The organism is Kitasatospora sp. NPDC002522, from assembly GCF_053595195.1.
The window spans coordinates 1-55756 of record NZ_JBSFXE010000041.1 but is presented as its reverse complement, the minus strand read 5'-3'; the positions used below and the strand labels follow the sequence as shown (position 1 = coordinate 55756).

The 55756-nt window shown below is 73.0% G+C and carries 52 protein-coding genes and 4 tRNA genes (1 of these 56 cut by a window edge); 31 read left to right on the top strand and 25 right to left on the bottom strand.

What is annotated here, in order from left to right; translation table 11 throughout:
* Positions 1-129 carry the 5' end (the start) of a PKD domain-containing protein gene (locus ACWD4U_RS28250; protein ID WP_363458716.1) on the bottom strand. It extends 2625 nt beyond the left edge of the window, so only the first 129 of its 2754 coding nucleotides appear in the window; it begins with the start codon at positions 127-129; its stop codon lies off the left edge, out of view.
* Positions 130-190: 61 nt separating this feature from the next.
* Here ACWD4U_RS28250 and ACWD4U_RS28245 point away from each other — a divergent pair, with 61 nt between their 5' ends.
* Positions 191-1594, top strand: a complete 1404-nt coding sequence (locus ACWD4U_RS28245; RefSeq protein WP_363458718.1) for an IS30 family transposase — start codon at positions 191-193, stop codon at positions 1592-1594.
* Between the two features lie 263 nt (positions 1595-1857).
* Here the strand turns inward: ACWD4U_RS28245 and ACWD4U_RS28240 are convergent, their stop codons facing one another.
* Entirely contained in the window at positions 1858-3003 is a 1146-nt protein-coding gene (locus ACWD4U_RS28240; RefSeq protein WP_363458720.1) for a tyrosine-type recombinase/integrase, read from the bottom strand.
* Between the two features lie 612 nt (positions 3004-3615).
* Here ACWD4U_RS28240 and ACWD4U_RS28235 point away from each other — a divergent pair.
* The 3 genes from ACWD4U_RS28235 to ACWD4U_RS28225 all read left to right on the top strand — a co-directional run bounded on the left by ACWD4U_RS28235 (position 3616) and on the right by ACWD4U_RS28225 (position 6627).
* On the top strand, positions 3616-4029 hold the full coding sequence (locus tag ACWD4U_RS28235; RefSeq protein WP_363458722.1) for an ACT domain-containing protein: 414 nt from the start codon (positions 3616-3618) through the stop codon (positions 4027-4029).
* Positions 4029-5147: a M20 family metallopeptidase gene (locus ACWD4U_RS28230; protein ID WP_363458724.1), complete on the top strand. Its 1119-nt coding sequence runs from the start codon at positions 4029-4031 to the stop codon at positions 5145-5147. Before ACWD4U_RS28235 ends, ACWD4U_RS28230 begins: the two co-directional genes overlap by 1 nt.
* A gap of 190 nt (positions 5148-5337) precedes the next feature.
* Positions 5338-6627, top strand: coding sequence for a flavin-containing monooxygenase (locus ACWD4U_RS28225; protein ID WP_363458726.1), 1290 nt, complete (start codon positions 5338-5340; stop codon positions 6625-6627).
* Between the two features lie 122 nt (positions 6628-6749).
* Here the strand turns inward: ACWD4U_RS28225 and ACWD4U_RS28220 are convergent, their stop codons facing one another.
* From ACWD4U_RS28220 to ACWD4U_RS28195, 6 genes are all read right to left on the bottom strand, one after another.
* A complete protein-coding gene (locus tag ACWD4U_RS28220; protein WP_363458727.1) occupies positions 6750-7973 on the bottom strand; it encodes a tryptophan dimethylallyltransferase family protein in 1224 nt (407 codons plus the stop codon).
* A 123-nt stretch (positions 7974-8096) separates the two neighbouring features.
* Positions 8097-9416 carry a cytochrome P450 gene (locus ACWD4U_RS28215; RefSeq protein ID WP_363458728.1) on the bottom strand — a complete coding sequence of 440 codons (1320 nt, stop codon included), beginning with the start codon at positions 9414-9416 and terminating at the stop codon, positions 8097-8099.
* Between the two features lie 13 nt (positions 9417-9429).
* Positions 9430-10041 (bottom strand): GTP-binding protein, encoded by a 612-nt coding sequence (locus ACWD4U_RS28210; RefSeq protein WP_363458730.1) that lies wholly within the window; start codon positions 10039-10041, stop codon positions 9430-9432.
* Positions 10016-10393 (bottom strand): DUF742 domain-containing protein, encoded by a 378-nt coding sequence (locus ACWD4U_RS28205; RefSeq protein WP_363458732.1) that lies wholly within the window; start codon positions 10391-10393, stop codon positions 10016-10018. Before ACWD4U_RS28205 ends, ACWD4U_RS28210 begins: the two co-directional genes overlap by 26 nt.
* On the bottom strand, positions 10390-10791 hold the full coding sequence (locus tag ACWD4U_RS28200; protein WP_363458734.1) for a roadblock/LC7 domain-containing protein: 402 nt from the start codon (positions 10789-10791) through the stop codon (positions 10390-10392). The genes ACWD4U_RS28205 and ACWD4U_RS28200 overlap by 4 nt, the downstream gene beginning before the upstream one ends.
* Positions 10788-12059 (bottom strand): ATP-binding protein, encoded by a 1272-nt coding sequence (locus ACWD4U_RS28195; protein WP_363458736.1) that lies wholly within the window; start codon positions 12057-12059, stop codon positions 10788-10790. Before ACWD4U_RS28195 ends, ACWD4U_RS28200 begins: the two co-directional genes overlap by 4 nt.
* A gap of 816 nt (positions 12060-12875) precedes the next feature.
* Here ACWD4U_RS28195 and ACWD4U_RS28190 point away from each other — a divergent pair.
* The gene (locus tag ACWD4U_RS28190; RefSeq protein WP_363458737.1) at positions 12876-13412 is read left to right on the top strand and encodes an RBBP9/YdeN family alpha/beta hydrolase; all 537 of its coding nucleotides are present in this window, start codon (positions 12876-12878) and stop codon (positions 13410-13412) included.
* 126 nt (positions 13413-13538) lie between these two features.
* Entirely contained in the window at positions 13539-14378 is an 840-nt protein-coding gene (locus ACWD4U_RS28185; protein ID WP_363458739.1) for an LPXTG cell wall anchor domain-containing protein, read from the top strand.
* A gap of 6 nt (positions 14379-14384) precedes the next feature.
* Here ACWD4U_RS28185 and ACWD4U_RS28180 read toward each other — a convergent pair whose 3' ends face one another.
* A complete protein-coding gene (locus ACWD4U_RS28180) occupies positions 14385-14948 on the bottom strand; it encodes a hypothetical protein (protein ID WP_363458740.1) in 564 nt (187 codons plus the stop codon).
* Between the two features lie 215 nt (positions 14949-15163).
* Here ACWD4U_RS28180 and ACWD4U_RS28175 point away from each other — a divergent pair, with 215 nt between their 5' ends.
* The 3 genes from ACWD4U_RS28175 to ACWD4U_RS28165 are packed head-to-tail and all read left to right on the top strand — an operon-like array spanning position 15164 to position 18402.
* Complete coding sequence (locus tag ACWD4U_RS28175; RefSeq protein ID WP_363458741.1) at positions 15164-16264, top strand: sugar ABC transporter substrate-binding protein; 1101 nt, start codon at positions 15164-15166, stop codon at positions 16262-16264.
* Between the two features lie 30 nt (positions 16265-16294).
* Positions 16295-17077, top strand: a complete 783-nt coding sequence (locus ACWD4U_RS28170; RefSeq protein ID WP_449787338.1) for an ATP-binding cassette domain-containing protein — start codon at positions 16295-16297, stop codon at positions 17075-17077.
* A 56-nt stretch (positions 17078-17133) separates the two neighbouring features.
* Complete coding sequence (locus ACWD4U_RS28165) at positions 17134-18402, top strand: sugar ABC transporter permease (protein ID WP_363458800.1); 1269 nt, start codon at positions 17134-17136, stop codon at positions 18400-18402.
* A gap of 58 nt (positions 18403-18460) precedes the next feature.
* On the opposite strand, the gene ACWD4U_RS28160 is transcribed toward ACWD4U_RS28165, so the two are convergent.
* On the bottom strand, positions 18461-18688 hold the full coding sequence (locus ACWD4U_RS28160; RefSeq protein WP_363458745.1) for a hypothetical protein: 228 nt from the start codon (positions 18686-18688) through the stop codon (positions 18461-18463).
* 157 nt (positions 18689-18845) lie between these two features.
* On the opposite strand from ACWD4U_RS28160, the gene ACWD4U_RS28155 reads away from it, so the two are divergent.
* Positions 18846-20027 carry an ROK family transcriptional regulator gene (locus tag ACWD4U_RS28155; RefSeq protein ID WP_363458746.1) on the top strand — a complete coding sequence of 394 codons (1182 nt, stop codon included), beginning with the start codon at positions 18846-18848 and terminating at the stop codon, positions 20025-20027.
* Positions 20028-20118: 91 nt separating this feature from the next.
* Here ACWD4U_RS28155 and ACWD4U_RS28150 read toward each other — a convergent pair whose 3' ends face one another.
* A complete protein-coding gene (locus tag ACWD4U_RS28150) occupies positions 20119-20262 on the bottom strand; it encodes a hypothetical protein (RefSeq protein WP_363458748.1) in 144 nt (47 codons plus the stop codon).
* A 135-nt stretch (positions 20263-20397) separates the two neighbouring features.
* Entirely contained in the window at positions 20398-21186 is a 789-nt protein-coding gene (locus tag ACWD4U_RS28145; protein WP_363458749.1) for a GNAT family N-acetyltransferase, read from the bottom strand.
* Positions 21187-21281: 95 nt separating this feature from the next.
* Here ACWD4U_RS28145 and ACWD4U_RS28140 point away from each other — a divergent pair, with 95 nt between their 5' ends.
* The 5 genes from ACWD4U_RS28140 (at position 21282) to ACWD4U_RS28120 (ending at position 24132) form a co-directional block, all read left to right on the top strand.
* The gene (locus ACWD4U_RS28140; RefSeq protein WP_363458750.1) at positions 21282-21695 is read left to right on the top strand and encodes a MerR family transcriptional regulator; all 414 of its coding nucleotides are present in this window, start codon (positions 21282-21284) and stop codon (positions 21693-21695) included.
* A gap of 20 nt (positions 21696-21715) precedes the next feature.
* A complete protein-coding gene (trxA, locus tag ACWD4U_RS28135; RefSeq protein ID WP_363458752.1) occupies positions 21716-22039 on the top strand; it encodes a thioredoxin in 324 nt (107 codons plus the stop codon).
* A 114-nt stretch (positions 22040-22153) separates the two neighbouring features.
* Positions 22154-23200, top strand: a complete 1047-nt coding sequence (locus ACWD4U_RS28130; RefSeq protein WP_363458753.1) for an ABC-2 transporter permease — start codon at positions 22154-22156, stop codon at positions 23198-23200.
* A gap of 53 nt (positions 23201-23253) precedes the next feature.
* Complete coding sequence (locus tag ACWD4U_RS28125) at positions 23254-23676, top strand: MarR family winged helix-turn-helix transcriptional regulator (RefSeq protein WP_363458755.1); 423 nt, start codon at positions 23254-23256, stop codon at positions 23674-23676.
* Positions 23677-23706: 30 nt separating this feature from the next.
* Complete coding sequence (locus ACWD4U_RS28120; RefSeq protein ID WP_363458757.1) at positions 23707-24132, top strand: PPOX class F420-dependent oxidoreductase; 426 nt, start codon at positions 23707-23709, stop codon at positions 24130-24132.
* A 7-nt stretch (positions 24133-24139) separates the two neighbouring features.
* Here ACWD4U_RS28120 and ACWD4U_RS28115 read toward each other — a convergent pair whose 3' ends face one another.
* Positions 24140-24817: an aquaporin gene (locus tag ACWD4U_RS28115; protein WP_363458759.1), complete on the bottom strand. Its 678-nt coding sequence runs from the start codon at positions 24815-24817 to the stop codon at positions 24140-24142.
* A 160-nt stretch (positions 24818-24977) separates the two neighbouring features.
* On the opposite strand from ACWD4U_RS28115, the gene ACWD4U_RS28110 reads away from it, so the two are divergent.
* Positions 24978-25745: a MerR family transcriptional regulator gene (locus ACWD4U_RS28110; RefSeq protein WP_363458761.1), complete on the top strand. Its 768-nt coding sequence runs from the start codon at positions 24978-24980 to the stop codon at positions 25743-25745.
* Between the two features lie 31 nt (positions 25746-25776).
* On the opposite strand, the gene ACWD4U_RS28105 is transcribed toward ACWD4U_RS28110, so the two are convergent.
* On the bottom strand, positions 25777-26796 hold the full coding sequence (locus tag ACWD4U_RS28105; RefSeq protein ID WP_363458763.1) for a helix-turn-helix domain-containing protein: 1020 nt from the start codon (positions 26794-26796) through the stop codon (positions 25777-25779).
* 477 nt (positions 26797-27273) lie between these two features.
* On the opposite strand from ACWD4U_RS28105, the gene ACWD4U_RS28100 reads away from it, so the two are divergent.
* Both ACWD4U_RS28100 and ACWD4U_RS28095 read left to right on the top strand, forming a co-directional pair.
* Positions 27274-27918, top strand: a complete 645-nt coding sequence (locus ACWD4U_RS28100; protein WP_363458765.1) for an RNA polymerase sigma factor — start codon at positions 27274-27276, stop codon at positions 27916-27918.
* Positions 27918-29243 carry a hypothetical protein gene (locus tag ACWD4U_RS28095; protein WP_363458767.1) on the top strand — a complete coding sequence of 442 codons (1326 nt, stop codon included), beginning with the start codon at positions 27918-27920 and terminating at the stop codon, positions 29241-29243. The genes ACWD4U_RS28100 and ACWD4U_RS28095 overlap by 1 nt, the downstream gene beginning before the upstream one ends.
* 55 nt (positions 29244-29298) lie before the next feature.
* Here the strand turns inward: ACWD4U_RS28095 and ACWD4U_RS28090 are convergent, their stop codons facing one another.
* Together ACWD4U_RS28090 and ACWD4U_RS28085 are read right to left on the bottom strand one after the other, a co-directional pair.
* The gene (locus tag ACWD4U_RS28090; RefSeq protein ID WP_363458769.1) at positions 29299-30789 is read right to left on the bottom strand and encodes an aminopeptidase P family protein; all 1491 of its coding nucleotides are present in this window, start codon (positions 30787-30789) and stop codon (positions 29299-29301) included.
* 129 nt (positions 30790-30918) lie between these two features.
* Positions 30919-32277 (bottom strand): PP2C family protein-serine/threonine phosphatase, encoded by a 1359-nt coding sequence (locus ACWD4U_RS28085; RefSeq protein ID WP_363458771.1) that lies wholly within the window; start codon positions 32275-32277, stop codon positions 30919-30921.
* Between the two features lie 333 nt (positions 32278-32610).
* Between ACWD4U_RS28085 and ACWD4U_RS28080 the strand changes: the two genes are divergently transcribed.
* Entirely contained in the window at positions 32611-33276 is a 666-nt protein-coding gene (locus tag ACWD4U_RS28080) for a bifunctional DNA primase/polymerase (RefSeq protein ID WP_363458772.1), read from the top strand.
* A gap of 160 nt (positions 33277-33436) precedes the next feature.
* Here the strand turns inward: ACWD4U_RS28080 and ACWD4U_RS28075 are convergent, their stop codons facing one another.
* The 4 genes from ACWD4U_RS28075 to ACWD4U_RS28060 all read right to left on the bottom strand — a co-directional run bounded on the left by ACWD4U_RS28075 (position 33437) and on the right by ACWD4U_RS28060 (position 37588).
* A complete protein-coding gene (locus ACWD4U_RS28075; RefSeq protein ID WP_363458773.1) occupies positions 33437-34414 on the bottom strand; it encodes a DUF5926 family protein in 978 nt (325 codons plus the stop codon).
* Positions 34415-34479: 65 nt separating this feature from the next.
* Positions 34480-35001, bottom strand: coding sequence for an ATP-binding protein (locus ACWD4U_RS28070; RefSeq protein ID WP_363458801.1), 522 nt, complete (start codon positions 34999-35001; stop codon positions 34480-34482).
* 258 nt (positions 35002-35259) lie between these two features.
* Complete coding sequence (locus ACWD4U_RS28065) at positions 35260-36072, bottom strand: glycerophosphodiester phosphodiesterase (protein WP_363458775.1); 813 nt, start codon at positions 36070-36072, stop codon at positions 35260-35262.
* A 145-nt stretch (positions 36073-36217) separates the two neighbouring features.
* Positions 36218-37588: a purine-cytosine permease family protein gene (locus ACWD4U_RS28060; protein WP_363458777.1), complete on the bottom strand. Its 1371-nt coding sequence runs from the start codon at positions 37586-37588 to the stop codon at positions 36218-36220.
* A 417-nt stretch (positions 37589-38005) separates the two neighbouring features.
* On the opposite strand from ACWD4U_RS28060, the gene ACWD4U_RS28055 reads away from it, so the two are divergent.
* Together ACWD4U_RS28055 and ACWD4U_RS28050 are read left to right on the top strand one after the other, a co-directional pair.
* Positions 38006-39706: a trypsin-like peptidase domain-containing protein gene (locus ACWD4U_RS28055; protein ID WP_363458779.1), complete on the top strand. Its 1701-nt coding sequence runs from the start codon at positions 38006-38008 to the stop codon at positions 39704-39706.
* A gap of 64 nt (positions 39707-39770) precedes the next feature.
* Positions 39771-39861, top strand: a tRNA-Ser gene (locus ACWD4U_RS28050).
* Between the two features lie 75 nt (positions 39862-39936).
* On the opposite strand, the gene ACWD4U_RS28045 is transcribed toward ACWD4U_RS28050, so the two are convergent.
* Together ACWD4U_RS28045 and ACWD4U_RS28040 are read right to left on the bottom strand one after the other, a co-directional pair.
* The gene (locus ACWD4U_RS28045; protein WP_363458781.1) at positions 39937-41013 is read right to left on the bottom strand and encodes a YncE family protein; all 1077 of its coding nucleotides are present in this window, start codon (positions 41011-41013) and stop codon (positions 39937-39939) included.
* A 147-nt stretch (positions 41014-41160) separates the two neighbouring features.
* Positions 41161-41382, bottom strand: a complete 222-nt coding sequence (locus tag ACWD4U_RS28040; protein ID WP_363458783.1) for a hypothetical protein — start codon at positions 41380-41382, stop codon at positions 41161-41163.
* 129 nt (positions 41383-41511) lie between these two features.
* On the opposite strand from ACWD4U_RS28040, the gene ACWD4U_RS28035 reads away from it, so the two are divergent.
* Positions 41512-42876 (top strand): FAD-binding oxidoreductase, encoded by a 1365-nt coding sequence (locus ACWD4U_RS28035; protein WP_363458785.1) that lies wholly within the window; start codon positions 41512-41514, stop codon positions 42874-42876.
* Between the two features lie 451 nt (positions 42877-43327).
* Positions 43328-43660, top strand: a complete 333-nt coding sequence (locus ACWD4U_RS28030; RefSeq protein WP_363458787.1) for a hypothetical protein — start codon at positions 43328-43330, stop codon at positions 43658-43660.
* 217 nt (positions 43661-43877) lie between these two features.
* Here ACWD4U_RS28030 and ACWD4U_RS28025 read toward each other — a convergent pair whose 3' ends face one another.
* The gene (locus tag ACWD4U_RS28025) at positions 43878-44867 is read right to left on the bottom strand and encodes an EamA family transporter (RefSeq protein WP_363458789.1); all 990 of its coding nucleotides are present in this window, start codon (positions 44865-44867) and stop codon (positions 43878-43880) included.
* 140 nt (positions 44868-45007) lie between these two features.
* Here ACWD4U_RS28025 and ACWD4U_RS28020 point away from each other — a divergent pair, with 140 nt between their 5' ends.
* From ACWD4U_RS28020 to ACWD4U_RS28010, 3 genes are all read left to right on the top strand, one after another.
* Positions 45008-46072, top strand: a complete 1065-nt coding sequence (locus tag ACWD4U_RS28020) for a glycoside hydrolase domain-containing protein (protein WP_363458790.1) — start codon at positions 45008-45010, stop codon at positions 46070-46072.
* Between the two features lie 153 nt (positions 46073-46225).
* The gene (locus ACWD4U_RS28015) at positions 46226-47887 is read left to right on the top strand and encodes a long-chain fatty acid--CoA ligase (RefSeq protein ID WP_363458792.1); all 1662 of its coding nucleotides are present in this window, start codon (positions 46226-46228) and stop codon (positions 47885-47887) included.
* Positions 47888-48015: 128 nt separating this feature from the next.
* A complete protein-coding gene (locus tag ACWD4U_RS28010) occupies positions 48016-48585 on the top strand; it encodes a DUF4396 domain-containing protein (protein ID WP_363458793.1) in 570 nt (189 codons plus the stop codon).
* A gap of 107 nt (positions 48586-48692) precedes the next feature.
* Here the strand turns inward: ACWD4U_RS28010 and ACWD4U_RS28005 are convergent, their stop codons facing one another.
* Entirely contained in the window at positions 48693-49349 is a 657-nt protein-coding gene (locus ACWD4U_RS28005; RefSeq protein WP_363458795.1) for a PepSY domain-containing protein, read from the bottom strand.
* 129 nt (positions 49350-49478) lie between these two features.
* Here ACWD4U_RS28005 and ACWD4U_RS28000 point away from each other — a divergent pair, with 129 nt between their 5' ends.
* A complete protein-coding gene (locus ACWD4U_RS28000) occupies positions 49479-50156 on the top strand; it encodes a response regulator transcription factor (RefSeq protein WP_363458797.1) in 678 nt (225 codons plus the stop codon).
* Complete coding sequence (locus tag ACWD4U_RS27995; protein ID WP_363458798.1) at positions 50149-51567, top strand: sensor histidine kinase; 1419 nt, start codon at positions 50149-50151, stop codon at positions 51565-51567. The genes ACWD4U_RS28000 and ACWD4U_RS27995 overlap by 8 nt, the downstream gene beginning before the upstream one ends.
* Positions 51568-51610: 43 nt before the next feature.
* Here ACWD4U_RS27995 and ACWD4U_RS27990 read toward each other — a convergent pair whose 3' ends face one another.
* Positions 51611-54946 carry a PAS domain-containing protein gene (locus ACWD4U_RS27990; protein WP_449787337.1) on the bottom strand — a complete coding sequence of 1112 codons (3336 nt, stop codon included), beginning with the start codon at positions 54944-54946 and terminating at the stop codon, positions 51611-51613.
* A gap of 201 nt (positions 54947-55147) precedes the next feature.
* Here ACWD4U_RS27990 and ACWD4U_RS27985 point away from each other — a divergent pair.
* The 3 genes from ACWD4U_RS27985 (at position 55148) to ACWD4U_RS27975 (ending at position 55610) form a co-directional block, all read left to right on the top strand.
* Positions 55148-55238 (top strand) — tRNA-Ser (locus ACWD4U_RS27985).
* Positions 55239-55424: 186 nt separating this feature from the next.
* Positions 55425-55500: transfer RNA gene (locus tag ACWD4U_RS27980), tRNA-Arg, on the top strand.
* 34 nt (positions 55501-55534) lie between these two features.
* Positions 55535-55610, top strand: a tRNA-Arg gene (locus ACWD4U_RS27975).
* Positions 55611-55756: the final 146 nt, after the last annotated feature.

The window sequence follows — 55756 nt, the reverse complement described above, 5'->3', positions numbered from 1 at the left end:
GGCGCTCGCAGGGAGGGAACGGGTCGTTCCAGTTGCAGGGCCTGCCGCGTGGGCCAGGCTCGGTATCAGGGCAACAGTGGCTGCGAATACGGCAGTTGCCGCAACGAGACGGCGGCGGGACACCGGCACCTCAGTTCCTCGGTGGATTCAACTGGTCGTCGCAACACCTCTGTGAGCTGGAGGTTTGCGCATGGGAGTGGGGAATCGGCAGCGGGCGGCTCGGGAGTATCGCGGGCAGATGCCCTCGCCGGGTCGGCCGAGCGTCGCGTGGCGTGAGGACAGGGTCCAGTTCTGGCAGGCGATCGCTCGGGGGCTGAGCTCCGTGGACGCCGCGGCCACGATCAGGGTCTCGCCAGCCGTGGGGTCGCGGTGGTTTCGCCATGCTGGCGGGGTGAATCCCCGTCTCGCCCCGAGCACTTCGGGCCGCTACCTGTCGTTCGCCGAGCGGGAGGAGATTGCCCTGTTGCGGGCTCGGGACCTCGGCGTGCGTGCGATCGCACGGTGCCTGGGGCGTTCGCCCTCGACCATCTCGCGGGAGCTTCGCCGCAACGCCTCGACCCGCACCTACCATCTGGACTACCGGGCCACGCTCGCGCAGTGGCACGCCGAGCGGCGCGCACAGCGGCCGAAGACGGCGAAGCTGGTGACCAACCAGCGCCTGCACGCCTACGTGCAGGACCGGCTGGCCGGCGACGTCGTCCACGCCGCGGACGGCCGGATCGTGGAGGGACCGCAGGTGCCGGACTGGAAGGGCAGGAACAAGCCGCGGCGGCAGGACCGCAGGTGGGCAACGGCGTGGAGCCCGGAGCAGATATCGCGGCGGCTCAGGGTGGACTTCCCCGAGGATGAGTCCATGCGGATCTCCCCGGAAGCGATCTACCAGGCCCTCTACGTGCAAGGACGCGGAGCGCTCAAGCGCGAACTGGTCGCCTGCCTGCGCACCGGGCGGTCCCTGCGCGTCCCGCGAGAACGCACCAGGCAGAGCATCCGCGGGCACGTCACCGCCGACGTGCTGATCAGCGAGCGGCCCGCGGAGGCCGAGGACCGGGCGGTCCCGGGCCACTGGGAAGGCGACCTCATCATCGGCACCGGCCGGTCCGCGATCGGCACCCTGGTCGAGCGCACCACACGGTTCACGATGCTGCTGCACCTGCCGCCGATGGAAGGCTTCGGTTCCGAGCCACGGACCAAGAACGGGCCCGCGCTGGCCGGCCGCGGCGCCGAGGCCGTCAAGGACGCGATCACCGCCACGATCACCACACTGCCCGGACAACTACGCAGGTCGCTGACCTGGGACCGCGGCACGGAACTGGCCCAGCACGCCCAACTGAGCATCGACGCCGGGCTGCAGATCTACTTCGCCGACCCGCACAGTCCCTGGCAGCGCGGCACGAACGAGAACACGAACGGCCTGCTACGGCAGTACTTTCCCAAGGGCACGGACCTGTCCCGCTGGGACACCGACGAGCTCCAGGCCGTCGCCGCCACCCTCAACAGCAGACCCCGCAAGACCCTCGGATGGAAGACACCCGCCGAGGCCCTCAACGAGCACCTACTATCTCTCCAGAAAGCCGGTGTTGCGACGACCGTTTGAGTCCAAGCTCTATGCGGGTGATCAGAATGGACAGCCCGCACAGGCTACAGACCTCCGACAGTCTCGCCAACGGCCCCTGTGATATCCGCCGCCACCGGGCCTGACCTGCGACAGGTAGCGGGGCATGGAACCGCCCACGATCTCTACCCGGCGCGGAGTACCCGTCGGGAACGTCTCGCTCGGGCTTTGGCTGTGTCGCCGCCACCGATGGACCCCGTCGCTGGCGGCGCTCACGCAGGCCATACAAGATGATCTTCCTTGCGTCATCTGGGCCTTGGCTGCTCTGTGTCTGTGAGGTCGGTGCGTACGCGGTGGTCGAGTTTGGCGGCGAGTTCGGCTTGGCGGTCGTCGTCGGAGTGTTGGTAGATGAGGGCGGCGCGTGCGGTGCTGTGGCCCATGCGGACCATGAGGTCTTTGAGGCTGGTGTTCTCCTGGGAGAGGAGGGTGTTGCCGGTGTGTCGCAGGTCGTAGAACGTGAAGTTCGCCGGCATGCCGGGGACGTTGGCGCGGGCCTTGCGGAATGTGCGGACGAAGGTGGAGCGCCTGTAGGGGGCTCCCCGTTCGCCGAGGAAGACGAGTCCGAGTGGGCCGGGTTCGGCGTAGAAGTCCAGGTGTGTGCGCAGCGGTTCGTCGAGGAACGCGGGGAGGTGGACGGTGCGGGTGCCGGCTGTGGACTTGGGGCGGCCGGTGGCGCGTCTGCCGTTACCGAGCTCCGGTGATGCGGAGGTGATCATGATCCGGCGTCGGTGGAGGTCGATGTCCTCGCGTCGCAGGGCTGCGAGTTCTCCGGGGCGGAGGGTGGCGAACGCGCCGAGCAGAACGAGCAGCCGCCACCGGCTGTTGACCTTCTCGGCGAGTGCGAAGACCTGTGCGACGGTGGCGATGCGGCGTTCCGCCGGGTGCTCGCTGCCGGCGCCGCGGATGCGGCAGGGGTTGCGGGTGATGGTCTCGTCGTCGACGGCGGTCGCCATGATCGCTTTGAGCAGTCGGTAGGCCTTGGCGGCGACGGTGGGTCCGCGGGTGCCGCGTTGTTCGGTGTTCCAGTCCCGGACCTTGGCGAAGGTGATGCGGGTGACGGGCGTGGTGCCGAAGGCAGGCAGGATGTGGGCCTTCAGCAGGCGCTGGTAGAGGCCGCGGGTGGTGGGCATCAGGGGGCGGTTGTCCATCCAGTCCTTGGCGTAGTCCTTGAACAGGACGCCCTTGAGCGGGGAGGCGCTCGGTGTGCGGCTGCCGTGTGCGAGGTCCGCCTGGACGAGGGCGAGCCAGGTCATGGCGTCGAGTTCGGTGTCGAAGGGTTCCGGGGACCGCTGGGTGCGGCCGTTGCGGTCGGTGTAGGTCGCGCTCCAGCGACCGGACCGATACTGGCGGACGTTGCCGAACCGGCGGCGGGTCTTCATTTTGCGAGGCATGGCAGGCCATCTCGGACGGCAGTCACCGGACCCAGAAAGGGCCGAGGTCGGCGGATCGCCCGGGGTGCCGATAGGGCAGCTCGACCGGTCGTGGCGCGGGGTGTTCGGACGCTGGGGGCCCCTGGCTGCAGAAAGTGCTCTTCTATTATTAAGTCATGTCCATGACATGTTTGCCACTCGGTCATCGTGGGAGCGCGCCGTTCGGCCGTCGCGCGAGTGGGTGCAGCCTGTGCTCACGGGCGCAGGCTTGCCGACCGCCTGGCCGGCGCGGCCTGTCCAGGCGGACCGCTGGATCCCGCAGGGGTCCTGCGCGGCGACCCTTGGGTCGACGAATCGAAACGTCCGTGAAGCGTCGTGCACGACTACTGCACCTGTAAGGGCGGTACGCCGCGGTCAGCGGCAGCCAAGGATTTCATGATCCAAAGGCCCTCGGGTCGGGGCCCGCGTGGCCCGCGACCTGCGGAAATGCCGATTCTGAGGCAAGGGATTCCCAAGCTTAGAGCGCGAGTTCGATTCTCGTCGCCCGCTCCATAAGGAAAACCCCAGGTCAATGGCCTGGGGTTTTTGCATGGTTCGGGACCGATCCGGTTCGGCCGGTCCTACGATCGGCGGGTGGTTACCGCGACCGCGCAGGTGCTGCGCATTCTTCCTGGAAGCTTTTGTGTCGAGCGGGCCGTCGACGAATCGGCGGCGCTGGAATCGGCCCGGATCTCCCTGGTACGGGCTCCCGAGGGGCTGACCGTGGTGCGGGAGGTGGACGGGCGGGCGGGTGACGGCTCCGTCGAGCGGTGGCGGGCGCTCTACAGTGGGGACTCGGCCCACGCGCTGGACCTGCCGGGCGTGTTGTCGCTGCTCATCGCACCGTTGGCGGCTGCGGGAGTGCCGGTGTTCGTGGCCTCGACGTACGGCGCCGACCTGGTACTGGTCCCCGAGTTGCGGCTGGCCGACGGGCTGGCGGCGCTCCGCTCGGCCGGACACCGGGTCGACGACCGGGCCGCCGACGTGCCCCGTACGCCTGGGAGTTGATGAGGATGCGCAAGAGCGCCGCGGTGCGGATCGACGCGATGCTGGAGGACCTGCGGACGCTGGTGGAGGTCGAGTCCCCGTCACGTGACCTCGAAGCGCTGAGCGCCTCGGCCAAGACCGTGGCGTCGGTGATCGAGAGCCGGCTCGGCGGGCGGGCCGAGCTGGTGCAGGGCGGGGCGGGGCCGCACGTCCACTGGTCGGGTGGGGGCGATCCACGGGTGCTGGTCCTCGGGCACCACGACACGGTGTTCCCGCTCGGCACGCTCGCCCGGCGTCCCTTCCGGGTGGCGGCCGGACGCGCCACCGGGCCCGGGGTCTTCGACATGCTCGGCGGCCTGGTGCTGGCCGTGCACGGCCTGGCGGCGCTGGACGACCTGAGCGGGGTGGAGATCCTGGTGACCGCCGACGAGGAGGTCGGCTCCGCCACCTCCCGCGCCCTGATCGAGGAGCGGGCGCTGGCCTGCGGTGCGGTGCTGGTGTTCGAGGGCGCGGCCGACGGCGGCGGGGTGAAGACCGGCCGCAAGGGCTGCGGCACCTTCACGGTGTCCGTCACGGGACGGGCCGCGCACGCGGGGTTGGAGCCGGCCACGGGGGTGAACGCGCTGGTCGAGGCGGCCCACCAGGTGCTGGCGATCGCGGCGCTCAGCCGGCCGGAGACCGGGACGACGGTGACCCCGACCATCGCCACGGCGGGGACCACGGAGAACGTCGTGCCGGCGGAGGCGACGGTGACCGTCGACGTCCGGGTCGAGACCGCCGAGGAGAAGGAGCGGATCGAGTCCGCCTTCGCCGCACTGCGCCCGCACCTCGCCGGAGCCGAGCTCACGGTGCACGGCTCCGTCGGCCGGCCCCCGATGCCGCAGGCGGCGTCGGAGCGCCTGTTCGGGCTCGCGCGCCGGCTCTCCCCGGGCCTGCCGGGCGTCACGGTAGGCGGCGGCAGCGACGGCAACTTCACCGCCGCCCTCGGCATACCGACGCTCGACGGCCTCGGCGCGGTCGGCGGCGGCGCCCACGCCGACCACGAGTACGTACTGGTCGACGAGCTGGCACCGCGGGCCCGGCTGGTGACCGGACTGGTCCGCGCGATCCGCGACGGGGCCGTCCCGGCGGGCGAGTGAGGTTCCCGGGTCCCGTAGCCCTCCCCGGGTCGCGCAACCGTCCCCCGCTCCCGTAACCCTCCCCGGGTCCCACAACCGCCCCCCGCTCCCGTAACCCTCCCCGGTCCATGGGTGTGTGTGGGGAATATGCTGGGAAGTCAAGATCATTGGGGGACAACGGACTTGCTGTGACGGATGCGCGGAGGCTGCCGTGGGCGTGTGTGTGATCGGTGCGGGGCTGTCGGGGTTGGCGGCTGCGTACGCGCTCCGGGAACGGGGGGTGGAGTTCGTCTGCGTCGAGCGCGCGGCGGACGTGGGCGGCCTCTGGCGGCTGCCGGGAGCGGGCGAGCCGGGCCCGGGCTACCGCTCGCTGCACCTGAACACGGCGAAGCAGCTGACCGGGTACGCGGCCTGGCCGATGGGGGAGGAGCTCGGGCAGTACCCGCGGCACGACGAGATGGCGGCCTACCTGCGCGGGTTCGCGGAGTGGGCGGGCCTGCTCCCGCACATCGAGCTGCGCACCGAGGCGGTATCGGTCCGTCAGGACGCTTACGGCGTATGGACGGTGGTGACCCGGGACGCGCGGGGAACGGAGGCGGTGCGGCAGTTCGACCAGGTGGTGGTGGCGTCCGGGCACCACTCGGTGCCGCTGCTGCCGGACCCGCTGCCGCGCGGGGCGGAGTCGTTCACCGGGCGGATCCTGCACTCGATGGACTACCGCGACGGCCGGGACTTCGAGGGTCAGCGGGTCGTGGTGGTGGGGCTGGGGGCGTCCGCGGTCGACATCGCCTCGGACCTGTCCCGGCACGCGGCGCGGACGGTGCTCTCGGTCCGCCGGGGCCTGCACGTCGTGCCGAAGCAGCTGTACGGCATATCGTCCGACCTGATCGCGGACGCGCCGTGGTTCGGCGCCAAGTCGCTGGAGGAGCAGCGCGAGTTCGTGGAGCAGGCGCTGCTGGTGGCGCGCGGCAAGCTGTCGGACTACGGGCTGCCCGAGCCGGACCACCGGATCTTCTCGTCGGCGGTGACGATCTCGGACGAGATCCTCAGCCGGATCCGGCACGGCGCCGTGCTGCCGCGGCCCGGGATCGAGGCGCTGGCGGGCTCCACCGTCCGTTTCACCGACGGGAGTTCGGCGGAGGCGGACGCGATCGTGTTCTGCACCGGGTTCGGCTGGCGGTTCCCGTTCCTGCCGGAGGGCCACCCGGCGGGCGGCCAGGGGCGGGTGCGGCTGTACCGGCGGGTGGTGGCGCCGGACCAGCCGGGGCTGTGGTTCCTCGGCCTGATCCGCCCGGTGGGGTCGATCACCCGCCTGGTGGAGGCTCAGGCCGATTGGGTGGCACGGCTGTTGACGGGCGAGGCGGCGCTGCCGGCCGCCGACGTGATGCACAAGGAGATCGACGCCTACCTGTCGGGCATCGAGGCCCGGTACGGCCTCGCGACGGGTTCGTCGGTCCAGGTCGATGTCCGCGCGTACCTGCGCGAGCTGCGCGAGGGGTAGCGGCCGCGCGCTCACCTGCGGCGGCCGGGCCGCAGCGGAGGGATCGGGGCGCGCGTGGAGTGTGCGGCTTCACGCGGCGTCCCGCTGCTGCGGCCCGATGACGGTCGGGGCTGGCGTCCCGATCAGGCGGCGGGCGGCCGGACCCGGTAGGCCTCCGAGGAGAGGTAGGTGGTCACCCGGGGCGGGTGGCCCTGCTGGTGGGCCAGGGCGAGGTGGGCGATCAGGCCCACGCCGCTCTCGAGCGGGCGCGGCGTGACGGCCGGAAGAGCCTCGCGCAGGGGCGTCGGGTCGATGCCGTAGCGGTCCAGCAGGACCACCGTGCGGTCGAGCACCTCGCCGTCGTGCCGGGCGTAGTCGCGGACCGGGAGGTACAGGGTGAAGCCGCTGGGCAGGCCGTCGGCGGCGCCGGTGAAGGCGTGGCAGGTGAGCACCGGGCGTCGGTCCAGCCGGGTGTGACGGTCCGCCGGGAGGCCGGCGGCGGTGCGCAGGAAGGACTCGAGTTCCGCGGGGTTCGGGCCGCCGGCCATCGTGCTCAGGGCACCGACGGCGGACGGGGCCAACCCGGGGTGGGAGGTGTAGAACTTGACCCGGGGCTGCTCCCAGTCGCCGAGGTCGAGGGCGAAGAAGACCAGCCGGTCGTGGCCTGGCAGTGCGTCCAGAGCGCTGGTGCGGCCGAGCCGGTGGAGCGCCTCGCGGAAGGTGGCGGCCTGGTGCTCGGGGCCGCGGGCGGCGGGGTTGAGGTAGACCTTCATCCGGGGGACGCCGCCGGGCAGCAGTTCCAGTGCGAGCCAGAGTGCGAACGCGCCGTGCGGGCGGTCGGGGAAGAAGAGGTCCTCGACGGCGTCGAGCGGGCCGGTGGAGATGTTCCAGCGCTGGGCGAGGGCGCGGACGGCGAGCAGGCCGGCCCGTCCGGACTCGGCCAGTGATCCGAGGCCGCTGGCGGGCTCCAGCAGAACCCGGAGGGTGGGGGCCGCGCCGACGGCGAAGGAGAGCGAGAACTCGACCGGGGTGTGGTCGTCCGACAGGAACGACGGCGTGCCGGGCGCCAGGTCGAGCGGGCGGTCGGCGACCGGGCCCAGCGCCTCGGTGAGAGCCCGCGCGTACGCGGCGGAGTCCGCGGCGCCCAGGCCCGCCTGGGCGCACAGGGGCAGCAGTTGACGGACCGTGTGGCCGCCGACGGTGCGGCCGACCGCCGGCCCCCCGGATCTGCGGCGCGGCGCGGCGTCGCGCGGTCCGACCGGACGGGGGACGGGCGTGGAAAGGAGATACCCGCCCCCAGGGGCGGGTATCGGAGGGTGCGACGGGGCGGGGTGTTGAACGGCGGCGTCCCTGGAGGCCTGGTCCATGACACCCTCCTTGTCCTCGAGTCATCAACAACACACGGCATATCGCCTGGGCAATTGCGCTGCTGAATACCCGTCATGTTGAAGATTCATGCGGTTAGGGCGAGTTGGGAACTGTTGTGAACATCACTTGGTCAACCAGTTGAGGAACTGGCTCCAACGCCCCACCTTCTCGGGCGCGGTGGCGGGCTCCGCCCGCGTCGGTTCCTCACGGGCGGGCTGACCGGGCGGCCTGGTCGCGGTGAACCGGGTGGGCAACGTGGTGAGGCCGCGGCTGAACGCGCCGGGCCGCCAGGTCAGGCTCTCCTCCGGCACCGCCAGCTCGATGTCGGGCAGCTGGTTGAAGAGGTTCTCGACCGCGTTCATGGTGATCTGCCGCGCCGGGTCCTTGGACGGGCAGGCGTGCGGACCGGCGCTCCACGCGAGGTGCGCCCGGCTGCTCGCCTGGCGCTCGGCGGCCAGGATCGGGCTGCTGTTGGCGGCGGCGAAGCTGACCATCAGCAGGTCGCCCGCGCGCACCTGCCGGCCGGCGAACTCCATGTCGGTGGCCGCGTAGTGCGGTGCGAGGTTGGCCACCGGCGGGTTCTCCCACAGCGTGTCGTCGATCGCCTCGTCGATCAGACCGCCCTGGTGGGCGTACGCGTCGTGGGTGAGCAGCCGGTGCAGGGAGTTGCCGATCAGGTTGCTGAGCGGCTCGGCGCCGGCACTGAGCAGCAGGGCGACCTGGTGCACCAGCTCGTCGTCGGTGAGCTGGGCGGGGTGCTGCATCAGCCAGGAGGTGACGTCGTCGCCGGGCCGGGCGCGCTTGAGCGCGACCAGTTCGCCGACCGCGCCGAACAGCACCTCGGCGGCCTTCTCCGGCTTGATGCCGTCGAACATGTTGGAGATGCCGTAGTGCACCCGGTCGCCCATGTCGGCGGTGCAGCCGAAGAGTTCGTTGAAGACGAACAGCGGCAGCTGGCGGGCGTAGCCGCCGGCCAGGTCCACCGAGCCGCGGTAGCCGAACTGGGAGATCAGGAAGTCGGAGGCCTGCCGGGTGCTGCGGGCCAGCCGGCGGGGGTCGACCCGGGCCATGCTGTCGGTGATCGCCTGACGCAGCCTCAGGTGCTCGGCGCCGTCACTGAACATGGCGTTCTGGCGGTACGCGAGCAGCGGGACCACCGGGCTGTCCATCGGGATCCGGCCCTCGGCGAAGTCCCGCCAGCGGCGGGAGTCCTTGCGGAACGAGGCCGAGTCCTGCAGCAGCTGCAGCGCCGCCGAGTACTCGGTGACCAGGGTCGCGTCGACCCCGGGTGCCAGCTCGACGGGCGCGCTGGGGCCGTAGTGCCGCAGGTACGAGTAGTACGTCTGCGGGTCGGCCGCGAACTCCGGCCCGTACAGCGGCACCCGGCCGCCGAAGGCCGGGCACCCGGGCGGGGGTACCGGGGCTGAAGAACGAGCGTCCATGACTGCCTTGCTCCTAGCTGGCGCGGTCCAGCAAATAGCGGACGAGTGTGGTGAGGGCGGCGGCCGACGACTTCTCGTCGCGCGCGTCGCAGGTGACGACCGGGGTGTCGTCGAGCAGGTCGAGTGCCTCGCGCAGTGCTGCCTCGGCCCGGTCCGGGTTGCCGTCGAAGTGGTTGACGGCGATCGCGTAGTCCAGGCCGTACTGCTCGATCAGGTCGATCACCGGGAAGGAGTCGGCGAGCCGCTCCGGGTCGACCAGGATCAGCGCGCCGAGCGCGCCCCGCGCCATGTCCTCCCACATCTGGACGAAGCGCATCTGGCCGGGGGTGCCGAACAGGTAGAGCACCACCCGCTCGCTGATGGTCAGTCGGCCGAAGTCCATGGCCACCGTGGTGGTGGTCTTGCCCTTGACGCCTTTGAGGTCGTCGATCGCCTCGGCGGCCTGGGTCATCGTCTCTTCGGTGGACAGCGGCTCGATCTCGGAGATCGACCCGATGAACGTGGTCTTGCCCACCGCGAAGTGGCCGACGACGAGGATCTTCACGGCCGTCTGGGTGGCTCCGCCGGAGACGTAGTCCTGCTCCTCAAGGCTGCGAACCTCAGCCGAACTTGGCGTGGAGTCCATTGAGCACCTCCTCCAGGATGTCCCTGTCGGCGAACCGGGCCCGCGGCACCGGCGGGCGGGTGATCACGTGGCCGGCGTCCCTGAGCGAGGCCAGCACGATCCGCACCACACCCAGCGGCAGCCGGGTGTGGCCGGCGAGTTCGGCGACCGAGAGGTAGCCGGCGGAACAGATGTCCAGCAGGCGCTGCTCCTCAGGCGTGAGCCGGGCGGCCCGATGCCCCGGTTCGGGGGCGGCGGTGACCAGGGTGATCAGCGACAGCTGTTGCTCGTCCGGCAGTTCGCGGCCTTTGGTGATGACGTAGGCGCGGACTAAGCCGGTGGACTCGTACTCGAGGTCCTCGGGGTTGGTCACCTGCGAACTCCTAGGTCCTCGCGCGGCGGTGCGGCCAGGAACTTGCCCAACTGGCCGACCAGTTGCTGCATCCGGAAGGTGATGTCCTGCATGTCGACGTCCGGCGAGGCCGAGACGCCCAGGTAGGCGCCCTCACCCGCGGAGATCAGGAAGACCCAGCCGCCGTCGAACTCCACGAGGGTCTGCTGCCAGCGCTGGGTGGGGTTGTCGCAGAAGAAGCCGAGCGAGCGGCTCAGCGACTGCACGCCGCTCATCGCGGCGGCGACCCGGTCCGCGTTGTCCTTGCCGATGTCCCTGGTGCGGGCCATCAGCAGACCGTCCGCGGAGATCAGGACCGCGTGCAGGGCCCCGGGAATCTCCAGGGCGCTGTCGAGCATCCATGACAGATCGTCGTTCACGAGAACTCATGCCCTTCGCTGCTTGCACCGCGGGTGCTGTTGGTCGGGTCCGCGTCGTCCCGGAGGGTGGCGCGACCGGACCGGGTGCCGCGCTGGAAGGCACCCATGATCGCCGCGGTCTCCGCGCCGGTGCGGTGAGCGGCGGGCTGGGCGGGCGCGGCGTACGGTGCGGCGTACGGATCGGTGGCGTACGGGTCGGCGGTGGGCGGCACGATCGCCATCGGCCGCTTGCGGCGCCGCAGCGGCAGCCCGTCGGCGGTCGAGCCGATCGGCTCGGCGCCGGGCGCCGGGATCGCGGCGGCGGGCGCGGCCGCGGGCATCGCCGCCGGCACGTGGGTGGGCACGGAGCCGTGCACGGCGTTGTGCACGACGTTGTGCGCGGCCGGGGCCGGAACCCGCTTGTCCGGCATGCCGGTGAGCAGCTCGTGCGGCAGCAGCAGCACGGAGCGCACACCGCCGTACGGCGAGGAGGAGTCCACCGACACCTCGAAGCCGAAGCGCTCGGAGAGCACGCCGATCACCGCGAGGCCGAACTGCGGAGGGTTGCCGAGCCCGGCCACGCCGGTGACCCGCTCGGTGATCAGCAGCCGCTCGGCGCGGGCGCGTTCCTCGTCGTTCATGCCGACGCCGGCGTCGTCCACCACGATCACCACGCCCTTGGGCACGGTGCGGATGTTGATCTCCACCACGGTGTCCGGGCTGGAGTAGCTGGTCGCGTTGTCCAGCAGCTCGGCCAGGGCCAGCGCGACCGGCTCGACGGCGCGGCTGGAGATCCCGAAGTCGACCTGCGAGAGGATCTCCACCCGGCGGAAGTGCCGGATGCGGCCCTGGGCACTGCGCACCACGTCGTACACCGAGGCGACGTCGCGGTGCCGACCCAGCCAGCCGCCGCAGAGCACCGCGATCGACTGGGCGCGCCGGCCGAACTGCGAGTTGGTGTGGTCGACCTCCATGAGGTCCTGCAGCATCACGGACTCGCCGTACTTGCTCTGCAGGCGCGACAGGATCAGCTGCTGCTCCGCGGCGAGGCCCTGCAGGGTCCGCATTGCGGACTTCAGCACGGTTTTTGTCGCTTCGTCAGCTTGCTCCTGAGCCGCGGCCACCGACTGCGTATAGTGGTGTTCGAGGTCGGAGTAGTGCTCCCGAAGCCCGCCGATCTGCTCCCGCAGTGCCGCTGACGCCTTGCGCTGGCGAACGACGACGACGGCCGCGGCGACGAGGACCAGGACGAGAACCCAGAGCAACGGGTTCGCTGTGTATTTCGTCATAAGACTCTCTTCAGGCGACTGGCGGCCGACTGCTGAATCCCCGCCATCGCAGGGTGAACCCGCCGCTCCCCCAAGCGGGATGATCGTATCATCGGGCGAACAGGTGACCGATCCGCTGCCGGGACGTGAAGTTCCGTCTCATCCGCGATGGACAAAGGCAGTTGGAAGCCCAGGTCAAACACCGTGCGGCGGGCTGAACGACCGTCAGTTCCGACGGTGATGCGCCGTCAGGTGAGGTAAAGGTGGAGGTCCCGAGTGTGACGACCGTCGCACGACCGATCGGTCGGCGGCTCGCCGGGTCTCGGGGCGAAACGCCGGAATGCTTCGCCGTCGGCCGATCGGAACGGTCGCCGGTGAAGCCGGCCCGCGAATTCACCGGCCGGGGATTTCGGGAAAGGCGAAAGCGCGGCCGGTGAAGACTCCGGAATTCGGGAAACGCCCGGGTAGGGGTGGATCGCGGCGCCGGGTGCGGGCCGCGCGGACCGACTGCTCCCCGCCGTTCCACATGATGAGACACGGTCAAGTGGATGCCGGTGGCCCGGCCCCGGAGGCGTCCCAGCTGGCGAGAATGCGGAGGAAGTCATTCGGGCACCGAGGGCCCTGCGCTAGGGTCCGGAAAGCGCGGCCCGGCCCGAACCGCCCCCGCGCCGCCTCCGGGAGTCAGCGGCGACTCCGCATCGCTGCCCGACCTCCCCGGGTCATTTCCGCCGCCCGCTCCCGGCGCCGGTCACCCGGGGCCGAAGGCAATTCCGCGAGGATTCGGACGGCGTTCCGGTCCGTCACGCGCGCCCGCCGCGCCGAGCCCGAGGTCTGAGCATGGAACCCACCTACGTGTACCTCGCCGGGATCGACAACTCCGGCCCCCAGCACTGGCAGTACCGCTGGCACGCCGCCCAGACGAACGCCGTCTGGGTCGAACACGCCTCCTGGGACGCCCCGGTGCGCGACCTCTGGGTCGCCGACCTGGACGCGGCGCTGCGGAGCATCGACGGCCCCAAGCTGATCGTCGCGCACAGCCTCGGCTGCTCGCTGCTCACCGAATGGGCCGCCGACCACGCCGACAGCGCGATCACCGGCGCCTTCCTGGTCGCCGCGCCCGACCCGCACGGCCCCCACTTCCCCACCGCCGCACAGGGGTTCGGCACCCCGCGGCTCGCCCCGCTGCCGTTCCCCACCGTGCTGGTGGCCAGCGCCGACGACCCCTACAGCTCACCCGCCCACGCCCGCACCACCGCCACCGCCCTCGCCGCCGACCTGGTCGAGGCCGGCGCCCTCGGCCACCTCAACCCCGCCTCCGGCCTCGGCGACTGGCCGACCGGCCGCGCCCTGCTCGCGCAGCGCCTGTACCGGTGACCCGAGGCACTACGCCGAACCTGCTCTGACGGGTCCTCAACCCACGGTCCACCACACGATGCGGAGGGCGTACAGCCCTTCGCTATCGTGAACGCGTCCAGGTCCCGCCGCTCCCGCGAGGTTCCGATGCGCCCCCGCAGTGTGCTGATACCCGCTCTCGGTGCCGTCCTGCTGCTCGGTGCGACCGCCGCGCCGCAGGCAGTCGCGCTGCCCGCCGACTACCGGGTCGGTATCCAAGGCGCTCCGACCCAGGTGGTGATCGGCGCGGACCCGGTGGACTTCCAACTGGTCCTCGCCAACGCTGAGTCCACGCCCCGCGCTGCCTACGTCTACCTGCAGATCGCCGACCAGGCGAAGACCCTGTACGCGGAGAACGAGAGCGTCGACTACCGCGACCCGCGCACCGCCGACCACCCGTGGCGCGCGGCCACCGCGTTCATGCCCGAGGAGAACCACCAGCCCGGCCCGCGGCTCGGCCTCGGCAACTGGGAGATGACCAGCGAGTGGAAGGCCTGGCCACCGATCCCGCTGCCTGCCAAGTCGACCGTCACCATCCCGGTCCGGCTCGCCGTGCACGGCGCCGTGCAGCCCGGCCCCGCCACGATGGTGCTCTCCACCGAGTGGATCGACCCTGCCGCCCCGGTCATGGACGGCGGCGGTGGGATCCGGGTGCGCACCGAGCCGGTGCCGCTGCGGTTCGCCGCCGCACCCGCCCAGAGCCCCACGCCGACGCCGTCGCCGTCGCCGTCGCCGACCATCAGCCCGAGCGGTGGCCCGACCGAGTCCCCGACCGCATCGTCGACCGCCTCCAGGTCCGCTGTGACCCCGACCGCCCCGGCAGGTCCAGGGCTCGCCGAAACCGGCGGTGGCCAGGGCTCCACCGTGTTCGCCCTCGCCGGCGCCGCGCTGGTCCTGCTCGGCGCGGTTGTCCTGGTACTGCTGCGGCGCCGCGACCGCCGGCGCTGATAGGCGTCAGATGCTCAGGCTGCGGGCGTAGTTGACGCCGTTGAAGAGTTCCATCACCTGGTGCGGGGAGCTGACCGGGATGGAGGTGGTGTGGTAGCGGCCGCCGCCGGTGACGGTGATCTGGACGTGGCCGACGGTGTGGCGCTCCTTCATCAGGAGGAAGAGCAGGCCGAGCAGGCAGAAGACGAAGAAGACGATCGCCAGCACGATGCCCGCCGGGGCGATCCGCTCCTCGGTGCGGGACAGGTCGGTGACCGTCCACACCGCGCCGCGCAGCGGGATCGGACCGGCCGGGGTGAGGATCTCGGTGCTGGTCACGATGATGTCGCCGAGCACCACCAGCGGCTGCCCGGGCGCCGCGGCCGCCGGACCCGGCGCCGGGTACCCGTAGGCGACGGGGGAGGCGGGGGCCTGCGGGTAGCCGTACTCGGGCGAGGGGTGCGGGTAGCCGTAGACGGGGGCGCCGCTCGGCGGCGCGGCCGGCGGCGGTGGCGTGGTCGGGGGCGTGCTGGGCGGCGGCGGCACGTTCTGCTTGCGCAGCGGGTCGTGCGGTGGCTGCGGAGTGGTCATGGATCGGTCTTCCCCCGTGGTGAGTGATGGCCGCAGTCTCCCGCATTCCGCCGCCGAGTCGCGAGCCCCGGCGGAGCTTTCCGGCCGCCGCCGACGTCCCGAGTGGGCCGCCGAGGGGATTTCGCCACCCGTGTGGCCCAGCCCGGATCGTGGCGTTCCGCTGCCGTCCTCACACTGAGTGACGGGGGCGGACTCCAACGGAAAAGGGCAGCGTCATGAACATCGGTCTTCGTCGGATCGCCATGGCCGCCGTGGTGGCCTCGCTCGGAATCGGGCTCACCGCGTGCGGCAGTGCCAAACAGTCGAGCGGCTCCTCGGGCAGCGGCAGCGCCGGGGGGGCGGTGAAGATCGGCCTGCTGCTGCCGGAGTCCAAGACCACCCGGTACGAGCAGTTCGACAAGCCGCTGATCGAGGCGAAGATCAAGTCGCTGGCGCCGAACGCGCAGATCGACTACTACAACGCCAACCAGGACGCCACGCTGCAGCAGACCCAGGTCGACACCGCGCTGACCAAGGGCGACCAGGTGCTGATCCTGGACGCGGTCGACTCCAAGGCGATCCAGTCCTCGGTGCAGAAGGCGCACGACGCCGGCGTCAAGGTGGTCGCCTACGACCGGCTCGCGCAGGGCCCGGTCGACTCCTACGTCTCCTTCGACAACCACAAGGTCGGCCAGCTGCAGGGCGAGGCGCTGGTCGCCGCGGTCGGCAGCAAGGCGGGCGCCGGCCAGATCATCATGATCAACGGCTCCCCGACCGACCCGAACGCCGCCGACTTCAAGGCCGGCGCGCACAGCGCGATCGACGGCAAGCTGAAGATCGGCAAGGAGTACGACACCCCGCAGTGGGACCCGAACACCGCCAACCAGGAGGCCGCCGCCGCGATCACCGCGATCGGCGCGCCCAACGTGGTCGGCGTCTACTCCGCCAACGACGGCATGGCCGCGGGTATCGCCACCGCGCTGAAGGCCGCCAACCTGAGCGTCCCGCTCACCGGCCAGGACGCCCAGCTCGACGCGGTCCAGCGGATCCTGGCGGGCACCCAGACCATGTCGATCTACAAGCCGTACAAGCCGGAGGCGGACGCGGCCGGCGCGATGGCGGTGGCGCTGGCCCAGGGCAAGAGCCCGGAGGCCTCGCTGAACCCGACCAGCTCCACCAACGGCAGCGGCAACAAGGTGGCCGCGCTGCTGATCGCGCCCACCGTGCTCACCAAGGACAACATCAAGACCACCGTGGTCGCCGACGGCCTGTACACCGTGCCGCAGATCTGCACCCCGGACTACGCCGCGGCCTGCCAGGCTGCCGGGCTCCAGTAATCACCCTCACTCGTAAAGGAGTTGGTCGCGGTGGCGGGTGAGACCGTACTGGCGCTGCGCGGGATCTCGAAGCGGTTCGGCGCCGTCCAGGCGCTCACCGACATCGAGTTGGAGGTGCATACCGGCGAGGTGGTCGCCCTGGTCGGGGACAACGGGGCCGGCAAGTCGACCCTGGTGAAGGCCATCGCCGGGGTCTACCAGCCCGACGAGGGCGAGATCGAGTGGGAAGGGCGGCCGGTGTCGATCCACCGGCCGCAGGACGCCCAGCACCTCGGCGTCGCGACCGTCTACCAGGACCTCGCGCTCTGCGACAACCTGGACGTGGTCGGCAACCTGTTCCTCGGCCGGGAGCTGCGGCACTTCGGGCTGGTGCTGGACGAGGTCGCCATGGAGAAGCGCTCCCGGACGCTGCTGGACACCCTCTCGATCCGGATTCCCAGCGTGCGGATCCCGATCGCCTCGCTCTCCGGCGGTCAGCGCCAGGTGGTGGCGATCGCCCGCGCACTGATCGGCTCGCCGAAGGTGGTGATCCTCGACGAGCCGACCGCCGCGCTCGGCGTCGAGCAGACCGCGCAGGTCCTCGACCTGGTGGAGCGGCTGCGCGACCAGAACCTCGGGGTGATCCTGATCAGCCACAACATGGCCGACGTGATGGCGGTCGCGGACACCGTCGCGGTGCTCCGACTCGGCCGCAACAACGGGGTGTTCGACAAGCGCTCCACCAACCAGGAACAGATCATCTCGGCCATCACCGGCGCCACGGACAACGCCGTGACGCGCCGTCAGGCCCGTGGCACGGAGGGCGGCCAGTGAGCGGCAACATCCCCGACCCGGACGGCGGCCGGCACCACCCGCTGCCCGAGGACACCATGCCCAAGGGCGGCGTCAACGCCCCCGTCCCGGTGGCCGCCGACGCCACGCCCGCGATCGACCCGCGGCTGATCGTCCGGCAGGAGGGCGTCAAGGGCTACTTCATCGAGTTCAAGCGCCGGGTGACCAGCGGCGAGCTGGGCTCGGCGCCGGTGGTGATCGCGCTGATCGTCATCTGGGCCGTGTTCGGCTCGCTGAACAGCAGCTTCCTGTCGGCGCAGAACCTGTCCAACCTGTCCCAGCAGATCGTCGGCACCGGCATGATCGCGCTCGGCGTGGTCTTCGTGCTGCTGCTCGGCGAGATCGACCTGTCGGTCGGCTCGGTCAGCGGCCTGTGCGCGGCGATCTTCGCGGTCATGAACGTCACCCACGGGGTCAACCAGTGGGTGGCGCTGCTGTCGGCGCTCGTCGGCGGCGCGCTGGTCGGCCTGATCCAGGGCTTCTTCTTCGCCAAGGTCGGCGTCCCCGCCTTCGTGGTCACCCTGGCCGGCAACCTCGGCTGGAACGGCCTGATGCTGCAGATCCTGGGCTCCACCGGCACCGTCAACCTGTCCGGCAAGGACATCGTCTCCAAGCTGTACAGCACCATCTACGGGCAGCAGGCCGCCGCCTACGGCGCGGCCGCGGTCGGGGTGCTGCTGTTCCTCGGGTCCTCGCTGCTGGACGCCCGGCGCCGGCGCACCGCGGGCGTGCCCTACCGGACCATGACCGACATCCTGATCCGCACCGGGGCGCTCGCGGTGGTGGGCTTCCTGGCGGCGTACACCCTGAACCAGTACAAGGGCCTGCCGCTGGCGCTGCTGATCTTCGTGATCTTCGTGGTGGTGCTGGAGTTCGTGCTGCGCCGCACGCCGTACGGCCGGAAGGTGTTCGCGCTGGGCGGGAACATCGAGGGCGCGCGGCGGGCCGGCATCAACGTGTCGGCGATCCGGATCACGGTGTTCATGATCTGCTCGACCATGGCGGCGATCGGCGGTCTCTTCCTGGCCGCGCAGATCCAGTCGGCCTCGCAGACCTCCGGCGGCGGCAACCTGCTGATGAACGCCATCGCGGCGGCCGTCATCGGCGGCACCAGCCTCTTCGGCGGACGCGGTTCCACCTGGTCGGCGCTGCTGGGTGCGCTGGTGATCGGCTCGATCCAGTCCGGGATGAACATCCAGGGCCTGAGCAACGCCATCCAGTTCATGATCACCGGCGCGGTGCTGCTGGCCGCGGTGGTCATCGACTCGCTGGCGCGGCGGACCCAGAAGGCGGCCGGCCGAGCCTGAGCCGTTCGCGGCAGCGCGATCCCCGGGGCCCTGGTTCGGGCTCCGGGGGTCGCTGCGTTCAGTGGCCGTTGATCAGCGCCAGGTGGACCACGGTGACCTGGGCCAGGTCCAGGGCTGCGTCCCGGCGGTGCCGGCGGGCCTCGGCCGACTCGGCGCGCTCGATCGCCTCGCGGCGGGCGTCGTCCTCGGCGGCGGCGTCCACGATGAACAGGTGGCGGCCGGAGCGGACCGTGGTGGCGTGCGGGATCTCGACGCACCAGCGGTGGCGGCTCTGCGTGGCGTACATCGGCCTTCCTCTCCCGGCGCGTGTCCCGAACCGGCCCATGAGGTACTGCTGTGGCCACGATAGGTATAGGCCAATTCGTCCGTCAAGAAGCCGAGCAGGACGATAAATAATCCTTTCCGCGGCACAAATCGGCTCCGGATTCGGTACCGTTCCGTTCATGACAGCTCCAGCCCCCGCCCCCTCGGCGCGCCGCCTGCGTACCCGGGCCACCCTGCTCGCCGTCCTCGGCGAACACGGCACGCTCAGCCGGGCCGACATCAGCCGGCTCACCGGGCTGTCCCGGTCGGCCGTCAGCAGCGCCGTCACCGACCTGCTCGGCGAGGGACTGGTCAGCGAGGCCACCGCCACCACCGCTGCCGGCCGCGGCCGGCGGGCCGGAGCCGTCACCCTGCGCCCCGCGCACGGGCTGGTGCTCGCCTTCGACTTCGGCCACACCCACGTCACCGCGGCCGTCGCCGACACCGCCGGCACCGTGCTCGGCGAGGCCGGGGACCGGCTCGACGTCGACAACCACCCCCGCGAGGTGCTCGACGCCGCCGCCTCGCTCGCCGCCCGCGCCCTCGACGCGGCCGGCCGGAGCCTCGACGAGATCACCGCGATCGCCGCCGGCATCCCCGGCGCCCTGGACACCCGTACCCAGGTGGTCCGCGCCCCCTCCACGCTCTCCCAGTGGATCGGCATGGACCCCGCCGCCGAACTCGGCCGCCTCTTCGGCCGCCCCGTGGCCGTCGGCAACGACGCCGAGATGGGCGCCCGCGGCGAACGCGCCTACGGCGCCGGACGCTCCGTCAACGACCTGATCTACGTCAAGGCCTCCACCGGCATCGGCGCCGGGCTCCTGCTGGACGGCCGGATCTACCGCGGCGCCAGCGGCATCTCCGGCGAGATCGGCCACATCCAGCTCCCCGACACCTCCACCTGGTGCCGGTGCGGCAACCGCGGCTGCCTGGAGTCGGTCGCCTCCATCGTCGAGGTCCGACGCCGCCTCGCCCACGTCCTCACCCCCGGCGCCCGACCCGGCGAGGAACCCGACCTCCCGCCGCTCGACCAGCTGGCCGGCGTCCCCGCCGCCGCCCGGGTCATCAGCGAGGCCGGCCGCACCATCGGCCGCGTCCTCGCCGACCTGGTCAACTGCCTCAACCCCGCCGCCATCATCATCGGCGGCGAACTCGGCCTGGCCGGCGCCCCGTTGGTGGCCGGCATCCGCGAGTCCGTCGACCGCCACGCCCAGCCCGCCGTCGCCGAGGCCGTCGACATCCAGGTCAGCGGCCTCGGCCTGCGCTCCGAGCTGTACGGCGCGATCGACGCGGCGGTGGCGGTCTCGGCCGCCGCACGCTGACCGCGTCGCGGTCGGCACGGCGGTCACGGCCGCTGCACGTCGCTGGTCCGGCGGCGCTCCGGGCGGGTGCGCTCCGGCGCCTGGCGGTCCGTCAGCCCTGTTGTCGGGCGCGCTCGGAGAGGTGGCGGCGCTCCGGATGCCCGCGCTGAGCCGGGTGGTGGCGCCGGCGGAGGTCCGCGGCCCGGCCGCCGCGCTCGACGAACTCGGTCGGCTGGAGGACGAGTTGAGTCGGCACCACCGCTTCCACGCGGTCCACGCGGTCCGCGCGGAGCCGCCGGCCCGCACCGGCCAGGTCCTGCTGGCGGTGCTGACGGTGCTGACGGTGCTGACGGCGGTGGCCGCCGGGGCGGCTGCGACGCGCCCGGTTGGGTCAGTCGGCCGGCGGGGTCCAGACGTACGGGGTGGTGGTGGTGACGGCGTGCATGCCGAGGCGGCGGAGGATGGGGGCGCTGTCGGGGGAGGCGTCGACCTGGAGGTAGGGGATGCGGCGGTCGAGGGCCCAGCGGGCGCGGTGGGCGACCAGGGCGCGGTAGATGCCGCGGCCGCGCCAGGGGGCGAGGGTGGAGCCGCCCCAGAGGCCGGCGAACGGGCTGCCGGGGCGGTGCACCAGCCAGGCGGCGGAGACCACCTGGGCGTCGGCCTCGGCGACCAGGACCAGGAAGTGCTCGGGGTCGGCGGCGCGGCGGGTGAGGTCCTCGGCGAGCCAGCTCCAGTCCTCGTCCCAGACGGCGGCCTCCATGGCGGCGATCCGCCGCATGTCGGCGGCGTCGGTGACCTGACGCAGCGTCACGCCCTCGGGGGCGGGGCCGGGGGTGGCGAGTTCGGCGGTGACGCCGATCAGCACGGTCTCCGGGTCCTCGGCGGCGAAGCCGGCGGCGCGCAGCCGGTCGGGCAGGTCGGCGGGCCGGTCGTGGCCGCGGGTCTTCCACTCGACGGCCTCGCCGCGGGCGGCGAAGAAGTCGCGCTGACGGGCGATCAGCGCGTCCAGCTCGGCGCCGTCCAGGCCGAGGTCGGCGGCGGGGGAGGTGACGAAGCCGCGGAAGCCGCCGTACTTGCGCAGCAGCGGGCCGTCGCTGTCGTGGGTCTCGTCGTCGCGGCGGGCGCCGAGGCCGCGCAGGTGCTCGTCGTAGGCCGCGAGCAGGGCCGTCAGGTCGGTCATTCCGCCGACTGTAAGCGATCTTGGGAAGCGCTTTCCCGGAATTTCCCGGAAATTCCGCTGGCCTTGACGCCGGGGTGAAGGTCTAGCGTCGTGGCATGCGGATCGGCGAACTGGCGGAGCGGGCCGGGACCACCACTCGGACGCTGAGGTACTACGAGTCGCGCGGGCTGCTGCCCGCGCGGCGCGGCGGCAACGGCTACCGGTCGTACGACGAGGAGGACCTGCGGCTGCTGCGACAGATCCGGGTGCTGCAGGACTTCGGGTTCGAGCTGGAGGAGACCCGGCCGTTCGTGGAGTGCCTGCGGGCCGGTCATCCGGCGGGCGACTCGTGCCCGGCCTCGCTGGAGGTGTACCGGACGAAGCTGGCCGAACTGGACGCCGTGGCGGCCCGGTTGGCCGAGGTCCGGGAGCGGGTGGCGGCGCAGCTGGTGCAGGCCGAGGCGGCTCGGGACGCGCTGGCGGCGGTGGAGCCGGAGCCGCGCTGCGAGCTGGTCCGCACCGAGGAGTGACGAGTGAGAGGGAGGATGCGATGGGTGTGGTGCGGAGCGTGACCGACCAGGACTTCGCGACCGAGGTGCTGGCGGCCGAGGGTCCGGTGCTGGTGAAGTTCACCGCCGACTGGTGCCCGCCGTGCCGGATGATCGCCCCGGTGCTGGCGGAGCTGGTGGACGAGCAGGCGGGCCGGCTGAAGATCGTCCAGTTGGACGTGGACGTCAACCCGGAGACGCAGGCCGCGTACGGGGTGCTGTCGATGCCGACGCTGATGGTGTTCCAGGGCGGTGAGCCGGTGCGCTCGCTGGTCGGGGCGCGGGCGAAGGCGCGGCTGCTGCGGGAGCTGGACGACCTGCTGTAGGCGGTCGCGGGCCGCTGTGAGTGCGGCCACAGGGCGGGGCGCGGTCTGGATCCGGGGAATCGTTGCGTTGTAGAGTGCAACCAAATAGTTGTACTTACCAACGATGGAGCTGCGATGTCCACGGCGTCCCCGGCGCCCCGCCCCGCCCTGCGGCACGTCCTCACCCACCTGGTCACCCCGCTGCTGATGTGCCTGGGCATGGGGATCGCCTACCTGTCCGCCTTCCACGCGCCCGCCCCGCACCAGCTCAAGGTCGCCGTGATCGGCCAGAGCCCGCAGGACCGGGTGCTCGCCCAGACCCTGGCGGACCGGGCCGGCGACGCGCTGGACGTCGGCACCGTCGCGACCGCCGACGACGCCCGGCAGCGGCTGCTCGACCGCGAACTGGTCGCCGCCTATCTGCCCGACCCGGGCGCGCCCACCCTGCTGGTGGCCACGGCGAACTCGGAGACCTCGGCCGGCGCCGCGCAGAAGGTGTTCACCAAGGTCGCGGCGCAGCAGGACAAGCCGCTGACGGTGCAGGAACTCACCCCGCTGCCGGCCGGCGACCCGACCGGGCAGGGGCTGTTCTTCCTGCTGGTGGCGCTGAGCATCGGCTCCTACGGCAGCGTGGCGGTGCTCGGCGCGGCCGGTGCGGCGCTGTCGATGCGGGTGCGGGCGCTGCTCGGCCTCGGGGTGTCGCTGGTGGTCAGCCTGGTCGGTGCGCTGCTCGCGGGGCCGGTGTTCCACGTCGTCGACCACGGGCTGGCCGGGGTCTGGGCGATGTCCTGGCTGTACGCGGCGGGCATCGTGGCGATCGGCACCGCGCTGCACGCCTTCCTCGGCCGGTGGACCACGCTCACCATGATGGCGCTGTTCGTGATGCTGAACTTCACCAGCTCCGGCGGCATCTTCCAGCCCGAGCTGCAGAACGGCTTCTTCGGCGCGCTGCACGCCTTCTGGAACGGCGCCGGATTCCTGGAGGGCGTCCGCGACCACGTCTACTTCGGCGGCCGGGCCGGCCTGGGCGGCCACCTCGCCACCCTGCTCGCCTGGTTCGCGGCGGGTGCGGCGCTGCTGGCCGTCGCGGCGGCGGCCGAGCGCCGGCGCGCCGTGCCCGTCCCCGCCCCGGCCCTGGTCGAACCGGCGGAGGAGGAGATGGAGGAGGCGGTCGGCGTGTGAGGGCGGGTGCCCCTACCGTGGTCGCAACACCGCACGACGAAGGAGCCGCCGCCATGCCCGACCGCGACGTCGCGCTGGAGACCATCCAGCGCGAGCTGACCGCGTTCGCCCGCCGGGCCCGCCACAAGGCAGCCCAGCTGCACCCCGACCTCTCGCTGGTCACGTACAGCATGCTCGACCTGGTCAAGGAGCGCGGTTCCTGCCGGGCGGCGGATCTGGCGGCGCACTTCATGCTCGACAAGTCCACCGTCAGCCGGCAGGTCGGCGCACTGGAGCGGCTGGGCCTGGTCAAGCGCGAGGCCGACCCGGACGACCAGCGCGGACAGCTGCTGCACCTGACCGACGCGGGCGAGCAGCTGCTCGCCGAGGCGTACGAGCAGCGGCGGCGGGCCTTCACCGACCGGTTCGTCTCCTGGGACGACGAGGACCTGGGCCGTTTCGCCGACTACCTGGTGCGTTACGGCGAATCCGAATGACCGGACCGGCCGCCCTGGCAGGATGACGCCATGCCCAGGATGACCGAACCCGAGTGGCGCGAGTTCCTCGCGCACGGCACCCGCACCGGAAAACTCGCCACCACCCGCGCCGACGGGCGCCCGCACGTCGCGCCGATCTGGTTCCTGCTGGACGGCGACGAGCTGGTGTTCAACACCGGCAAGGACACCGTCAAGGGCCGCACGCTGGCCCGCGACGGGCGGGTGATGCTCTGCGTGGACGACGACCGGCCGCCGTTCGCCTACGCGCTCGTGGAGGGCCGGGCCGAGATCAGCGAGGAACTCGCCGAGGTGCGCGCGTGGGCGGGCCGGATCGCCGCCCGGTACATGGGCGAGGACCGCGCCGAGGAGTACGCGGCCCGCAACGGGGTGCCCGGCGAGCTGCTGGTCCGGGTGCGGATCGAGAAGGTGATCGCGGAGCGCGGCGTCGCGGACTGACGCCGCCTCACACCCCGGGCGCGGCCTGGAACAGCGCGGTGGCCAGCGCCAACCCGGCCGCCGCGCCCACCAGTTGGGCGATCAGGAAGCCCGGCAGCGAATGCGGGGCGATGCCGGCCGGATCGGCGGCCACGGCGCGGGCCAGGGTGAGCGCCGGGTTGGCGAAGCCGCCCGAGGGCACCGCCCAGCCGGCCGCGACCACCCAGCCGCCGACCGCGAGCGGGGCCAGCGCGACCCGTCCGCCGCGCACCAGGGCGGCCACCAGCAGGATCAGCACCCCGGTGGCCACCGCCTCGCCGAGCCACTGGCGCGGCCCGTCCCGGTGCACCGCCGACACCGCGGGCAGCCGTCCGAACATCGCTGCCGCCAGTGCCACCCCGCCTGCCGCGCCCAGCAGTTGGGCCGCCGCATAGCCGGCCGCGGTCCGGCCGGCGCCGGGCTCGCGGCGGGCCGGCCACCAGGCGGCGGCGGTGACCAGCGGGTTGAGGTGGCCGCCGGAGACCGGCGCGAACAGGGCGATCAGCACGGCCAGCGCCGCCGCCGGCGCGAGCGTCCCGGCCACGGCGCCCACGCCGCCCGCCGGGCCGGACACGGCCTTCAGGCCCGCACCCACGGCGGTCGCGGCCAGCACGGCGGTGCCCACCGCCTCGGCGGTCAGCCGCCCGGCCAGGGAGTTCGTCGACATGCGGCCATGCTCGGGGCCCGGCCCGGCGGCGGACAATTGGCGGGTAGGCCCAAGCTCCGGCCCGCCCGGGCGGGTCCGCTCGGAGGAGCACACGGATCCGGCTTGACCCTCACGCGACGTGAGGCCGCAGGCTTCAGGTCGACGGGAGAGGAGGAACGCGATGAGCGGATACACGGTGGGACAGCTCGCCACCCTCGCCAAGGTGACCGTGCGCACCCTGCACCACTACGACGAGATCGGGCTGCTGTCACCCGGCGGCCGCACCCCGGCCGGCTACCGGCGCTACAACGACACGGAGGTCGACCGGCTGCAGCAGATCCTGTTCTATCGCGAACTCGGCTTCCCGCTGGAGGAGATCGCGGCGATCCTGGACGACCGCTCGGTCAGCCCGAGCGAGCACCTGCGCCGGCAGCGCGAACTGATCGGCGGCCGGATCAGGAAACTCGAGGAACTCGCCGCGGCGGTCGAACGAGCGATGGAGGCAAGGACCATGGGCATTCAGCTGACCCCGGAGGAGAAGTTCGAGGTGTTCGGCGAGGACTACCAGGAGAGCTGGGAGGACGAGGCCGAGCAGCGCTGGGGCGACACCGCCGCCTGGGAGCAGTCCCGGCAGAAGACCAGCCGCTACACCAAGGCGGACTGGGAGCGGATCAAGCAGGAGGCCGACGGCATCAACGACGCCCTGGTGGCGGCGTTCACCGCCGGCGCGGCCGCCGACAGCCCGGAGGCGATGGACGCCGCCGAACGGCACCGGCAGCACATCGGCCTGAACTTCTACGAGTGCGCGCACCCGATGCACCGCTGCCTCGGCGACATGTACGTCGCCGACCCGCGGTTCACCGCCACCTACGAGAAGCTCGCCCCGGGCCTCGCCGCGTGGCTGCGCGACGCGATCCACGCCAACGCGGACCGCCACGAGCAGTCCTGACGGGTGAACCGACGGCGGCTCGGGACGCCGCTCAGGCGGCGGAGTCGCCGAAGGTGCGCCGGTAGGCGGTCGGCGAGGTGCGCATGGTGCGCCCGAAGTGGTGCCGGAAGGTCGCCGCGGACTCGAAGCCGACCGCCGCGGCGATCTCCTCGACGCTGCCCTCCGCCGACTCGAGCAGCGGCAGGCTGGCCGCGATGCGCTGGGTGGCCACCCAGCGCATCGGGCTGACGCCGTTGCGGGCGGTGAAGTGCCGCAGGTAGGAGCGGTCCGACATGCCCGCCGCCCGGGCCAGCAGCGGCACGGTCAGCGGCCGGGCCAGGTGCTCCAGCGCCCAGCGCATCGAACGGGCCACCCCGTCCTCCGGCTCGGCCACCGGACGGACCGCCGCCTCGATGAACTGCGCCTGCCCGCCGTCCCGGTGCGGCGGCACCACGAAGCGGCGGGCCACCGTGTTGGCCACCTTCGCGCCGTGGTCGAGCCGCACCAGGTGCAGGCACAGGTCGATCCCGGCGGCGCTGCCCGCACTGGTCAGCACCTGGCCGTCGTCCACGTACAGCACGTCCGGGTCGACCAGCACCGCCGGGTGGCGGCTGCGCAGCAGCTCGGCGTACCGCCAGTGGGTGGTGGCGGGCCGGCCGTCCAGCAGTCCGGCGGCGGCCAGTGCGAAGGCGCCCGAGCAGATCGAGACGATCCGCGCACCCCGCCGGTACGCGGTGCGCAGCGCCGCCACCAGCGGGTCGGGCGCCCCGCGGTACGGGTCGGGCACGCCGGCGACCACCACGGTGTCCGCGGCGGCCAGCTCGTCCAGGCCGTGACGGGGCGTCAGCGAGAAGCCGCCGACCGCCTCCAGCGGGTGCCCGGGCCGCTCCGCGCAGACCTTGACGTCGTACCAGGGCGCCGCCAGCAGCCCGGCCAGCTCGGGCCGGGCGAGCGCGAACACCTCGACCACCACGCCGAGTTCGAACGGGGCCATGCCCGCGAAGGCGTACAGCGCGACGGTGTGCACGGGCGCCGGGCGGCTGCCGATGACGACGGACACGGGCGCGGCCATGCGGTGCTCCAGATGCGGCCAGAAGGTGGTGCGCGGTTCGCGGTGAGTGTAGCTCCGGCGGTCCGCGAAAAATGCTTGGAACTGACTCGCAACCCCCCGGGAGGATGGACGTCTATCCGGGTGAGAGCCGGCGGAGCGGACTCGGGGAGAACCCGCTCCCGGCCCTGGCCTCGACTCCACCGATTCCACTCCTAGGGGGAACCTGCGATGGCCGCGTCCACCGATACCCGTTTTGCGAAGAATGTCGTCATGCTCCGCTCCGGCTGGGGCCGGCGTCACCGGCGCCGGACCGTCTGACGGTCCGTCCGGACCTGCCGGGACCTGCAGCCGGTCGCGGTGAGTCGGTTCCACCCGGGCGGCGGGTGCGGGGTGCGATCACCCCGAACCGCGCCGCCTGATCCTGCGTCACCAACACCGAACCGGCGGCGGGAAGGAGCGTCCCGCCGCCCCCAGGGGGGACGGAAGACCACGATGGCGATGGCGATCACGCCACCGGCGGCCCGCCTGGCGCGCGGCCTGTTCCGGGGCGTCATGACCGCGCTGCTCGGCGTGCGCGACACCGCGCCCGAACCGGAACCGGCCGCACCCGCCGGACCCGGACTGCGCGTGCTGGCCGGCGGCCGCGCCGCCGACGGCGAACGACCCACCCTAACCGGCCTGTACCACGCCCACCGGCTGCAACTCGTCCGGCTGGCGGTCCTGCTGGTGGACCACCACGACATCGCCGAGGACGTCGTCCAGGACGCCTTCACCGAGCTGTACCGCAAGTACGGCGACCGGCTGGACGACCTGGACAACGCCCTCGGCTACCTGCGCACCTCGGTGGTCAACGGCGCCCGCTCGGTGCTGCGCCGCCGCCGCACCGCCCGCGCCTACGTCCCCCCGCACGAGGCCGACGAGCCCTCCGCCGAGGACCGCGCGGTGCTCGGCGACGAGCACCGCCGGGTCCTCGCCGCCCTCGGCGAACTGACCCGGCGGCAACGCGAGGTGCTGGTGCTGCGCTACTGGTCGGACCTGTCCGAGGCACAGATCGCCGAGACCCTCGGGCTGTCCCGGGGCACCGTGAAGTCGACCGCCAGCCGGGCCCTGGACGCCCTGGAGAAGCACCTGGAGAAGGCCTGATGAGCGAGGACCACAAGGCCGAGCGCCCGGTCGAGCAACTCCTGCGCGCGGCGCTCGCCGCCCGGGCCGAGCAGGTCACCCCGCAGCACCTGCGCCCGATGCCGCCGCTGCGCCGCCGCCCCCGGCACCTGCGCCCGGTGGTGCTGGTCGTCGCCCCGCTGCTCGCCCTGGCGGCCTCGCTGACCGCCTACCTGAGCGCCGACAGCGCCCGCCCGGCGGCCGAGCACGACACCGGTCCGGTCGCCGGCGTCACCGCGTCGCCCAGCCCGAGCGCGTCCGAGGCCGCACCGACCCCCGCCCCGGACGTCGGCGCCGCCGCCGACGCCTCGACGGAGGACTCCGCGGACGCGGTCGAGCCGGGGAGCGGTGCCCCGCCGCTCGGCTCGCACCGGGTCTTCAAGGACGTCGGCTTCACCCTGCCGACCGGCTGGAGCGTGCCGGACCAGAGCCCGGTCAACTCGCTGTGCGTGCTGAGCCCCGGCGGCTCCGGCAAGCCGGTCGGCGACTGCCTGCCGTACGGCGTGCGGCTGGTCGTCCTGGGCGCCGGCGGTCAGGGCGCCGTGGACTGGCCGAACGAGCAGGCCCTGGAGTCGGCGGCCGGCTGGCAGCAGCTGCCGGCCTGCCCGGTCTGGGGCAACCCGCACCCGATGCCCGCGGCGGCCCGCGCCAAGCAGCAGCAGGCGCCGCAGCGCTCGGTGGTCAAGCTCGGCAGCCGGTACGCCGAGCAGGTCGGCTGGCACGTCGACTGCGGCGACGGCTCGGCCGTGGACCTCAAGGTGTGGGGCTTCCCGGGGGAGATGGTCTACCTGGTCGCCGCCGGGATGAAGGCCGACTACCAGGACGACCTGGCCGCGCTGGCGCAGAGCCTCGACGTCAGCGCCCGGAGCGGAGGCATCGCCGGCGCCCGGGACGTCAAGGTCACCACCGACCTGCCGGCCGCGCTCGACACCAAGGGCGGCACCGCCCCGCAGACCTTCACCGTCACCTACACCAACTACAGCCCGACCGACTACCGCGCCGTCCGGCCGGAGCTGCTGGTCGCGGCCGGCACGGCGCAGGGCGCGGTGACCGCGGAGCGGCTGGACGGGTCGACCTGGACCCGGCTGCCCGCCGACTCCTCCCACGGCGACCCCGCCAGCGCCGCCGCGGCCTTCGCGCTCGCCCCCGGCGCCAGCCGCACGGTGACCTTCCGGCTGGCGTTCGCGGTGCCGGCCGGCCAGCACCCGGCGGTGGTGGTGACGCCGCGGGCCGGGGTGGCCGACCCCCGGGCGCCGAACGGCGTCCGGTACGTCGGCGAGCGGATCACCGACCTGACGGCCTCCTGACACGCCGCCGCCCCCGGCCGGAACTCCGGCCGGGGGCAGCGGGCGTGACGCCGGGTCAGGCGGTGAGGGAGGCCATCCACGCCTCGACCTCGTCGGCCTGCCGGGGCAGGCCCGCCGACAGGTTCTCGTTGCCGTCGGCGGTGACCAGGATGTCGTCCTCGATCCGCACGCCGATGCCGCGGTACTCCTCGGGGACGGTCAGGTCGTCGGCCTGGAAGTACAGGCCGGGCTCCACGGTCAGCACCACGCCGGGCTCCAGCAGCGAGTCGACGTAGTCCTCGCGGCGGGCGTGCGCGCAGTCGTGCACGTCGAGGCCGAGCATGTGGCCGGTGCCGTGCAGGGTCCAGCGGCGCTGCAGGCCGAGCTCCAGCACCTTCTCCACGTCGTAGACCGAGGCGTCGAGCAGGCCCCACTCCAGCAGGCGCTCGGCGAGCACCCGCTGCGCGGCGTCGTGGAAGTCGCGGAACCGGCCGCCCGGCTTGACCGCGGCGATGCCGGCCTCCTGGGCGTCGTACACCGCGTCGTAGATCCGGCGCTGGAGCGGGGTGAACCGGCCGTTGATCGGCAGGGTGCGGGTGACGTCGGCGGTGTAGAGGGTGTGGGTCTCCACGCCGGCGTCCAGCAGCAGCAGCTCGCCCGGGCGGACGTCGCCGTCGTTGCGCACCCAGTGCAGGGTGGTGGCGTGCGGGCCGGCCGCGCAGATGGAGCCGTAGCCGACGTCGTTGCCCTCGACCCGGGCGCGGCGCCAGAAGGTGCCCTCGATCCAGCGCTCCGAGGTGGCGACGGCCTGGCCGAGCTCGCGCACCACGTCGGTGAAGCCGTTGACGGTGGAGTCGCAGGCGGCGCGCAGCTCGCCGATCTCCCACGCGTCCTTGACCAGGCGCAGCCCGGACAGGAAGACCTTCAGCTCGTCGTCCTTCTCGGAGTCGAGCTGCTCGGCCAGGGCGGCCTCCAGCGCGGCGTCGTAGCCGCGCACGATCCGGGTCGGGACGCTCTGCGCGGCCAGCTCCTCGGCGGCCTTGCGGACGTCGCGGACGGGCAGGCCGTAGAGCTCGCCGGCCTCGGTGAGCGAGTGCCGGCGGCCGACCCACAGCTCGCCCTGGCCGCTGAGCCAGAACTCGCCGTTCTCGCGGTCCGAGCGGGGCAGCAGGTAGAGCGCGAACTCGTGGCCGCCGTCGACCGGCTCGGCCACCAGCAGGGCGTCCTCGGTCTGGTTGCCGGTCAGGTGCACGAACTCGGTGGCGGCGCGGAAGGTGTACTCGGTGTCGTTGGCGCGCACCCGCAGGTTGCCCGCCGGGACCACCAGGCGCTCGCCCGGGAAGGCGGCGGACAGCTTGGCGCGCCGCTCGGCCGCGTAGGGGGCCTGCGCGACCGGCTGCAGGCCGTGCAGCTCGGTGTCGGCCCAGCCGGAGCGCATCGACGCGGCGAGCTCGTCGGAGATCTCGCCGTACAGGCCGTTCTTGCGGCTCTTGATCGGCTTCTCCTCCTCGCCGTCGGCGGACCCCTCGGGGTTCTCGGACACCGCCGGGCTGCGGTCCTCGGTCACGTACGTCGCCTCCTTGCGCGTAGTGCCGCCCCACTCGTCCCGGATCGCGGGACACGAGGGGCGGACGTCGCCCCCATCGTACGTAGGGCTGTTCGAGTGGAGAAAGGCCGTTCGACCCCTGGTGGGGTGCTACTCGAAGCGGACGACCAGCAGCACCAGGTCGTCCTCGCCCGGCTCCTCGCCGCCCGCCTCCACCAACAGGTGCGTGCACAACCGCTCCGGGTCGAGCCGGACGTCCCGCGGCGCGTCCGCGGCGGCCCGGCGCAGCGCCGCCTGCCCGGCGTGCAGCGTCGGCCCGAACCGGCGGGCCAGGCCCTCGGTGTACAGCACCAGCAGGTCGCCGCGCTCCGCGGTCAGCTCCACCCCGGGCGCCTCCCAACAGCTCAGCATGCCCAGCGGCGCGGACAACGAGGTCTCCACGAAGTTGGCGCCGAACCGGGTGAGCAGCACCGGCGGGCAGTTCGCCGCCCCGGCCAGCGAGATCCGCCGCTCCACCGGGTCGACGCAGGCGTACACAGCGGTCGCCGACCGGGTCGGCTCGGTGGTCTTCAGCAGCAGCTCCAGGTCGCCGAGGACGGAGACCGGGTCCTCGCCCTCCAGCACCGCGTAGGCGCGCAGCGCCGCCCGCACCCGGCCCATCGCGGCCGCCGCGCCCGCCCCCGCACCCGGTCCCGCACCCGGACCGCCGCCGAGCACGCTGCCCACGGTCAGCCCCAGCGTGTCGTCGGGCAGCGCGATCGCGTCGTACCAGTCGCTGCCCGCCGCCCGGTCCAGCGCCGCGGGCACGCAGCGGGCGGCGATCCGCAGCCCCGCCGGGGACGGCAGGTGGTCCGGCAGCAGCGAACGCCGCAGCGCCGCGGTGGCCCGCACCGCCCGGTCCGCCGCCAGCTCCCTGGCCAGTAGCGGCGCGGCGAACTCGCAGAAGCGGCGCACCAGATGACGGCGGCGCTGGTCCGGCCGGCCCGGCTCGTCGTAGAACCACACCGCGGCGCCCAGCGCGCCCTCGCGCTCGGTGCGCAGCGGCAGCGCGTAGCAGGCGCCCAGGCCGAGCTGGGCGGCGACCTCGCGGAAGCGCGGCTCGACCGCCGGGTCGGCGGCCAGGTCGGCGATCAGCAGCCGCCCGGACTCCGCGCCCTGGCTGAGCAGCCCGGCGAACGGGCCGTGCTCCACCGGGACGGTCTCCAGCGCGCCGAGCATCGCCCGGTCCAGACCCAGCCCGACCGGTCGGGCCAGCGTGCGGGCCGGCCCCGGCCGCACCGTGACCACCAGGCCGCGCCGCGCGCCGAGCAGCGCCGCGCCGGAGTCGAGCAGCGCGTCCAGCGTCCCGTCCAGCCCGTCGGCCCGGGCCAGCAGTTCCAGGTGCTCCTGCAGATTGGTGAAATCGGACAGCCATCCGGCCAAACGGTCCTGCAGACCGGCCGCCGGCGCCCCGACCGCGCCGAGCTCGGCCAGTGCCGGCTCGGACATCAGCGGCTGGATGTCGGTCATGTCGCAACTCCCCACAATCCGGAACGTGTCACGCAGGACCCCCAGACCGACCGAAACGATGTCTTTACTCACTACTCGGCACGATTCCCCCACTTGTACACAGGCCGATCGGGGCATGTCCAGGAGCGGGCGGGCCGGGCGGTGCCAGGGATCGTATGCGCAGGCCGCCGAGGTGCCACCCGGGCCGGACCGCACTCACTCGTACGGTGGAACCACGGCCCGCCGACCCGCGTCCATCCGGACGTATGGGGGATTCTCGTTCCAGGGCCCGGTGTTCGCCGCCGGCCGCCTCCCCCGCCCTCGCTCACCCGATGCGGAAAGGAACGAGCCGCCATGCGCCCCACCGGCCGAGGCCAGTTGTCCGAGCGGGTGACCCGGCTACTGCCCGGGCGACGGCGGGTCCGGGCCCTCGCCCTGAGCGCCGCCCTGGAGGCCGCCACCGGCCGCGGCTGGCCGGTCGTCCCCGGCGCCCGCGCGCTGCGCGGCGCCGCCGGACCGTGCTCCTGCGCCGACCGGGCCTGCCCGACGCCCGGCGCCCACCCCGACGACCCGTCGCTGGAAGCCGCCACCACCGACGTCCGGATGATCCGCTACTGGTGGGAGCGCCGCGCCCCCGGCGCCCCGGTGCTGGTCGCCACCGGCCGCGCCCTCGGAGCCGTCAGCCTGCCCCGCCCGGCCGGCCCGTGGCTGCTGCGCCACCTCGACGAGATCGGCGTCCCCTGCGGTCCGGTGCTCGGCACCGCCAACCGCTACGTGCTGCTCACCGCCCCGTACACGCTGCCCGAACTCGGCGCGCTGCTCGCCGAACGGCCCTGGGTGCCGGGGGTGCTGCGCTACCACGGGCCCGGCGGCTACCTGGTGCTGCCGCCCGCGCGGACCGGCTCCGGCGCGGTGCACTGGGTGCGCCGCCCGATCGAGGACGAGCCGTGGCTGCCGCAGGTCGGGACGCTGCTCGGCGGGCTGATCACCGCCAGCGCGGTCGCCCTGCCGCACCGCTGAGCGGGCAGAAAAAAGCCCGACCGCTGGCGACGGGGGATGCACCAGCGGTCGGACTGTTCAAACAGTAACAAAGATCCGGCTCCGCGCCAATTTGTCCACGCCGAAAGGCTCTTGGGATTTCGACGGGGTCAGATTCCCCTGTGACGCGGCTCACTTCCGGTCAGTTCAGGGTGACCTGACGGCTCACCAGGTTCGCCCGGGCCCGGCGCTCCTCCGCGGTCAGCGGCGCCGGCGCGGCCAGCACCTCGGCCAGGCGGGCGGCGAACTCGGCGGCCGGCTTCTCCACGTCCGCGGCGGTCACCTCCAGCGGCAGGTCCCACACCGGCACGGTCAGGCCGTGCGCCCGGAACGAGCCGACCAGCTTGGTGCCCTCGCCCAGCGAGCTCTCGCCCGCCGCCGACAGCCGGGCCAGCGCGTCCAGCAGCTGCTCCTCCGGGACGGTCATCACCCAGCGCAGGTGGTTCTTGTCCGGGGTGCCGCACCAGTACGCGGAGTCCACGCCCGCCAGCTTCTCGGTCGGGATCGCCGAGGCGTTGGCCCGCTCCAGCGAGGCCGCCACCTCGCCGGTCGCCGAGTCGGCGTCCTCCAGCCAGAACTCGAACCCGGTGTGCACGGCCGGAGTGAACTCGGCGGTGGTGTCCAGCAGTTCCTGCAGGCGACGGCCGCCCGGCACGGTCCGGCGGGCCGGCACCGGGGAGCCCGGCTCGGTGGTCAGCGCCAGCTCCAGGGCGTCCGCCAGGTCACGGCTCAGGTCACCGGAGGACGACTGGGTCTGCAGGCCCAGCAGGATCGAGCCGTCCGGGCGACGCAGCGCCGGCCAGGCCAGCGGCAGCACCGTCGCCAGCACCACCGACGGCACCTCGCCGACCGCCTCGTCGGCCACGCCCGCCGCCAGCGTCAGCGGCACCGTGGCAGCCGGCACCAGCTCGCGCAGCGCCACCCAGTCCGCCTCGCCCGGCAGCCCCTCGAACGGGCGGTGCACCAACTCCTGCACCGCGTGGGCGGCCTGACGCCCGTGGCAGGCCTTGTAACGGCGGCCCGAGCCGCACGGGCACGCCTCGCGCGCTCCGACGACCGGCACCTCGCCCTCGACGACGGTGGACTGGCTGGGCTGCTTCTTCGCGGCCTTCTTGGCCATGGTGCGGCTCTCCCGGGAACGGCGGACGTTGCACCGCGCAGCCTACTTCGCCCCGGGCCTCCCGCTCAGGCGCTGCGCCGGTGCCCGCCGCCCACCACCTGCCCGAACGCGGGCAGTTCCGCCCACACCGTCACCTGACCGGGTGCGTGCCGCACGCCCCAGTCCCTGGCCAGCTTCCCGACGATGCTCAGGCCCCGACCGCCGTGCGCCGTCACCGACGGACTGCCCGGCAGCGGACGCGTCGTCGCCCCGCCGTCGGTCACCTCCAGCGTCAGCAGACCGTCCCCGTGCATCTCCCAACTCACCAGCACCGTTCCGCCGTCTGACGGATCATCGGCGGGATCGTCCGGCTCGTCCGGCTCGTCCCGGTGATCCACCGCGGCCAGCGGCCTGGCGTGCCGACAGGAATTGCTGAGCAGTTCGGAGAGGATCAACACCGCGTCGTCAATCACCGCATCAGGTATCGAACGGTCGCCGAGATCGCTGCGCAGCCTTCGCCGCGCCACCGAGACGCTGGCCGGACCATGTGGAACGGCCATCGCGGATGAGGTCGACCCGGCCTGAACTGGCACAGCTCGCGCCACCATCAACGCCACCCCCGGACCTCCTTCAGCATCTGCCGAGGGATGGATGCCCGCGCTTAATGCATCGGAAACGGGCGTTCGACGATCCGGTGGGGGCATTAACGGCATCACCACGCACGGTGGGCGAAAGGTGAGCTACGTCTCACGTTGCGTTGTCATGCCGCCCCCGTAGGAAAGGGCGTCGGGAAATACCCCGTTCGGTATTTACCGACACGCAATCCGGGCCACCGGTGCGTCCGGTGTCCGGCTCCGCTGGGGTGCTCAGCGGCCGAGCTGCGCCCGTACCTCGGCCGGGCGGTTGGTGATCAGCGCCTCCACGCCCAGCTCCAGGCAGAGTTCGACGTCCTCCGGGCGGTCCACCGTCCACACGTGCACCGGGTGGCCGGCCCGGCGCAGCGCCGTCACCAGACCGGGGTCGCGGCGCACCAGGTCGATGCCCGGACCGGCGATCGCCGCGCCGCCCGGCAGCGCCCGGGTCCGTCCCAGCACCGGCAGCCGGCGCTCCCACAGGTACACCCGCGGCACCGCCGGCGCGGCCCGCCGGACCCGGTGCAGCGCGAGCTCGGAGAAGCTCATCACCCGCACCGTCGAGTCCTCCGGCGTGGCCGGCAGCAGCCCGAACCGGTCCAGCATCCGCAGCAGTTCGGCCTCCACCCGGCCCGCGTAGCGCACCGGGTGCTTGGTCTCGATCGCCAGCTCCACCCGCCGCCCCGAGTCCGCGACCAGCTCCAACAGCCGCTCCAGCGTGAGGATCCCACTGGGCGTCGGGTCCGCGGGCGACTTCCACGAGCCGAAGTCCAGCGCGGACAGCTGGGCCAGCGTCATCGTCGACACCACGCCCTGGCCGTCCGAGGTCCGCGCCACCGTGCGGTCGTGCACGCACACCAACTGCCCGTCGGAGGTCAGCCGGACGTCGCACTCCAGCCCGTCCGCGCCCTCCTCCAGCGCCCGCCGGTACGCCTCCTCGGTGTGCTCCGGCAGCGCCGCCGAGGAACCCCGGTGGGCGATGACCTTGACCGCCGTGCGGTCGAGCGGGGCGGCGAGGGCGGCGGTGGCGTTGTGCTGGGCGTTCACGCCAACCACCCTACGCGGGGCCGGATGTCGCCCGGCCGCCGCCACGGCGACCACCGGGTGAACACCCGTCGGCCCTACGCCTGCTCGGCCTGCGCGTGCTCTACCTGCGCCTGCCGTGTGCCTACGCCTGCTGTGCCTGCTCCGCCTACGCCTGCTTTGCCGCTACCGGGCGCTCCAGCGCCGACACCGCGCCGGTGGCCAGCGCCGCGACCAGGAAGGAGAACAGCGAGGCCGAGCTCCACGCCTGCGGGGTGAAGTGCACCGCCTGCTGGACGTTCGCCCACAGGTCCGTCCACCAGCCGGCGATCGCGGTCGGCGCCAGGAACTGGTAGGTCGCGAAGCCCAGCACCCACGGCAGCAGCATCACCCAGCGGGACGGTGCGTCCTGCGCCAGGTTCCAGCCGCGCCGGCCCGCGCCGAGGAAGTAGTCCACCGCCAGCACCGCGAACAGCGGCACGAAGACCGAGCCGATCAGGCCCAGGAAGGCGTAGTAGGAGTCGGTGAACTCCTTGATCTGCAGCGCCAGCAGCGTCACCAGCACGCCGATCCCGCCGGTCAGCACCCGCCGGTCCACCCTCGGCAGCAGGTTGTGGATCGACATCGCGGTCGAGTACACGTTGGCGAAGGACTGGTCGGTCTCCCGCAGCACCAGCACCAGCAGGAACGCCCAGCCCGCCGCCACGCCGGTGAACGAGCCGAGGATCTTCTCCGGGTCGCCGCCGGACTGCAGCAGCGCCACCACGCCCAGCAGGTAGCACCACACCTGGGCCACCGTGTAGCCGGAGAACGTCCCCCAGAACGCCTTCGCCGAGCCGCGCGCATGCCGGGTGTAGTCCGCGGCCAGCGGCACGAAGGAGATCGACACCGCGATCACCGCGTCGGTCGCCTTCAGGAAGCCGTGCCAGTTGCCCGCCCCCGGGTCGGGGAAGCCGTGCCGGGCGAACTGCGCCGTGAAGTACACCATCGCCACGCCCACCGCGACGGCCACGTACTTGCGCAGCACCGCGATCGCGCCCAGCGGCCAGATCGTCAGCACCGTGGTCAGCACCCCGGCCAGCAGCACGAACAGCCACCGCCAGCCCTCGGTGCCCGCCACCGTCTGCGCGCCCCAGGCGATCACCGTCAGCTCGTACACGCCCCAGCCGACGCACTGGAGGATGTTCAGCACCGTCGGCACGTACGACAGCCGGGTGCCGAACAGGCCGCGCAGCACCGCCATCGCCGGGGCGCCGGTCCGGGCGCCGATCAGCGCCGCCACCGCCAGCATCGCGGTGCCGATCGCGGTACCCGCCACGATCGCGGTCGCCGCGGCCGAGAAGCCCAGCTCCTCGCCCTGCGCGCCGAGCACCGTGGCGGCACTGGTGAAGCCGATCAGGCTCACCCCGAGGTTCGCCCAGAGCGCGAAGAGCGCCCGGAAGTCGAGGGTGCGCGGAGGCGCGGTGTCGAGGGTCAGCGGGGCCTCGGCCCGCGCGGACGCCGCAAGATCGGAAATTGGGGCAGACGGAACAGCCGTCATGGCCGATACTCCCTACGCCGGCATTACCCGGACAGGTTCCGGCGGTCAGCGCCCCCTCGACCCGACCCGGCGTCACCGCCATGGCCTACGGTCGATCCAGCGCACTCTCAGCCTGGTTGGTCCAAGCTCCCGCGATGTCTTCGGTTTACAGGAGCGACAGGCTAGCCTCCGGGCGGGAGAACGCCAAGGCCAGGGGTGGCTTTCCCGGAGGGATCCGGTGCCGGCGGACCTGTACCGGGTGTGCATGTCAGGGCGACCTAAGGCTTCTCATGGATTCTTCAGGGGCCCGCTTACGGCATCCGAATCCGGCATAGGAAAAACTGTCTTCCGAGGTCGCCGCGCCAGGACGCGGCGACCGTGGTGCCAAGTCCCGAACCGGGTCGCGGCCCGAAGTTCTGTCAGCGATGGAGGTCGTCCGTGAGCACCGAGCACGCGAGTGGTACCACCCCGCCGGAGGAGGGGCCCCGGCCCACCGGCACCGAGGCGGTAGCTTCCGCTCCCGCGCCCGGCCACGATCACCGGGGCGACGCGCCCGCCTACCTGGACGCTCCGCCGCCGGTGCTGCCGGCTGCGCCTGCTGCTCCGGCTGCCGACGACACGATCCAGCTCGGGAAGGCGCCGGAGACCGTGGTGGACGGTCCGGCGCCGTTCCAGAACCCGTACGGCTCGCCGGCCGCGCCGACCAACCCGTTCGCTCGGTCCGCCGAGGGCTCCGTTCCGGCGGAGGGGACAGGCCCTGCGGGAGCTCCGGTCGCGCCGGTTGCTGCGGATGCCCCGCAGGTCGCGCCGGTGGCCGCCGGCAACCCGTTTGCCGCACCGGAGGGTTCCGGTTCTCCGGCGGGCGTCCCGGGCGGTGCCGAGGGGCAGTCGCACCACCCGTTCGGCGCCGGCCAGCCGGTCGGCGGCTGGGCGTACCCGTCCGGCGGCGACGCGGGCGTGCCCGGCGGTCCGGGTCCGGAGTGGGGCGCGGGTGCGCCGCAGCCCGGCAAGGGCAAGAAGCGCGGCGGGATGATCGCCCTGGTCGCGGCCGTCGCCCTGGTGGCGGGCCTGGCCGGCGGGCTGGTCGGCGCGGCCGTCACCGACAAGGACGGCGGCAGCTCCAACACCGGCGCCAGCCACTCCAGCACCACCGTCACGGTCGGCGACAACCAGAAGACCAACGACCGCTCGCCGGAGTCGGTCGCCGGGATCGCCGCGAAGGCGCTGCCGTCCACCGTCACCATCAAGGCGCAGGGCTCCTCGGAGTCCGGCACCGGCACCGGGTTCGTCTTCGACACCGAGGGCCACATCCTGACCAACAACCACGTGGTCGCCCCCGCCGCCAACGGCGGCAAGCTCACCGTCAAGTTCTCCGACGGCTCCTCGTACACCGCGTCCGTGGTCGGCCGTGCCCAGGGCTACGACGTCGCGGTGATCCGCCTCGACAACCCGCCCACCGGCAAGCTGGTCCCGCTGCCGCTCGGCGACTCCGACAAGGTCGCGATCGGCGACGCCACCATCGCGATCGGCGCCCCGTACGGCCTCGAAGGCACCGTCACCACCGGCATCATCAGCGCCAAGGACCGCCCGGTCGCCTCCGGCGACGAGACCGGTGCCCAGGCGTCCTACATGAACGCCCTGCAGACCGACGCCTCGATCAACCCCGGCAACTCCGGCGGCCCGCTGCTCAACGGCTCCGGCGCGGTGATCGGCATCAACTCGGCCATCCAGTCCAACACCAGCGGCAGCGGCCGGGCCGGCTCGATCGGACTCGGCTTCGCCATCCCGATCAACCAGGCCAAGTGGGTCGCCCAGACCCTGATCAAGGACGGCACGCCCGTCTACGCGATCCTCGGCGTCCTGCGCAACGACGACTACAAGGGCGACGGCGCCCAGATCCAGACCGCCGCCGTCCAGGGCACCGCCCCCGTCACCGCCGGCGGCCCCGCCGACCAGGCCGGCCTCAAGCCCGGCGACGTGATCACCAAGCTCGGTGGCATCACCATCGACAGCGGCCCGACCCTGGTCTCCGAGATCTGGACCCACAAGCCCGGCGAGAAGGTCGACGTCGAGTACACCCGCGACGGAAAGACCGCCAAGACCACCGTCACCCTGGGCGAACGCAAGGGCGACAACTGACCCACCCCACCCCGAAACGGTGTGCACCGAACCCGCCCCGACCCGTTAGGCTGGCCTCCGCCAAGGAGGGTTGCCCGAGCGGCCTAAGGGAACAGTCTTGAAAACTGTCGTGGCGTGACCCGTCACCGTGGGTTCAAATCCCACACCCTCCGCCAGGGTGGATGAAACCACAGCTCAGGGCGGGTACCGGAGGATTCCGGTACCCGCCCTGACGCGTTGTCGCCCTCCGGTCAGAGGGTGGTCGTGGTGTCCACCAGCGCGAGGTCGAACGGGCCTGATCCCACGTTGAGTTGGGAGGTGACCCGGGTGTTCGCGGGGTCGATGATGCTGAGGCCCTTCGGGTCGTCGAGCGAGCTGGTGAGGTAGGCGGCGGTTCCGTCCGGGGTGAAGGCGACGTTGGTGGGGTTGCGGCCGACGGTGAGCGTGGCGGGGCGGGCGGTGTCGGTGGCGGTGTCGACGACGGCCACGTCGGTGGAGGCCGACTCGGTGACGTAGAGCAGGGAGCCGTCGGGGCTGACGGCGGCGTTCCCGGCGACGCCGAACCCGGGGAGGCCGATCGGTGCGTGGAGGAGGGTGAGCGAGCAGGCGTCGATGTCGAGGACCTGGTTCGTGGTGGCGTCCACGGCGTAGAGGCGTCGGCCGTCGGGCGCGAGCGTGAGGCTGATCAGGAGGCCGCCGCTGTTGGGGCTGTCGAGCGTTGCCAGGGTCTGGCCGGTGCCGAGATCGAGCAGCCTGACGGAGTTGTCGGTCACGACGTACGCCTGCTGCCCGCCGGGGGCCAGCGCCATCCGGATGGGGTTGGCGCCGATGGCGAGGGTCCTGACCACCTGGAGGGTGGCCGCGTCGATGACCATAATGCTGCCCGCGATGGTCGGGGATCCGCTGTTCACGACGTACACGGTGCGCCCGTCCGGGGAGACGAGCACCTGGACCGGCTGCTCTCCCACGGCGACGGTGGCGGTCACCGCGGCGGCGCGCGTGTCGACGACGGAGAGGCTGTTGCTGTAGAAGTTGGCGACGTACGCCGTGGTGCCGTCCCGCTGGACCGCCACCGCGTTGGGGAGCTGGCCGAACCCGGTGGAGACGGTTTCGACCACGCGCTGCGTCCGCCGGTCCAGGACCACCAGGCTGCCGTTGAACCCCTGCGGATCATCGGAGTCGACGATGAAGGCGTACTCGTTCAGGGCCGCGGTGCCGGTGCCGGGCGCGGAAGCGGCGACGTCGGCGGACGCGTGGAGCACGGTCGCGCCGATCAGCAGCAGGGTGCAGGCGCCGATGACGGCGGCCCGTCGGGTGGGATTCCGCACGAGGTTCCTCCTGGGGCACGACCGGGCTGCGACGTGGTTCACCAGGGAGTATGCGGCGCGGTCCGTCCGGTGTGACGGCTCGCCACCATCCTGCGCCGATCTGCCACTCGGACAGCCCCAGGCCCCCGGGCGTCAGGTGGCGGACCGTCAGAAGAGGGTCGGCGGGAGGTCCTGGCCGGGGAGGCCGGGGAGGGTGTCCTGCCAGCGGGTGGCTTCGGTGAGGGGGAGTTGGCGCATGCTGCCGTCGCAGAGGACGAGGGAGCGGCGGTCGCGCTTGTGGTCGTGGATGACGCCGTAGCCGGTGCGGCGGGTGGGCATCAGGGCGACCGGGCGCTCGCAGGCGGGGCACTGGACACGGGGTGCGCGCATGGGAACAGGGTGCCCGAGGGGACCGACAGCGGGACAGGGGTCGGCGCAGCGGCGGTCGGGGCTTGCCCGGGGTGGGGGAGGGGAGGAGAGTGCGGGCGGTGGAGTGGTGTGCGGGAGTGGAGGGTTGCCGTGGGTGATCTGGTCGAGCGGCTGACGGCGGGGCTGCCGGGTGGGGCGGTCGCGGTGGATCGGGATGTCACGGCGGCGTACGCGCGGGACATGGCCGGGTTCTGTGCGGCCGGGGATCCGGCGGTGGTGGTGTTCCCGGAGACGGTGGAGCAGGTGCAGTTCGTCATGCGGACGGCCACCGAGCTGCGGGTGCCGGTGGTGCCGCAGGGCGCGCGGACGGGCCTGTCGGGCGGTGCCAACGCGGTGGACGGGTGCGTCCTGCTCTCGCTGACCCGGATGAACCGGATCCTGGAGCTCGATCCGGTGGAGCGGATCGCCGTGGTGCAGCCGGGCGTGGTGAACGCCGAACTGTCGCGTGCGGCCGAGGCGGTGGGCCTGTCCTACCCGCCGGACCCGTCCAGCTGGGAGTCGTGCACCATCGGCGGCAACATCGGCACCGGCGCGGGCGGCCTGTGCTGCGTGAAGTACGGCGTGACCAGCGAGTACGTACTCGGGCTCGACGTGGTGCTGGCGGACGGCCGGCTGCTGCGGACCGGGCGGCGGACCGCCAAGGGGGTGGCCGGGTACGACCTGACGCGGTTGTTCGTCGGGTCGGAGGGGACCCTGGGCGTGGTGGTGGAGGCCGTGGTCGCGCTGCGGCCCGCGCCGGGCCCGCAGTTGGTGCTGGCCGCCGAGTTCGACTCGGTGGACGCCGCGGGGCAGGCGGTGTGCGAGGTGATGGCGGCGGGGTTCACGCCGTCGCTGATGGAGCTGATGGACGCCACCACCGTGCGGGCGGTGAACGAGATGGCGCAGATGGGACTGCCGGAGTCGACCCGGGCGTTGCTGCTGGTCGCCTTCGACGGGCCGGACCAGCGCGAGCGGCTGGCTGCGGTGGCGGAGCTGTGCACCGCCGCGGGAGCCACCGAGGTGGTGCCGGCCGAGGACCGGGCCGAGTCCGAACTGCTGCTCCAGGCACGGCGCCTGTCGCTGCCGGCGATGGAGCGGATGGGCACCACGATGATCGACGACGTGGCGGTGCCGCGGGCCCGGCTGGCCGCGATGCTGAACGGGGTGGCCGAGATCGCCGACCGGTACCGGCTGACCATCGGCGTGGTCTCGCACGCCGGCGACGGCAACACCCACCCGGTGGTGATCTTCGATGCCCAGGACGCCGAGCAGGTGGAGCGGGCGAAGCAGTCCTTCGACGACATCATGGCGCTGGGCCTGGAACTCGGCGGCACGGTGACCGGCGAGCACGGCGTCGGGCTGCTGAAGCGGGAGTGGCTGGCACGCGAGCTGGGGCCGGTGGGGCTGGAGCTGCAGCGGCAGATCAAGGGGGTCTTCGATCCGCTGGGAATTCTCAATCCGGGAAAGATGATCTGATTCGGGAAAGATGATTAGTCGGGGAAGGATGATCTGACAATCCTGCGCTATTGGGAATTGTCGACAATGGATGGTCATCGAACCGAAGCGGGGCGCGGGCGGTAATTCCGCGCGCCCCGGGGCTCGTGCGACTCGCCGGACGGGGCCCTCCCGTGCGCCCGCCGGGAGGGTGTTGCGCCGCCGCCGTCCGGGCGAAGTGCCAGATCAGTGTCGGTGCGTCGGTCAGCGAACCGACCGTCCGCGGATTATGCGCCGAGTCGTCAGCATCACGCTAATGGGCGAAAAGGCTCTTCGGTGCTGGTGCTTTGTCGATTTGTTGCGGAAGTCTGGTCCCCGGCGTCGCAGCCCCCGGAGTTCGTTTGGCCGCGAACCCGGATTCGAATATCCCGAATATCAGCTGACCAGTCCGCAGCCCGAGGGCTGACGGTCGACGATTTCACGGAGGAATTTCATGGCGCGCTCCCGCACCACTCACTTGGCCGCCCTGCTCGTTTCCGTCCCGCTGGCAGCCGGTCTGCTGCTCGCCGGGGCCGGCGCCGCGGCGGCCGACAACGGTGCGGCTGCCGACCACGGCTCCAACGGCAGCGTGGTCTCCAACCTCGGCAGCGGCAACATCTTCGGATCGGTCGACGGCAACTACAACTCCACCCAGCAGACGGCGACCGGCGCCGGTGCGTCGAACCAGAACAACACCCTGGGCGTGAAGGACAACTACGGCATCGTCCTCGCCGACCAGTCCAACAAGAACTTCACCTTCGTCTACTCGCCGGTCTTCACCTCCTGACCTCCCGGCGGGAGGTGCGTACGGCCGGCGGGGGCGCCGACCGGAACAGGGCACGGACCGCCGTGGCACCCGGGAGTGGAGAGGGTCACCGCCTCGGGGCGCAGAGAGCACGAGATCCCCGGAGAGAAGTCCCGGAGGATCCCGAGGAGAACCCCGCGGGGGCGCGCAGGCCGCAACGGCCTCCGCGCCCCCGCGGGCGTTCCGTCGGAACGGAAAGTCAGCGCCGAGCCGTCAGCGTCGCGCCGACGCTCGCCGCGACGACGCAGCAGATGCCCAGCACCTGCGGCAGCCCGAGCACCTGGCCCAGCACCACCAGGCCGACCAGGGCGCTGACCGCCGGGTCCAGGCTGACGATGACGCTGAACACCCGCTGGGACATCCGGCGCAGCGCGGTCATCTCCAGCGCGTACGGCAGCACCGGGAAGAGCAGGGCGACCGCGGCGACGGCGAGCAGCAGCAGGACGGGGGAGCCGGAGTCGGCCAAGCCGTGCACGGCTTCGGCGGCGCCGAACGGGGCGAGCACCAGGGTGCCGATGGTGAAGGAGACCGCGAGGCCTTCGAAGCCCTTGAAGGCCGCGCCGACCTTGTCGGTGAACAGGATGTACCCGGCGTAGCAGGCGGCGGCGCCGAAGGCGCAGGCCAGTCCGACCGGGTCGAGCCCGCCGGAGCCGTCGCCGCCGAGCAGGGTGAGCAGGGCGACCCCGGCGGCGGCCAGCATCGCCCAGAGGACGTGGCCGGCCCGGCGGGCGAAGACCAGGGCGACGGCGAGCGGTCCGAGGAACTCGATGGTGGCGGCGGTGCCCATCGGGAGGCGGTCGACGGCACCCGCGAACAGCAGGGTCATCCCGGCCGAGGCGACGCCGAGCAGGCCGCCCAGGGCCAGGTCGCGGGGGCTGCGTCCGCGCAGCTTGGGCCGGGTGAAGGCGAGCAGGACGACGGCCGCGAAGGCGAGCCGCAGGAAGGTGGCACCGGCCACGCCCAGGATGCCGAACAGGGGCTTGGAGGCGGCCACACCGAGCTGCACCGCCAGCATCGACACCACGCACAGCACCGGCGCCGGTACCGCGCCCACCCGTCGGCGCGCACCGGCCGACCGGTCGCGGGCGGTGGAGCCCCGCGCCGGGCGGGCACTGCCCTGCACCTTGGAAACGGAGGTGGCGGGCGCGTAGTCGGTGGCGGTTTCGACGGTGAGGGAGGTGCCTGGCATGGGATCGAGTGTCCCGTAAGGAGTGCAACTCGTCAAAGCCGGTTACCGGAAGGTGGCGGGGTGGGGCCGCCCGAGTGACCTGCGGCCCGCTCCGGCGTGTCCTGCGGATCGAGCTGATGGTCTGTCAGTAGTTCTGGAGGGTGCGCTACCTCGGACCGGCGGCACTGACGGCCGCATCGCTCGTCCTGCTGCTCGCCACCGACCGCGACGCCGCGAGTCTGCTGGCGACCGACCCGTCGGCGGCCGCGCCCGCCCAAGGCGCAGTCGCCCTGGCCGCGCCCGCCCAGGCCGCAGTCGCCGCGCCCGCCCAAGCCACGGCCGCCCTGGCGGGGCCCGCCCCGGCCGCACCGGCGCTGGTCGTGCAGACCGTCGCCCACGAGGTCGTGCCGCAGCTCGGCCCGGCCCTCACCCCGGAGACCCCGCCGGCCCCGCCGGTGGTGCTGAAGCGCACCGTGCTGGCCGACCCGCTGCGCGCCCGCAAGACGCCGCTGCCGAGCGAGGTGTTCGCCGGGGCCGGGTTCGACGCCTGTACCGCGCCGTCGCTGGAGACCCTGCAGGCCTGGCGCGACGCGTCGCCGTACGGTGCGGTCGGCATCTACCTGAGCGGGCGTCAACGGGCGTGCGGCCAGCCGAGGTTGACCGCCGACTGGGTGCGGGAGGCGAAGGCGATGGGGTGGCGGCTGATCCCCACCCACGTCGGGCGGCAGGCGCCGTGCATGACCACGGGGAAGCCGCAGCGGATCGACCCTGCGACGGCGGTGCAGCAGGGGAAGGAGGAGGCGGCCGAGGCGGTGAAGGCGCTGAAGAGCCTGGGGCTGCGCACCGGTACCCCGGTCTACCTGGACATCGAGGCGTACCCGCGCGGCGACGCGGCCTGCAGCCAGGCGGTGGTGGACTTCACCCTGGGCTGGACCCAGGCACTGCACAAGGCGGGCTTCCGGTCCGGCTTCTACTCCTCCACCGACGCGGGGATCGCCGACCTGGCCGCCGCCGCCCGCGCGGGCAGCTCCCCGCTGCCGGACGCGGTCTGGTACGCCCGCTGGGACGACCACCCGACCACCACCGACGGCGCGGGCCAGCTCGGCACCGACCTGTGGACCCCGCACTCCCGGATCCACCAGTACCACGGCAACGTCCAGGAGACCTACGGTGGTCAGACCCTGACCATCGACCGCGACCAGCTGGACGGCCCGGTCGCCCGCTGAGCGGCCCGCCCGGCGGGCGTTGACCAGCGGCTGAGGCCCGGATCTCATCTCGGTTGCGGATGCTGACAGCGGGGGTACCGCGACGGAACAATCGGACGAACCGCTTGCTACCTGCGGGTAGTAAGTCCGCCGCCCGGTCAAGGAGGACCCCGCGTGTACAGCACGATGCAGGACGTTCCGCTCACCGTCGCCCGGATTCTGCAGCACGGCTCCACCGTCCACGGCCGGTCCACCGTCACCACCTGGACCGAGGGCGGCCCGGTCGTGCGGACCTTCGCCGAGATCGGCGCCCGCGCCGCGCAGCTCGCGCACGCGCTGCGCGACGAGTTCGGGGTGGCCGAGGGCGAGGCCGTGGCGACCCTGATGTGGAACAACACCGAGCACCAGGAGGCGTACCTCGCCATCCCGTCGATGGGCGCGGTGCTGCACACGCTGAACCTGCGGCTGCCCGGCCCGCAGCTGGCCTACATCGTCAACCACGCCGCGGACCGGGTGGTGATCGTCAACGGCTCGGTGCTGCCGCTGCTCGCCGCCGTGCTGCCGCAGGTCGCCGGGACGGTCCGGCACCTGGTGGTGGCCGGCCCGTACGACCCGGCGCTGCTGGCGGGCTACGACGGCACGGTGCACGACTACGAGGCGCTGATCGCCGACCGCCCGACCGGGTACCCGTGGCGCACCGACCTGGACGAGCGGCAGGCGGCGGCGCTCTGCTACACCTCCGGCACCACCGGCGACCCCAAGGGCGTGGTCTACAGCCACCGCTCGGTCTACCTGCACTCGATGCAGATCATCGCGGCCTCCTCGTTCGGCCTGACCAGCCAGGACGTCGTGCTGCCGGTGGTTCCGATGTTCCACGTCAACGCCTGGGGCATCCCGCACGCCGCCTTCATGACCGGCGCCAGCCTGCTGATGCCGGACCGCTTCCTGCAGCCCAAGCCGCTGGCCGAGATGATCGACCGGATCAAGCCGACCTTCAGCGCCGCCGTCCCGACCATCTGGACCGGCCTGCTGGACGAGCTGGACGCCGGCGACTACGACACCTCCACGCTGCGCACCGTGGTGATCGGCGGCTCGGCCTGCCCGCCCTCGCTGATGAAGGCCTTCGAGGAGCGGCACGGCATCCGGGTGGTGCACGCCTGGGGCATGACCGAGACCTCCCCGCTCGGCACCGTCGCGCACCCGCCGGCCGGCCTCTCCGCCGAGGAGGAGTGGCCGTACCGGGTCACCCAGGGCGTCTTCCCGGCCTCCGTCGAGGCCCGGCTGATCGGGCCGGACGGCGAGCCGATGCCCCACGACGGCGTCGCCGCAGGCGAGTTGGAGGTCCGCGGCCCGTGGATCGCCGGGGCGTACTTCGGCGGCGCGAACGGCGAACCGGAGCGCCCGGAGGACAAGTTCAGCGAGGACGGCTGGCTGCGCACCGGCGACGTCGGCACCATCACCGCGGACGGCTACCTGACCCTGACCGACCGGGCCAAGGACGTGATCAAGTCCGGCGGCGAGTGGATCTCCTCGGTCGAGCTGGAGAACCACCTGATGGCGCACCCCGAGGTGGCCGAGGCCGCGGTGGTGGCCGTCCCGGACGAGAAGTGGGGCGAGCGCCCGCTGGCCACCGTGGTGCTGCGGCCCGGCGCCACCGTCGGCCTGCCCGAACTGCGCGCCTTCCTGGCCGGACGGATCGCCTCATGGCAGCTGCCCGAGCGCTGGGCGCTGATCGACGCGGTGCCGAAGACCTCGGTGGGCAAGTTCGACAAGAAGGTGATTCGCGCCGACTACGCCGCCGACCGCCTGGAGGTCACCCGGCTCGGCAAGGAGTAGCCCGCCCAGGGCGGCCCCCAGGGCTCCGGACGATCGGAAAAGCGGATGCCGGAATACCCCAGGGGGGTATAGCGTTCCACTGACCGGAGATCACCGGACGACAGATCACCGGACGACAGGGGGCCGCCATGGAGCACACCGACCACGCCGAACAGCAGCAGCACAGCCACCAGCACCACGCCCACGCCGGGCACCACGAGCACGCCGACCACCTGGCACACACCGACCACCAGGCGCACCAGCACCACCACGCGCAGGGCGGAGGCAGCAGCTGGCGGGTCGCCGCCCAGGCGACCCTGCACTGCCTCACCGGCTGCGCCATCGGCGAGGTGCTCGGCCAGGTGATCGGCGTCGGCTTCGGCCTGCACAACGGCGCCACCGTGGTCATCTCGATCGTGCTGGCCTTCGTCTTCGGCTACGCGCTGACCATGCGCGGCGTGCTGAACGCCGGTCTGGGCGTGCGGGAGGCGCTGAAGGTCGCGCTGGCCGCCGACACCGTGTCGATCATCGTGATGGAGCTGATCGACAACGGCGTCATGGTCACCGTCCCGGGCGCGATGGACGCCGGACTCGGACAACTGCTGTTCTGGGTCTCGCTGGCCGGCTCGCTGGTGCTGGCGTTCGTGGTCACCGTCCCGGTCAACCGCTGGCTGATCGGCCGCGGCCGCGGCCACGCCGTGGTGCACGCCTACCACTGACGCCTACCACTGCCGCCCGCCACTGGCGCCCGCCACTGACGCCCGCCGCAGCCCGGCAACCCGAAGGGCCCCCGCCGACGACTCGGCGGGGGCCCTCAACGGTGCGCTCAGCGCACGTCGTTGACGGTGTTTCCGGTGATCGACCCGTCGGTGCCGTCCACCGTCACCAGGTGGCGCACCCCGTCCGGGCCGAGCACGTCGACCGCCCAGGAGCTGCCGCCGCCCTCGCGGCCGACCACCGACAGCGCGTCCACCTTGCCGCCCGGCACCGCCCCGGCGGCCTTCGCCACCGCCTGGTCGGCGGGGATGCCCGGCAGCGCCGCGGGCGCGAGCTTCCCGGCCGGGCCGGCCTGCTTGCCACCGACGGACAGGCCCGGCATCCCGGGCATCCCGGGCTTCACCACGGCGCCGCCGAGCACGGTGCCGTCCGGCAGTACCTTGCCCTCGACCAGCTTCCCGTCGGGGCCGGCGACCACCCCGCGCTCGCCCTTCCCCATCCCGGGCTTCACCGGGAACGGCGCGCCGGGGACGTCGCCGTCCCAGGCGAACACCGTGCGCCCGCGGTCGTGGTGCTCGGCCACCGCGACCCCGCCGACCGCCACCACGCCCAGCACCACCACCACGGCGGCGCCCAGCAGCCAGCGGTTCCGCGGCCGCTCCGGAAGCCGGACCACCCGCTTGCGCAGCGAGCGCTTGGCGACCGGGACGGCCGCCTCCTCCTCGAAGCCGGACTCCGACGACTCCGGCGGTATCGGCTGAGACATACGCGTACGACTCCCTCGAAACACGGCCGGGACACCCCGCTGGCCGGGCGCCCAGCATGCCCGGGGCTGCCTGAAGCCAAGCTGAAGCCGCCCTGGGCGGCCCCGGAGCCACCTGTCACCCTGGTCCGCATGCGCGTACTGGTGGTCGAGGACGAACGGCGGCTCGCCGCCGCACTGCAACGCGGCCTGCGGGCCGAGGGCTTCGCCGTCGACCTGGCCCACGACGGCAACGAGGGCCTGTGGCTGGCCACCGAGCACGACTACGACGTGATCGTGCTCGACATCATGCTGCCCGGCCTCAACGGCTACCGGATCTGCGCCCGGCTGCGCGCCGCCGGCGACGACACCCCGATCCTGATGCTCACCGCCAAGGACGGCGAACTCGACGAGGCCGAGGCGCTGGACACCGGCGCCGACGACTTCCTCTCCAAGCCGTTCTCCTACGTGGTGCTGGTCGCCCGGCTCCGCGCCCTGGTCCGCCGCACCGGCCGCCGGCTCCCGCAGACCCTGGAGTTCGGCGACCTGGCGATCGACCCGGCCCGCCGCACCTGCAGCCGCGGCGGCACCGAGATCCGGCTCACCACCCGGGAGTTCGCCGTCCTGGAGTGCCTGGCCCGGGCGGCCGGCGGCGTGGTCTCCAAACGGGAGATCCTGGAGAGCGTCTGGGACTCCGCCTACGACGGCGACCCCAACATCGTCGAGGTGCACATCAGCGCCCTGCGCCGGAAGATCGACACGCCGTTCGGCCGCACCGCCGTCGGCACCCTCCGCGGCGCCGGCTACCGGCTGGCGGTGGACGGTGGCTGAGCGCGCCTTCCGCGACCTGATGAGGCGTCAACTCGCTCGCCTGGTGCCGCGGTCCGTCCGCGCCCGGGCCACCTTCGCGGCCACCGCCGTGGTCGCCCTCGCGCTCGGCGGGACCGCCTTCGCACTGCTCGCCGTGCTGCACGCCAACCTGGTCCGCAATGCCCAGGACGCCGCCTTCCAACAGGCCTCCGACGTCGCCGAGTTGGCCGGACGCCAGCACCTGCCGCCGCTCCTCCCGGCCCGCGGCGCGGACTTCATCCGGGTGATCGACGCCAAGGGCCGGCTCATCGCCACCACCCCCGACCTGATCAAGCCCCCGGGCCCGGACGCCGTCCCGCAGCCCGTCCCGTTCAAGCAGCCCGTCCCCGTCAAGCCCGGCATCCCGGTGGCGAAACTCGCCGACCAGGACCACCGCCAGCGCGTGGTCACCACCACCGTCACCGGTCCGGACGGCCAACTCACCGTCTACGCCGGGACGTCCCTGCGCGACGCGGACGCCGCCGGGCAGACCGCCGCCACCGGGCTCGCCGTCGCGGTACCGCTGCTGATCCTCACCATCGCCGTGGTCACCTGGCGGGTCACCGGCCGGGCCCTGCGGCCGGTGGAGGCGATCCGAGCCGAGGTCGCCGAGATCACCGGACACGACCTGCACCGCCGGGTGCCCGTCCCGCACACCGGCGACGAGGTCGCCCACCTCGCCGTCACCGTCAACGCCACCCTCGACCGGCTGGAGGACGCCGGCCTGCGCCAGCGCCGCTTCATCGCCGACGCCTCCCACGAACTGCGCAGCCCCATCGCCGTGTTGCGCACCCAACTGGAGGTCGCGTTGGCCCACCCCGACCCCGACCTGTGGCCCGAACTGCTCGCCGACGCCCTGCAGGACACCGTCCGGCTCCAGGACCTCGCCGCCGACCTGCTGCTGCTCGCCCGACTGGACGCCGCCGACCCGGTCGCCACCGAACTCCTCGACCTGGACGTGCTGTTCGCCGACACGCTGGCCGCCCGCGGCCCGGACCGGATCCCGGTGCACGCCGAACTCGCCCCCGGAATCCGGGTGGTGGGGAACCGCACCTGGCTCAGCCGACTGCTCACCAACCTGGTCGACAACGCCCAGCGCTACGCCGACCGCCGGATCGAGGTCCGGCTGACCGCCCAACGCGGCGTCACCGGCGCGGTGTTGGAGGTGTGCGACGACGGCCCGGGCATCCCGCTCGCCGACCGGGAGCGGGTGTTCGAGCGCTTCACCCGGCTCGACGACGCCCGCAGCCGTGAACTCGGCGGCGCCGGACTGGGGTTGGCCATCGCCCGGGACCTGGCCGGGCACCACGGCGGCACCCTCGCCGCGGAGGACACGCCGCACGGTGCCCGCCTGGTGGCCCGCCTTCCGCTGGCCGAGCCACCCCCGCGCTGAACCGGCAGGCCCCGAAGGCGAGTTGCCCGCCGGCACCCGGACGTCAGCGGCTGCTGCCCGCCGTCGCGACCTCGCCCAGCGCGCCGATCCGGGCCAGCAGGTCGACGATCCGGCCCTGCACCTCGTCGGTGGTGGAGCGCTCGGCCAGGAACAGCACGGTCTCGCCGGTGCGCAGCCCGGGACGGGCCTGCGGGTCCAGCCCGGCCGCGGTGTACACCACCAGCGGGGTGCGGTGCAGCCGGTCGTTGGCGCGCAGCCAGTCCAGCAGGCCGAGGTGGCGCCGCTCGATCCGCAGCAGGTCCATCACCACCAGGTTCGGCTGCACGCTGCTGGCCCGGGCCACCGCCTCGTTCTCGTCGGCGGCGTGCTCGACGTGCATGCCGCGCCGCTCCAGGCTGGCGATCAGCGCCGCCGCCACGTCCGGGTCGGACTCCACCAGCAGCACCCGGGCCGCGTGGTTCTCGCCGTCCCGCGGCGCCAGCGCACGCAGCAGCACCGCCGGGTCGGCGCCGTATGCGGCGTCCCGGGTGGCCTGGCCGAGTCCGGCGGTGACCAGCACCGGGATCCGGCCCGCCAGCGCGGCGGTGCGCAGCGACTGCAGGGCGGTCCGGGTGATCGGCCCGGTGAGCGGGTCGACGAATAGCGCCGCCGGGGCGACCGGAGCGTGCGCGTCCACCTCCTCGCGGGAGGCGACGATCACCGGCTGGAAGCCGCGGCCCTCCAGCGCGCCGCGGGTGGACGGGTCGGGCTCCGGCCAGACCAGCAGCGGGCGCGGACCGTCCGCCGCCTCCCTCGCCTGGGACAGTTCGGCCATCGGACGCGGCGGGGTGCGACCCTCCGCGGCGGCCGGCAGCGCCAGCGCCGTCCCGTTCGAACCGGCCCGCACCGCCTGCCCGTTGGCCTCCGCGGGCCGCTCGCCGCCGGGCGGCAGCGCGGCCGGCTCGGCCGCGGGCAGCGCCGCGGCGGGCTGCGGGAAAGCCGCCGGGAAGGCGGCCTGGAAGCCGCCGCCGAGCGGGCGCGGCGGGGCGAGTTCACCGAGGCCGGTGCCGATCGGCTGCGGCTGGACGGGCTCGGCCGGCGGCGCGGCCTGGGGCAGCGCGGGCGGGGCGAGCGGCGCCGGCGGCACCGGTCGGGGCGCGGGCTCCAGCTCGGCGGAGGGCGGCGGCCCGTCGGCCGGGATCGCGGGCAGCACGGCCGTCACCTCCTCCGCGCTCTCCGCGGTGTTGGCGGGCAGCGCGAGGCGCCGCCGCCGACCGGTCGGCTGGACGGCCGGGGCGACCGGCTCCGGCGGGGTGGCGGGCAGCGCGTGCTCCAGCCCGGGGTAGATCGGGGTGCCCGGGTCGGGGATGCCGGGGATGGAGAGCGCCGGGGCGCTCTCCACCGGGGGCTCCACGGCGGGCACGCTCGCGGCGGCGGGTTGGGCTGCGGCGGGCTGCGCGGCGGCGGCCTGTGCGGCCGCGGCGCGGCGCCGTCGCCGGCCGGTCGGCTCGCCGACCGGAGCCTCGGCGCCGGCCGCACCGGACGGGGTACCCGGCGCGTCAGGAGCGGACTCGCCGGACGAGGCCGGCTCGGGACGGTCGGCGGCCGGGGTGACCGGGCCGAGCGCGATCGGGGCGCGCGGCGCCTGGTCCGCCGTGTCCCCGCCGGCGGCCTCCAGTCGGGCGGCGGCCCGGGCCCGGCGGCGACCGGAGCCGCGGGTCTCGGCGGCCTCCGCGCCGGCGGGCGCGGGCTCGGCCGCTGACGACTCGTCAGCGGCGGCCGGTCCCGGCTTGGGGGCGCCGCCCTGCCCGGGCAGGTCGGGCAGCATCGCGGTGTCGGAGTCCTTGGGCACGTGCTGGCGCTTGACCGGGGCGCCGGAGGAGTCGCTCTCCGGGTCGATCGGCAGCTCGACCACGTAGGTCGCGCCGGCGCCGTTCGGCAGGTCGTGCCGCTGCAGCACCCCGCCGTGCCGGAGCACCGCGGCGCGGGCGATCGGCAGGTGGACGGGGCTGGCGGTGCGGGCCGGGCCGCGCACCTCGATCCGGGCGACCTCGCCGCGCTGGGCGGCGGCCAGCACCACCATCGGCGGCTGCCCGCCGGACGGCGGATCGAACGGCCCGCCGTGGGCGGCGGCCTCCGCCTCGGCGCGGGCCGGGTCGAGCGAGGGGGTGACGCCGCTGACGTCGGCGACCAGGTGGGCCAGCGCGCGGGCCAGGCGCTCCCGGTCGGCGATCACCTTCACCGCCGCCGCGTGCACCGAGTAGCGCACCCGCCCGGGGCCGACCAGTTCCCCGGCCTCCTCGACGGCGAGCTGCACCACCTCGTCCAGGCCGACGCCCTCGCGGTCGAGTTCGGCCTTGCCGCGGTCGGCGGCGGCCTCGAAGCGCTGGTGCTCCAGCACGCCGTCTATCAGCCGGCCGAAGCGGCGGCACTCGTCGGCGAGCCGGCGCAGCGTCCAGTTGGCCTCCGGCCAGAGCTGCCCGGCCGGGTCGGCGGCGAGCGCGTCGATCCGGCGGTGCAGCGCGCCGAGCGCGCCGCCGAGTTCGGACTCCAGGACGGCGGTGAGGTGCTCGTTGCGGGCGGTCAGGGCGAGTTCGGCCGTCCGGTCGGTGAAGGTCATCACCGCGCCGACCAGCTGCTCGCCGTCCCGGACCGGGGCGGTGGTCAGGTCGACGGTGACCGGGACGCCGTCCTTGCGCCACAGCACGGTGTTGCGGATCCGGTGTTTGCGGCCGGAGTGCAGGGTGTCCATCAGCGCCGAACTCTCGGCGGCGAGCGGGCTGCCGTCGGGCTGGGAGTGCTGGATCAGCGGGTGCAGCTCGCGGCCGCCGAGCTCGCTGGCGCGGTAGTCGAGGATGTGCGCGGCGGCCGGGTTGACCAGCACCACGCGGCCTTCCAGGTCGACGCCGAGGACGCCCTCGGCGGCGGCCCGCAGGATCATCTCGGTCTGCTTGTGCTGACGGCGCAGTTCGGTCTCCACGCCGAGCCGCACCGACAGGTCACGCACCAGCAGCAGGAGCAGGTCCTGGTCGGCGGTGGCGTAGGAGACGAAGCCGGGGGCCGAGCCCTCGCCGTCGTCGGTGAAGTCGTTGCCCGACACCTCGACGGTGAAGGTGTTCCCGTCGGTGCGACGGGCGGTCATTCGGACGGGTCGGTCGAGGCTCTCGGTCTCGCTCGCCGGTGGCCGCATCGAACCGGGGATTCGGCTGGGGTCGAACTCCGGCAACAGGTCCAGCACTCCCATGCCCACCAGCGAGGTGCCGGGTGCCTGCAGGCATTCCACGGCGGCCTTGTTGGCGTCGACCACGGTGCCGTTGCTGTTCACCAGCAGCAGCGGGTCGGGTAGTGCGTCGAGTATTGCGGCGAGGCGAGCAGCGCCTCGGGTCGGCCTGCTGCTCACGTCGACAGGTCTCCTCACGGCTACGGTCCGCCGCTGCGACGCGCGGCACAGGCTCTCCTCGGAGACTGGAGTATCTCATTCTTCTTTGCGTCGCGGACGACCCGGCCAGTATCGTTGTGGTGGTTGGTGCCGGGGCCTGCGGCTGTGGCATCATCGCAGTCGCACGGAGTGCGCCGGTTCGCCGGTCGTGGTCCGGGTGTTGGAGGCGTCGCCTAGTCCGGTCTATGGCGCCGCACTGCTAATGCGGTTTGGGCTTTATCGTCCATCGAGGGTTCAAATCCCTCCGCCTCCGCCTCGTTGGAAGCCCCGTCGGCCATCGGCCGGCGGGGCTTCCGCGTTGTCGGGGTCGGCGGGCGACGGTCCGCCACGGCTGGGCCGTGACCGCTTGACGGGGCCGGTGGCAATGAATTTCGCCCCAGGTCGAGGGTCATGTAATGTTGTCCCCGCAACGCCCCGGTAGGCCAGGCCGACGGGGCGAGCGCTCATAGCTCAACGGATAGAGCACTTGACTACGGATCAAGAGGTTGCAGGTTCGAATCCTGCTGAGCGCACCACTCCCCGCTCGCGGTCCCCTCGGGGATCGTCCGAGCGCTCATAGCTCAACGGATAGAGCACTTGACTACGGATCAAGAGGTTGCAGGTTCGAATCCTGCTGAGCGCACCAGCCGAAGGCCCCGGGTTCCCAGGTCGTGTCCCGTGGGGTGGTGTAGTGGTCGTGCGCCAACGGTCATGAAGTAGACGGGAGTTCGTCGAGGCCGGGGTTGTCGGGGTAGATCTTCTCCATGCTGGCCTCGGGCAGGTAGCGGCGAG

Bases quoted from the DNA above. Each gene is read 5' to 3' on its own strand.
- ACWD4U_RS28160 (WP_363458745.1), bottom strand. From the start codon at position 18,688: ATGTACGCCACGCAGAGCCGCCACCGCTGGTGCGTCGAGATCCCGCAC.
- ACWD4U_RS28180 (WP_363458740.1), bottom strand. From the start codon at position 14,948: ATGACCACTCCGCAGCCACCGCACGACCCGCTGCGCAAGCAGAACGTG.
- ACWD4U_RS28075 (WP_363458773.1), bottom strand. From the start codon at position 34,414: ATGGCCAAGAAGGCCGCGAAGAAGCAGCCCAGCCAGTCCACCGTCGTC.
- ACWD4U_RS28210 (WP_363458730.1), bottom strand. From the start codon at position 10,041: ATGGACTCCACGCCAAGTTCGGCTGAGGTTCGCAGCCTTGAGGAGCAG.
- ACWD4U_RS28240 (WP_363458720.1), bottom strand. From the start codon at position 3,003: ATGCCTCGCAAAATGAAGACCCGCCGCCGGTTCGGCAACGTCCGCCAG.
- ACWD4U_RS28165 (WP_363458800.1), top strand. From the start codon at position 17,134: ATGCCCAAGGGCGGCGTCAACGCCCCCGTCCCGGTGGCCGCCGACGCC.
- ACWD4U_RS28105 (WP_363458763.1), bottom strand. From the start codon at position 26,796: ATGGCCGCGCCCGTGTCCGTCGTCATCGGCAGCCGCCCGGCGCCCGTG.
- ACWD4U_RS28000 (WP_363458797.1), top strand. From the start codon at position 49,479: ATGCGCGTACTGGTGGTCGAGGACGAACGGCGGCTCGCCGCCGCACTG.
- ACWD4U_RS28040 (WP_363458783.1), bottom strand. From the start codon at position 41,382: ATGCGCGCACCCCGTGTCCAGTGCCCCGCCTGCGAGCGCCCGGTCGCC.
- ACWD4U_RS28130 (WP_363458753.1), top strand. From the start codon at position 22,154: ATGTCCACGGCGTCCCCGGCGCCCCGCCCCGCCCTGCGGCACGTCCTC.
- ACWD4U_RS28010 (WP_363458793.1), top strand. From the start codon at position 48,016: ATGGAGCACACCGACCACGCCGAACAGCAGCAGCACAGCCACCAGCAC.
- ACWD4U_RS28005 (WP_363458795.1), bottom strand. From the start codon at position 49,349: ATGTCTCAGCCGATACCGCCGGAGTCGTCGGAGTCCGGCTTCGAGGAG.
- ACWD4U_RS28215 (WP_363458728.1), bottom strand. From the start codon at position 9,416: ATGGACGCTCGTTCTTCAGCCCCGGTACCCCCGCCCGGGTGCCCGGCC.
- ACWD4U_RS28085 (WP_363458771.1), bottom strand. From the start codon at position 32,277: ATGACCGACATCCAGCCGCTGATGTCCGAGCCGGCACTGGCCGAGCTC.
- ACWD4U_RS28175 (WP_363458741.1), top strand. From the start codon at position 15,164: ATGAACATCGGTCTTCGTCGGATCGCCATGGCCGCCGTGGTGGCCTCG.
- ACWD4U_RS28125 (WP_363458755.1), top strand. From the start codon at position 23,254: ATGCCCGACCGCGACGTCGCGCTGGAGACCATCCAGCGCGAGCTGACC.
- ACWD4U_RS28220 (WP_363458727.1), bottom strand. From the start codon at position 7,973: ATGGACCAGGCCTCCAGGGACGCCGCCGTTCAACACCCCGCCCCGTCG.
- ACWD4U_RS28195 (WP_363458736.1), bottom strand. From the start codon at position 12,059: ATGACGAAATACACAGCGAACCCGTTGCTCTGGGTTCTCGTCCTGGTC.
- trxA (WP_363458752.1), top strand. From the start codon at position 21,716: ATGGGTGTGGTGCGGAGCGTGACCGACCAGGACTTCGCGACCGAGGTG.
- ACWD4U_RS28230 (WP_363458724.1), top strand. From the start codon at position 4,029: ATGAGGATGCGCAAGAGCGCCGCGGTGCGGATCGACGCGATGCTGGAG.
- ACWD4U_RS28115 (WP_363458759.1), bottom strand. From the start codon at position 24,817: ATGTCGACGAACTCCCTGGCCGGGCGGCTGACCGCCGAGGCGGTGGGC.
- ACWD4U_RS28245 (WP_363458718.1), top strand. From the start codon at position 191: ATGGGAGTGGGGAATCGGCAGCGGGCGGCTCGGGAGTATCGCGGGCAG.
- ACWD4U_RS28190 (WP_363458737.1), top strand. From the start codon at position 12,876: ATGGAACCCACCTACGTGTACCTCGCCGGGATCGACAACTCCGGCCCC.
- ACWD4U_RS28080 (WP_363458772.1), top strand. From the start codon at position 32,611: ATGCGCCCCACCGGCCGAGGCCAGTTGTCCGAGCGGGTGACCCGGCTA.
- ACWD4U_RS28025 (WP_363458789.1), bottom strand. From the start codon at position 44,867: ATGCCAGGCACCTCCCTCACCGTCGAAACCGCCACCGACTACGCGCCC.
- ACWD4U_RS28095 (WP_363458767.1), top strand. From the start codon at position 27,918: ATGAGCGAGGACCACAAGGCCGAGCGCCCGGTCGAGCAACTCCTGCGC.
- ACWD4U_RS28100 (WP_363458765.1), top strand. From the start codon at position 27,274: ATGGCGATCACGCCACCGGCGGCCCGCCTGGCGCGCGGCCTGTTCCGG.
- ACWD4U_RS28145 (WP_363458749.1), bottom strand. From the start codon at position 21,186: ATGACCGACCTGACGGCCCTGCTCGCGGCCTACGACGAGCACCTGCGC.
- ACWD4U_RS28070 (WP_363458801.1), bottom strand. From the start codon at position 35,001: ATGGTGGCGCGAGCTGTGCCAGTTCAGGCCGGGTCGACCTCATCCGCG.
- ACWD4U_RS28110 (WP_363458761.1), top strand. From the start codon at position 24,978: ATGAGCGGATACACGGTGGGACAGCTCGCCACCCTCGCCAAGGTGACC.
- ACWD4U_RS28120 (WP_363458757.1), top strand. From the start codon at position 23,707: ATGCCCAGGATGACCGAACCCGAGTGGCGCGAGTTCCTCGCGCACGGC.
- ACWD4U_RS28060 (WP_363458777.1), bottom strand. From the start codon at position 37,588: ATGACGGCTGTTCCGTCTGCCCCAATTTCCGATCTTGCGGCGTCCGCG.
- ACWD4U_RS28185 (WP_363458739.1), top strand. From the start codon at position 13,539: ATGCGCCCCCGCAGTGTGCTGATACCCGCTCTCGGTGCCGTCCTGCTG.
- ACWD4U_RS28030 (WP_363458787.1), top strand. From the start codon at position 43,328: ATGGCGCGCTCCCGCACCACTCACTTGGCCGCCCTGCTCGTTTCCGTC.
- ACWD4U_RS28155 (WP_363458746.1), top strand. From the start codon at position 18,846: ATGACAGCTCCAGCCCCCGCCCCCTCGGCGCGCCGCCTGCGTACCCGG.
- ACWD4U_RS28140 (WP_363458750.1), top strand. From the start codon at position 21,282: ATGCGGATCGGCGAACTGGCGGAGCGGGCCGGGACCACCACTCGGACG.